Below are 48858 nucleotides of genomic sequence, written 5' to 3'. Positions count from 1 at the left end.
GTGATTCTTTCAGGGCGGGACGTTTCGGAGCTGGGGGAGCTGGAGCGTTCGCGGCTGCGGGCGCGCGAGGTGGGGTTCGTCTTTCAGCTGCATCATCTCCTGCCGCAGCTGTCGGTGCTGGAGAACGTGCTCGTGCCGGCGCTCGTGGCGGACGGGGCGGGAGCGGCCGGGGAACGGGCGCGGCGGCTTCTGGATCGGGTGGGGCTTTCGCACCGGCTGAATCACCGTCCGGGACAGCTTTCCGGGGGGGAGGCGCAGCGCGTGGCGGTGGCGCGGGCGCTGGTGAACCGTCCGAAGCTTCTTTTGGCGGACGAACCGACGGGGTCGCTCGACGGGAAGGCGGCGGAAGGGGTGGCGGATCTTCTCTTCGAGCTCAACCGGGAGGAAGGGGTGGCGCTGGTGGTGGTGACGCACGCGGCGGCCCTGGCGGGGCGGGCGGGCCGGGTGCTGGAGCTGCGGGAGGGCCGGTTGCGGGAGCGGAGCTGACGGACGACCGGGCGTGGCCCGCGACCTGGGGGATTTCGAAAGAGAGTGCTGGACTTTCTTCATGGCCGTGCTCGGCATTCTTCTCCTGAGCGTCGGAGCGGCGATCCTCTACGGGATCGTTCAGGACCAGGTGACCGTGCGGGTGTGCGTGGAATACTTCACGGTGGGGCATCCGCCGGTGTTCGACACGACGTCCCCGGCGCTTCTGGCGCTGGGCTGGGGCGTGATCGCCACGTGGTGGATGGGCCTGATTCTCGGCGTACCGCTGGCCGTGGCCGCCCGCGCGGGATCGCGTCCGAAACTCTCGGCGCGCCACCTGGTCGGACCCGTGGCGGTCGTGCTCGGGGGAATGGCGGTCACGTCGCTGGCGGCGGGGCTCGCCGGATGGTTCTTCGCGAAGATGGGGTGGGTTCGCCTGGTTCCGGATCTCGCCGGGCTCGTTCCGGAAGAACGGCACCACCGGTTCATCGCGAACCTCTGGGCGCACGTGGCGGCGTACGCCTCGGGGACGGTCGGCGCGCTTACCTTGTGCGTTCGAACCTGGAGGCGGAGGGGACGGCCGGCGCGCGCGGGTTGATCACTTCCCCCGCTCGGCCGGGGCGGCGGCGGGAGCGACCGGGGGGTGCTTGCCGGGCGCCGGCGGCATCGGGCGGTAGAGCGTGACGAGGCAACCGCCCACGGCGGCCAGCACGATGCCCAGGAAGAAAGGCCACCGGATCGAGGCGAGTCCCCCCTCCGGCCGGTGAAGCGCCATGGCGACGACCGCGTTGACGACGGGCGCTCCGGCGAAGACGATCGACATCACGACCGGCGGCGTTCCCTTGGCCGCGAACGCCAGGAGGACTCCGAACGCCCCCGCGGCCCCCACGATCCCCGCCACGAGCGACCAGAAGACGCCCTTGCCCGGCATGCTCCAGGACGCTCCTTTGACCAGAAGAATCGCCAGCGGCGCCAGCACCGCCGTCAGGAAATAGGCCACGCCGACGAAGAGAAACGCCTTCCAGCGGCCGTGGGCCGGATCGCCCATCGCCACCTGGCCGGCATGAAGGCACACGCCGTACACTCCCCACGCCGCCACCGTCAGAAGAGCGAACCCGAGCCACGCCATCCCCGGCTGGGCCTGCTGCGACGTCATCGGGCCACCTCGATCATGCGCGAAACCTCCTGGGGAATCGGCACCGCCGTCATCCGGCCGTTTTCGTCCCGCGCCACGCAGACGGTCGTGATCGCCCCCCGCGCCACCTCGACCGCCGGCTCGGGCCGGACCCGCCGGAACGTGAAATCGTACGTGATCGCCTTCTCGCGCTTCTCCCGCACCCGAAGATGGACCTCCACCTCGTCTTCGAACCGCAGCGGCGCCCCGTAGTCGCATTCCACGTGGACGCGCGGCCAGCCCACTTTGAAGCGCGGTCCCATGTCGATCGAAAACCCCAGGCTCCGGATGAAGGCGTGTTCCGTCACCTCCATGTACCGGAAATAGCTCGAAAAATGGGCCATCCCCGCCATGTCGGTGTCGGCGAACTCCACCCGATGGGTCATGCGGAACTCGGAAGGCATCGCGCAGCCCTCGCCGAATTATCCGAGAAGGTCCTTCACGGCGACGGAGATTCCCCCAAGCGCGCGCGGCTTCAAAACGCCCTCAGGCCCTTCCCGGCGGATGTCGCGGTACCTTCCTTCGGCGGGGCGGGAGTACGCTTCCACGAGGCCGCGGCCCAGGTCCACCAGCCACACCTCGCGAACCCGATGATCCGCATAGAGCGGAATCTTCACCCGCCGCTCGATCTCCGCTTGCTCCGCGACCTCGACCAAAAGACGGACATCCCGGGGGTCCGGATGAGCCTTGGCGTAGAAATCCCGTGCAGGCCGGACAAGGGCAATATCCGGCTGAACTTCCGACCGGCTTCCCAGACGCAGTGGATTCTGAATCCGCACAATGGCCCTCGCGCCGACCTGGACGACGAGGTTGCGGGTCAGGCGATCCACGCAGGCCGCGTGCCGACTTCCGATCGGACTTATCCGCAGAATTTCCCCCCGGATCAGCTCCACGCGGTCGGTCTCGCGGAGGATGCCCGCCCGGCTCAGAGCGTGGAACTCCCCGACGCTGAAGAGCCGCCGGCGGGGAGACGAGGGAGGAGTCCGGCCGCGCCGCGCTTCCATGGCGCCGCGCATTCTAACCCCCGCGGGCGAAGAGCGTCAACGGCGGACCGCCCTCACGCCCCGGCGGCCACGAACGGGCTTCCGCACCCCGAAGGTTCCGGCAGGCGCGCGAACTCGCCGACCGCCCGGAACAGATCCGTGAAGTCCCGGAAGAGGTTGCCGATCAGGCAGTCCGTCACGTCCCCCCGCAGGTGCGGATACTGACGCACGAATTCCCGCATGTGGAACTCGTGGTCGTAGAAAGCGTAGACCAGCTTCCGCATGGCCTCCATGCCCCGGGACATCGTGGCGCCGTATTCCCGGAAGCGTTCCGCGGAAACGTCCCCCGCCGCCAGCGCCGCGTGGACCGCGTCGGCGGCGAGCTCCCCGCTCTTGAGGGCGAGGAAAACGCCCGACGAGAAGACCGGATCGAGGAACCCGAACGCGTCCCCCGCCAGGACCAGCCCGTCCGCCGCGCCGTAGCGCGACCGGTAGGACCATTCGCTCGTGGTGTAAAACGGTCCTTCCGAAAGTCCCGGCGCGTTCACCCGCCGTCCCGGCGCCACGTGGTCTTTCACCCAGGGATTCCGCTCGACCTCGCGGTCGAAGACCGCGGCCCGGTCCTTGGTTTCCCCGAAAAGATAATCCGGATCGGCCACGATTCCGACGCTGACGATGTCGTCCGGGAGGGGGATGTACCAGAACCAGCCCTTGTAGGGAAGAAAGGCGACGGTCGTGGCGCCCTCGTCGAGCCCCGGGTCGCGCTTGGCTCCCCGGTAGTACGTCCAGAGCGCCGTCTTCCGGAGCACCGGATCGTTGACCCGCCAGTGCTGCCGGTGCACGCTCAGGCCGTCGCGGCCGCTGGCGTCGATCGTCACGGGGGCGCGGACCTCGTAGGGCCGGCCCGATTTCGGCGCCGCCCGGACGCCCACCACGCGGTTTCCTTCGCGCAGGAGCTCCAGGACCTTCGTTTCCTCGCGCACCTCGACGCCCTTGGCGCGGGCGTTCTCGAGGAGCATCCGGTCGAATTCGCTCCGCAGCACCTGCCACGTCTGGGCCGCCGGATGATCGAAGTGCTGGAAGAAGTAAAACGGCTGCGACGCCCGCCCGTCCATGCTGACGAACTGGACGCTGTATTTCTTCGGGAAGGAGGAGGCCTTCATGGCCTCCACCATGCCCACGCGCTCCAGCGGGAAGTAGCAGTACGGCATGAGCGACTCGCCGATGTGGTAGCGCGGGAACTTCTCCTTTTCGAGGAGGAGCACCCGGCGGCCGTGGAGCGCCAGGACCGCCCCCGCGGTCGAACCCGCGGGGCCCCCGCCCACGACGATCGCGTCCCAGTCCCGTCCGTCAGGTGTAGCGCGCATCGCGATGCTCCGGAAGGAAGAAAAGATGCACCAGACGGTCCACCCGGAGAAGCCCCTCGCGGCGGAGCCGGAGCTCCGTGCCGTTCTCCTCGAGGTAGCCGCGCCGCCGCAGTTCCGCCAGGGGCCCGGCGAACCGCTCCCGCACGTCCGTTCCGAACTTCGCGCGGAAGTAGTCCGGCCGGATCCGCCCGAGCTTCATCTGGAGGATGAACTCCCGGATGAACCGCTCCTCGGGCGTGGTCCGCAGCGCCCGGAAGACGGGCAGCTCGCCGGCGCGGAGCTTCTCGAGATACGGTTCCCAGTGGTGGACGTTCTGGTAGTGCGTGCCCCCGATGTGGCCGAAGGAAGCCACTCCGAGCCCGAGAAGGTCCGCCCCGGTCCAGAGCCGGTCCCGGTAGACGAACCGCGTGCGGCCCGGGTCGAGCACCGCGGTGTAGGCGCTCGTGACGGCGTAGCCGGCCGCCTCCAGGCGCTCGAACGCCCGCGCCGTCCAGCGGCGCTTCGTCCTCCAGTCCGCCAGCGGCGCGACGTCGAGCCCCTTGGCGATCATGTCCTGGTAGAGGCTCGTGTTGTACGGGATCTCCATCTGGTAGATCGTCACGCTGTCGGGCCGCAGCTCCAGCGTCCGATCCACCGCGCGGTCCCAGCGCTCGTCCGTGTCTCCCATCATGCCGGCGATGAGGTCGATGTTGATCTGGGGGAAGCCCGCCTGTCGCGCCAGGCCGTACGCGCGGTCGATGTCCGCCGCCCCGTGCGCCCGGCCGTTGAGGCGCAGGATGTCCTCGTCGAAGTGCTCCACCCCGAGGCTCAGGCGCGTCACGCCCATCTCCCGGAGGTAACGGAGCTTCTCCTCGGTCAGCGTTCCCGGTTCGCACTCGAAGGTCACTTCCTCCGCGCGGTCCCAGGGGAGAAGTTCCTTCATCCGGTCGGCCAGGATCGAAAGCTGCCGGACCGAAAGGTACGACGGCGTTCCGCCGCCGAAGTAGACGAAGTCCGGCCGCCGGCCGGCCACCGCGGGGCGGTCGCGCAGGAGCGAGAGCTCGCGGACGAGGCCGTCGAGATACCGCTGGATCTCCTCGGCGTTCTTGTCCGTGTAGACGCGGAAGTAGCAGAAGTGGCAGCGTTTGCGGCAGAAGGGGATGTGGACGTAGACCCCGAGGGAGGCGCCCGGGGCGGAGGGCGCCTCGAACGCCTCCAGGGCTTCCCGGGCGCGCTCGGGCTTCCAGAAGGAATAGGGCGGGTAGTTCGAGACGAAGTAATTGCCCACGTCGGACTCGCCGTCGTCCGGGGCCGGCGGCGGAGGCGTCGCCGCGGCGGGCGTACCGAGCGCCCGGCGGTAGAGGGCTTCCAGGTCCGCGGCGGCGACGGGCCGGGGGTTGAAGCGCGCGGTCCACTGGTGGGCGGCCTCCGCGGCGAGCTCCGGGACCGCCGAGGCGGGAACTCCGAACGCGTCCAGGCGCCGGGGCATTCCCGCGGCGTCCAGGAGCTCCTCGAGGAGCGCGGCGAGCCTCTCCCCGGCGTCGGCCGGATCCGCGTCCGCGGGCGCAAGTCCCGCGGCGGCAAGAAGGTCGCCGTAGATGTCCCGGGCGGCCGGGTCGGCGGCGTTGAAGCGAACGACGTGGGGCAGCATCATCCCCACCGCCTGGCCGTGGACGACGTCGAAGCGCGCCGTGAGAGGGTTGGCCAGCGCGTGGGCCGCTCCGAGCATGCTGAGCTCGATGGCCATGCCGGCGTAGGCGGCGCCGAGCTGCATCTGCGCCCGCGCCTCGAGGTCCTCGGGATGCTCCAGAACCCGCCGGAACGCGCCGACGAGCCGCCGGAAGGCCTCGCGCGCGCAGAGCGCGGACCGTTCGTGGCGTTTGTTCGTGACGGCGGTCTCGACGGCGTGGGCCACGGCGTCCATGCCCGTGTTGGCCGTCACGCGGCGCGGCTGGGAGAGCGTCAGCTCCGGATCGAGCAGGGCCGCCGCCGCGGCGATCTTCGGGTCGCCGCAGGCCATCTTCTGATGGGTCTCGTCGTGGCTGATGAGGGCGTAGGACTGGAACTCGCTTCCCGTGCCGGCGGTGGTGGGAACGGCGATGAGGGGGAGCAGGGGCTTTCGGACCTTCCCGTAGCCCCAGTAGTCGCGCATCCGCCGGCCGTTGGCGAGAAGCACGTTGGCGGCCTTGGCGGTGTCCATGCTGCTTCCGCCCCCGAGGCCCACGATGAGGTCGGGACGGGCCTGGCGGGCGAAAGCGGCGCAGGCTTCGGCGTCCGACTCCGTGGGGTTCTCCCGCGCGCCCTCGTAGACGGCGACTTCGAGTCCGGCCGCCTCGAGCGCCCGTCGGGCGCGCGCGAGATGTCCGGCCGCGACGATGCCCGGGTCGGTCACGACCAGCGCCCGGCGGGCCCCGAGTTCCCGGGCCAGCTCCCCCAGGCGGTCCACCGCTCCGGCGCCGAAGACGAGGCGGGTGCGGGTCGGCACCTCGAAGGGCGCGGGACGGACGGCGGGATCGGCCTTCACCGGGGCTTCTCCGTGGGCCCTCCGGGGGATCCGTTCTCGATCGGAGCCGTCTGGAGGGCGCGGTTGCGGAAGAGGAAATCGACGATGTTGCCTTCGTGCGGCTGGAGCCAGTTGAGCTGGGTCGTGGGGATCGGCCCGAGGTTCAGGCGGTCGATATGGCGCGCGTCGAGAAGCTCCCGGCGGAACTTCTCGTCGCGCGTGATGGCGGTGGCGACGAGCGTGGGCCCGATCTTGGCGAGCATCTGCTCCTGGGGGCAGCGCACCACCGTGGCGAAGGGGAACATGTACTCCTTGTGGGCCGCCGCCGCGTCGGGCGACTCGCTGTGGAGGATCGTGGGGCGCAGGTACGCGCAGCGCTCCTGGGGGACGTAGCGGGCCCCGTCGCGGTACTTGGCGGTGACGTCCTCGACGCCGGGTTCGCGGAGGGCGCCTTCGATGTCCTTCTCGATGGCCTCCGCCTGAGCCTTGACCGTGAAGGCGGCCAGGGAGGCGTTGGGATCTTCGGGCGGCAGAGGCCGGACGGGCCCCAGGCGCCGGGCGAGGGCGTCGGCGATCTCGCGCGTGTGGCGCGGCGCCCAGATGCCGGAGCAGTTGATGCACCCGCGGCCGCTGTTGATGAAGATGCTCGTGACCATGAGGTCGAGGTACTTTTCCCAGCGGTCCACTTCGTCTTCGCCCAGCAGAATCTTGCTGAAGCCGGGGCCGTGGACGTGGACGTTGGGGTTGCCGCGGTAGCGCTCCACCGTGGCGGTGCTTCCGAAGATGAGGCTCCGGGGGCAGTGCGAGAGCACCGCCGCGCCCGCCTCCGCCTGTCCGGGGTAGATGGCGATGGCCTGACGGGGGATGCCGGCCTGGAAGAAGGCCTGGGCCATCCGCCAGGGGGTCCAGGGTTCCTGGGGTCCGGGCTTGAGGACGAGTCCGATCTGCAGGGGAAGGATCGGAAGCCAGAGGCCGTGGACGCCGGGGGAGTTCGAGGGCAGGACGACGCCGAGGGCCGGGGTCGTCGCCTGGTAACTCCGCAGGACGCCGTCTTCGGTGCCGTAGCCGCGCGTGAGGATCTCGAAATCGAGTCCCCGAAGGAGCGACCGGAGGATGGATTCGAGGTTCGTGAGCACGTAGTGCAGCTTCTGCATGTTCATGCGGCACATGTGCTCGGGGAGCCCCGTCGTGGCGGACTGGAAGCGGACGAAGTCCCGGGGGGTCTGGGCGGCGTCCCCGACGGGAAGCGTGCCGTTCATGAACAGGTCGGCGGCCTTCCGGCAGCGCTCGAGAAGTTCCTTGCAGGGGATCTCCCGCAGGACCTCGCGGGCGCGGCGGACCTGGCGGAGATCCCGCTCGATGAGGCCCGCGTTGGCCTGGCTGAGTTCGGCCAGGGGTTCCCCCGTGGCGAAGTGAACGACCTTCTCGACGTCGAGACTCTTGTACGGCTCGCCCCAGCGAAGAACGGGAAAGTGAATCACGGTTTGCCCTCGACGATGATCCGAACGCGGACCCGGCGGGCCGGCCCGTCTAATTATTTATACGCGATCAGTAGACGCCGACCGTGGTCGTCGCCGCGAATCCCCGGTAGGGCCGCACGCCGCTGACGCCGTCCCAGGGGAACTCCTCCGTGGGCGGTTCGCGCTCCGCCTCGTCGCGCTCCAGGAAGCGGGGGATGAAGAACTCCTTGGTCAGGGTCGTGAGCATCACGCGGCCCGTCCCGCCGTAGGGGACGATTTTCTCGGGATTGTCGAAATCGACGACCTCGAGCACCGCCCGAGGCTGGGGGGCGTAGTAGGTGATCTTGTAGTTTTCTTCGCGCGTGATGGTTTTGGCGCGGGCCAGGCCCATGAGGGTGTTGCCGTAGCAGGCGGCCAGATAGACCTCGGGCCCGAGAAGTTCCTCGATGGCGAACCGGGCCCATTGGGCGGTCATTTCGGTGCCGCCGCAGAAGATGCCGGTGATGCCCGCCTTGCGGATGCTGGAGCCTTCGGCTTCCAGGCGGGCCGCCAGCGCGTCGAGCAGCTTCGGCGTCACGAACATGCAGCGGATGTCGTGATTGGCCGAAAGGATCGTCATGGCCTGGTCGATGCAGTGGTCCATGTAGCGCTTGGCCTCCTCGACGGCCCCGCGCTTGAGGACCTTGATGACCCAGCGGGGATCGAGGTCCACGCAGAAGCAGATCCCTCCGCGATACTGGCAGAGGTGCTCGACCGCCAGCCGGAGGCGGCGCGGTCCGGAGGGCCCCAGCATCAGCCAGTTGGCCCCCTTGGGGAAGTACTTCTCCGGAAGGGTGTCCGAGAACATCTCATAATCGATCCGGAAGTCCTCCACGCTGATCCGGGTCTTCGGGATGCCCGTGGTGCCTCCGGTCTCGAAGACGTAGATCGGCCGGTTCGCGTAGGCCTTCGGAACCCAGCGGCGCACGGGGCCGCCCCGGAGCCATTCGTCCTCGAAGTGGCCGAAGCGGACGAGATCGGCGAAGCCCCGGATCTCCCGGCGGGGATCCCAGCCCGCCTTCCGGGCCCATTCCAGCCAGAACGGGGTCCCCGTTTCGGGCGAGAAGTGCCACTGGACGATTTCCCGGACGTGAGCGTCCAGCGTGTCCTGGGCCTTCCGGACGGCCGCGGCGAGCGGACCTGCGACGGAAGCGGTCATCGATTCATCTCCTTGATCGCGTAAAGGTGCCTCATGGTGGCCACGTAGAGCACCCCCTGAGCCACCACGGGGGTGCAGCTGATCGAGGCCGCGAAGCGCGCCTCGCGGACGTACCGCGGGACGTCGTCGCCCGCGACCTCCTTGAGGGTCTTGCCCTCGCGGTCGAAGAGGAGCTTGCCGCGCTTCACCTGGATCTCGAGGCCCGGGCCCAGTTCGGCGACGGTCTTCTTCAGGAGGTCCGCCGCGAAGACCGTCAGAACGCCGTCGTAGTTGCCGAGATAGATCTTGCCGTCGGCGACGAGGGTGGAACACCAGATCTCGCTGCCCGTGTCGTACTTCCACTGGAGGGCGCCGGTGGCGGCGTCCACGCAGTACAGGAACCCGCTCCAGTCGGCCACATACACGAGGCCGTCCACCACGGAGCAGGTGCTCATCGTCCGGTCGATGCGCCGATCCCACACCTTGCGGCCGGTGGCCGCGTCGATGCAGGACAGATTCCCCGGTCCGCCGCGGTGTTCCGGATCCTGGCCGATGGCGACGTAGACGCGTCCCTCGTGGAACACGGGCGTGGCGATGATTTCGCTCGGGCCGTCCCGGAGCGAGGCATACTTGATCGGCTTGGAAGGGTCGCCGTTCCGGTACCGGAGGTCCGGCGGGTTGCAGTCGTACCGCCAGAGCTCCGGGAAGACGCCGAAGCCGTCGGCGTCCTTGACGGGAACCGGATCGAAGGCGTAGCAGAATCCGTCCGGGCCGCCGTAGATGAGAATTCCTTTGCCGTTGACTTCTCCCCAGCAGGGACTGGTCCAGTTTCCGTGAAGGATGCGGCGCGAAAGGCCCGATCCCTCCTCGCCCACGAGAATCTCGCGGGGCGTGGCGCCAGGCCGCTCGGCGATGCGGCGGTTGAGGGCGATGAGGGCGGGCGCCTTGGGCGAGGGGATGTCCGTGTGGTCGTAAGTCACGCCGTTGGAGGTCGAGCAGTAAAGGATATCCCCCACCACGAGGATCGAGCTCGAGGTGATGTTGTGAGGGAAGACCCCGAGTTCCTCGATCATGTCGTAGCGCCAGAGGATGTCGGCGTCGGTCGGCTTGAGTTCGACGGGTTTTCCGGGGGTCGTGCCCACGTAGGCCATGTACTGCGCCTCGTCCTGGAAGCCCTGGTTGCCGTCGGCCAGGCCGTTGAAATCCAGGCACATCACTTCGCAGCGGTTGGTGACGAGGTAGACGCGGTCGTCCACCACGGTCGGCGACGAGCAGATGCCCAGGAACTCCCAGTCCCCGACTTTGCCGGTGCCGAGCTTGGGGACGGTGAGCGACCAGACGATCCGGCCGGTGGCGGCGTCCAGGCAATGAAGGACGCTGTAGTCGCCCTTGAAGCGCGGGTCGCCGCGGCCTTCGTTGTTGGTTCCGACGAAGACGCGGCCGCGGGCGACGGTGGGGTTCCCGTACGTCTGGGAGCCCATCTTGGCGGCCCAGAGGACGTTCCGGGTGGTCGAGAGATCCACCGTCCCGTCGGGCTTCACCTGGCCCGGCTCGATTTCGAAGGGAAGCCCGCGGGCCGGCGAGCTCATGTTCTTGGAGGCCGTGCGTCCCCACTGGGGCCAGTCGCCTCCGCCCGGGTCCTCGGCGGCCTTCGGCGCGATCCGAGGCGCCGTTGACGCGGAGGGCGGCCCGTTCCGGTCGGGGGCCGGCGCGGGTCCGCACGAGAGGAGGGGCGCGGCGGCCAGAAGCGCGATCGTCAGACGCATGTGTCGCTCCGTCACGTGGAATTACTCGTTGGGATCGATGCGGATGTTGTCCACGTACACGCGGAAAGCCGGCTGGGACGAGAAGCCGTAGAGACCCGGGACGCCGTTTCGATGGGCGTTCTCGTGCCGGACTTCGATCGTCCAGGCCGCCGGCTCGGGATCGTCCCGCTTCCAGGCCTTCGCGCGGATCATGCCGACGCCGTCGGGCCCCACGTCCACGCGGGTTTTGAGCCGGTACCAGACCTTGGGCAGGAGCGCGAAGGGCGCCGAAGCGCGCAGGCGCTCGACGTTGGAGTTGACCTCGATCTTGTCCTCGTTGCCTTTCAGGCGGATGAGGTAGCGCTGGTGGATGAGTCCCATTTCGCCCATGCCCCGCCGGTTGCCGTCGCTCATGAAATCGGCGGTAAGGGTGTAGTTGGACTCCTCGGGATGGCCGATGAAGGTGAGCGCGCGCGAGAGGAAGGGGTTGTCGGTGGTCTTGGCCAGGACTTTCGATCCGTCCTTCTCGCGGACTTCCCAGCGGAAGCGCCCGCCGATCCAGGGAAGCGGCGGGTAGGCGAACTTGACGCCCTCGCGGGGATGATCCTCGGTCAGCGAGAAGGATTCGAAATCCTCCCGATACGGGGGCCGGACGACCACGCGGCCGCGCATGGTGCCCGTGAGATTCCCGGCGGTCGCCTTCCAGGAGCCGGCCGAAGCCTTCGCGTCCGGAGCGACCACGAGCTCCCCTTGATCGTTGAAGGACGCGTCCATTTCGGCCTTCACGAGCGCGGTGGGCGGAACGAACTTCGACCACGACACCGGTCCCTTCGCGGGCCCGATCCTCCGGCCCTTGGCGTCCAGCTCGAAGACCCGGAACGTCTCCTTCTGACCGGGACGCAGGAGCACCTCGTTGGGGACGATCTGCAGGCGCACGGCGGGTCCGGGGGGAGGAAGTTGCGGCTCGGGCGGGGGCGCGGGGAGATTTTCCGGCGCGTTGTCCTCGCGGCGGCCGAAGCAGTAGAGCTTCTTCGTCGTATGGACGTAGACCTTGCCGTTCCAGGCGGCCGGGGCGCCCAGGCACGCGCCGGCCAGCTGCACCCGGGAGAGCACCTCCGCGTCCGTGTCGCCGGGGCGAAGAATCCAGAACGAACCGTTTTCCATGGGCACGTAGAGGCGTCCTTCGGCCCAGAGGGGCGAAGCGTGAAGCTGGCTGGGACCGAGTTTCTTGTGCCACAGGATCGCGCCTTTGGCGGCGTCGATGCAGTACAGCTCGCCCGTCTCGACCACCTGGTAGAGCCGGTCGCCCGCCAGCGTCGGCGAGCTCGTGAACATGCACAGCGGCAGACGCCACGCTTCGTCCTTGGCGTCGAGCTCGAGGGGTTTGCCCGGCTCGATCCGGGAAGCGTCCGGGATCCGGACGGCCACCATGCGGCCGGTTTCGGTCGAGTCCAAGCACTGCCCGCTGTGGATGGCGATGACTTTACCCTGGTGAACCACAACCGACGCGTTGATGCCGCCGACGATCTGCTGGGAGCGCCAGAGCGTCTCGCCGGTCCAGGCGTTCACGCACACGATCGCTCCGGAGCCGATGCCCGCGTAGAAGACGCGGCGGCCTTCCCAGGTGTCGAAGACCGGGGTGGAGAAGGAACTGTCCTTGAGGTAGGGGGGCCCCAGGCACGGCGTGGCGTCCCACACGGGTTCGCCGGTCCGCTTGTCGAAGGCGTAAAAGCGGTCGCGGGGCGGCCCTTGGGAGCCCCAGTTGGCCGTCACCCCGCGGACGATGACGAGATCGCCCTCGATGCAGGGCGAGCCGGTGCGGCCGTTGGGGTACGTGTTGCGGCCGAACGTCTCCATGAGCGAGTGGCGCCAGAGGAGCTTGCCGTCGCGCGTGAAGCAGACGAAGAGTCCCGGCGAGGTGACGAGATAAACGTTTCCGGTTTCCGCGTCCACCGTGGGGGCGCCGATCGAGTAGCGGTCGTAGACGACGTCGCTCAGGAAGTCGCGGAAGGAATGTTCCCAGAGGACCTTTCCGGTGGCCGGGTCCAGGCACACGAGGACCTCCCGGAGGTCCGGGCCTTCCCCGCGGTAGCCCCAGCTGTAGAGGCGGCCGTCGGCGAGGACGGGCGTGCCGCGTCCGGGCAGGTCGATCGACCAGAGGTCGTTGACCCCTCCGAGTTCCCAGCGGTCCGGAAGGCCTTTCTCGAGGGACGTGCCGTTCTGCTGGGGGCCGCGCCAGTGCAGCCAGCCGCGCACGCGTTCCGGGCCGGAATCGCCCGAGCCTTGGGCCGGGACCGCCAGGAGGGACAACCCGAGAATCAAGCTCAATCTCATGTTCATCGCCTCACGCCAGGATCGGATCCCCAACATAACGCGGCGGACGTTTCATTACCAGTACGCCGCGACGAAATTCCGAGTGTTCGGAAACGGATTCGCCCGTACTAGAATTAAGCCGTTTCCGATTCCCGAACCTTCAAGGAGCGTCCGATGACCGACGGCCCCCGTCCGAGGCTCACAAGCACCCAGTGGCTGATCTGCGTGATCGCCGTCATCGGGTTCGCCTTCGACATCTACGAGCTTCTGATGCTTCCGTTGATTCTCCGGCCGGCGCTTCAGGAGCTGGCCGGGCTTCAGCCGGGAACGGCGGAATACGCGCACTGGGCCCGGACGCTTTTCTACGTGCCCGCCATCGCCGGCGGGATCTTCGGCCTCCTGGGCGGGTATCTCACCGATCGCCTGGGCCGCCGCCGGATGCTCACTTTCTCCATCCTTCTTTACGCGTTCTCGGCCTTCTTCGCGGGATTTTCCACCTCGCCCGGCATGCTTCTTTTCTTCCGGTGCCTCGTCTTCGTGGGGGTGTGCCTGGAGTTCGTGGCGGCGGTGGCGTGGCTGGCGGAGCTGTTCGACGATCCCAAACAGCGCGAGAAGGTTCTGGGATACACGCAGGCCTTCAGTTCCGTGGGAGGGCTTCTGGTCGCGCTCGCCTACGAGCGCTCCGTGGCCTGGGCGGCGGATCTGCCGGCCATCGGGAACCTGTTCGGCCCCGTGAAGGATCCGCATGCGCCGTGGCGGTACACGCTCATGAGCGGGCTGATCCCGGCCTTGCCGCTCATCTTCATCCGGCCGTTCCTTCCGGAGTCGCCCAAGTGGCAGGCCAAGAAGGCCGCCGGCACCCTCAAGCGTCCCAGCCTGGCGGCCCTGTTCGCGCCCGAGCTTCGGCGCACGACGCTCGTGACCACCGCCATGTTCGCCTGTTCCTTCGGGGCGGCCTTCGGCGCCATTCAGCAGATTCCGCAGATCGTGCCCGATCTTCCGGAGGTCAAGGCCCGCGCGGCGGAAGAGGTCCGGCGCCATCTGGAATCGCCGCCGGTTCTGGAGAAGACGCAGGGAAAGTCCGACGAGGAGCGGCGCAAGCTCCTGGAGGAGGAGCGCGCCAAGGCCGGCCCGCGCATCGCCCGCGCCGTGGGCCAGCAGACGGCGGCCCGCGTTCAGACGGTTCAGGAGATCGGCGGCCTCACGGGACGGGTGCTTTTGGCCTTCCTGGCCACGGTCATCGTCAGCCGCATCCGGCTCATCCGCGTGTTTCTCGTGCCGGGCCTCGTCGTCATGCCCTTCGTCTTCGGGTATGCGGCGGTGCGGGACCTGGACCTGCTGTACGTGGGCATTTTCCTGGCGGGGGTCCTGACGGTCGGCCAGTTCAGCTTCTGGGGCAATTATCTGCCGCGCGTCTATCCGGTGCACCTGCGGGGGACGGGGGAGGGATTCGCGGCCAACATCGGCGGGCGCCTGATCGGCACCGGTTTCGCCTGGGTGGCGCAGACCGTGGCCGGGATCGAGGCGCTCTTCCCCCAGGGGACGTCCGGGGCGGCGCGCCTGGCCTACACGGGGGCCGCCATTGCGCTCTTCGTGTACCTGGCGAACTTCGTGCTTTCGTTCTTCATGACGGAGCCCGAGCGCGAGGAGCTGCCGGAGTAGGGCGAGCGGCTAGACGGGATTCGGCGCGTCCGGCGGCGAGGGGAAATAACGCGCGATCGTCGCGGCGGAAGGCGGACGCGTGAGGAGCGATACCCCGACCATGAGCGCCGCGGAGCCCAGCACCATCGGGACGACCGGGAGATATCCCCCCATCGTCACGTTTCCCGGCGTGCGGGCGAATACGTCCGGCAGGACGGGGAAGGGCCGCCCCGGCGTCGAGATCGCATAAAGGTACGCCGTCGCCAGAACGCCGGCCGCCGTCCAGAGCGTGGCCGCCCAGGCTCCCGCCTTCGTGCTGCGCTTCCAGAAGAGCGCCGCGACGAGGACGGGCGAAAGCGCCGCGAAGCCGGAGAAGGCGAACCGCACCGCCAGCTCGAAGATGCCTTCCCGGTCCTGGAGCGCCACCGCGATCGCGTAGGCCGCCGCCGTGATGCCCACGATGAAGGCCCGTCCGGCCCAGACCTGGGCGCGGTCGCCGAAGCGGTTCCTTCCGCCGTAGTAGACGAGAACGTCTTCGGTGAACATCGTCGAGAGCGCCATGATCTGGGTGTCCGACGCCATGACGCACGCGAGGATTCCGGCGCTGAGGACCCCCGAAAGGAGAGGTCCGGCGTGTTCCCTCAGCAGGCGGACGATGATTTCATCGGATTCTCCGGGTCCGAGTCCGGGGAATCGCGCGGCGCCGAGGACCCCCAGGAAGACCGCGGGGGCCCAGAGCGCCAGAATGCAGAAGGGATAGGCCGCCGCCGTCCGGCGGAAGTGGCCGGGGTCCCGGGCGGTCAGGCACATGATGGAGATGTGCGGGAACATGATGGTGGAAAGCGGGATGAACATGTAGCTCAGGAACTCGCGGGGCGGGATGCGTTCCCGGGAGAGCAGCGGCGCCGTCTTCGGGTCCGCGGCGATCCGGGCCAGGGTTTCCCCCAGCCCTCCGAGGCTCCGGACGATGACGAGAAAGGCGATCGTTCCGAAGGCCAGAAAGAGGGCGGACTGGAAGGCGTTCACCCAGGCGGTTCCCCTCATGCCTCCGAAGAAGACGTAGCCCATGACGACCAGCGCCACGATCGCCCCGCCGAGCGCATAGGGGATCCGGCCGGAGCTGATCGCCTCGAGGGTGTGGCCTCCGGCCATCACCGCGATCACGATGTAGGGGACGAACATCGCCGTCGTCACGGCGAAGTAGACCGTCCCCAAGGCGCCGCATTCCCACCGGTCCCGCAGGAACTGAGTCTGCGTCATGTGGCCGAAGCGCCGCCCCACGGACCAGAGGCGGGGACCGATGAGAAGGAACGTGAGCGGAATGACGAGCGCCGACGAGGAGGCCATCAGGCCGTAGACGCCGATGCCGAGGCGGTAGGCCAGCCCGGAGCTCCCGAGGAGGGAGAAGGCCGTCATGTTGGAGCCGAAGAGGGAAAGCAGGAACACCGCTCCGCCCAGGCCGCGCCCCGCCAGGAAGAAGTCCTCTCCCGACTCCTTTCCCTTTCGGAACGCGAAGATCCCCAGGTAGAGGACAAGCCCGAGATACGCGAAGACGACGAGAGTCGGGATCATGGCGGCGGCCGCTCCGCATTCCGCGGCGGCTCCCGAAGGAGGCGCGCGAGGAGCCAGACCGTCGCCGACGCGAGCGCCGTGTAGGCCAGGTGGTACGCGAGCCCCACGGGAAGCACGCCTCCCAGGAGCGTCCGGTCGTTCCAAAACCAGACGTCGTGATGAAGCGCGGCGACGGCGGCGACCAGGAGCGCCCCCAGGAGCTTCCTCATCGACAGGGGACTGTACCTCACGGGGCGTGAAGAGGTCCACGATTCGAAGTTCCTGACGTTGACGCCGTCTTGCGGAGCGCCGTAGCATAGCCGACGGCATGAACCGCGCCACGTACGTCCTGCGGAGTCTGCGCTTTCACCGGCGGACGCATGTCGGAACCCTTCTGGGCTGCGCGCTTTCCGGCGCGGTTCTGGTCGGGGCGCTGGCGGTCGGCGATTCGGTGCGGTGGACGCTGGGGCGTCTGGCCCGGCTCCGGCTCGGACGGACGGAGTCCGCGCTCGATACGGGGAACCGTTTTTTTCGCGACCGTCTGGCGGAACGCCTGCGGAGGGAGCTGGGCGCGGACGTCTCCGCGGCTCTCCAGGTGCGGGGCATGGCGCTTCGGGAAGGGCCGGAGCGCCGCCAGGTCAACCGTGTCGAGGTCTACGGCGTCGACGGCGCGTTCTTCCGTCTGGCGGAGGAGCCCGTCGAGCTCGCTCTGGAGCCGGGGGAGGCGGCGCTGAACGGAAAGCTCGCCGCGGCCCTCGGGGTGCGCGAAGGGGACGAGATCGCCCTGCGGGTTCACAAGCCGGGCGTTCTCTCGCGGGACGCGCCGCTGGCTTCGCGCAAGGATCGGGAAACGCGACGCCGCACGTTCCGGGTGCGCGCGGTGCTGCCGGACGCCCGTTTCGGACGGTTCAGCCTCAAGTCCGACCAGGCCGCTCCGGCGCTCGCGTTCGTTTCGCTCGGGACGCTTCAGAGGCTTCTCGAATTCGAGGGCCGGGCGAACGTCCTTCTGGCCGCCGCGGCGCCGGAGGAGGTGCGGGCGGCGCTGGCCCGGGCGTGGGAGATCGAGGACGCGGGGCTCGTCCTGCGGATCCATGAGCGGCACGGGGTCGCGCAGCTTCAGACGCCGCGGATTTACCTCGATCCGGCCGTCGCGGAGGCGGCGCTCGGGGCCCGGCCGGGGGCGGTCGGGGCGTCGGCCTACCTCGTGAACTCCATTTCCGCGCCGGACGGAAGGTCCACGCCTTATTCCTTCATGGTCGCGGTCGCCCCGTCGGAAGACCGCCGGCTCAGCCCCGTGCCGCCGGATCTCCGCGACGACGAGATCCTGGTCAACCGGTGGCTGGCGGACCGGCTCGCGCTGAATCCGGGAAGCCGCGTCAAGGTCGCCTACTCGGAGCTCACGGACCGGGACACGTTCGTCGAGCGGGAACGGGAGTTTACGGTGCGGGCGGCGCTCGAGATGGAGGCGCTGGGCGCGGAGCGCGATCTCGTGCCGGAGTTTCCGGGACTGACGGACGTGGACCGGTGCGAAGAATGGGAGATCGGCCTGCCTCTGGAGGAGAAGAAGCTCAAGGATCCCGACAACGAGGCGTATTGGAAGGCGTACCGCCAGACGCCCAAGGCGATCGTGACGCTTTCGGCGGGTCGCGCGATGTGGGCGAATCGCTTCGGGGATCTGATGGCCGTGCGCTACCCGGCCGCGGAAGCGGCGGCGGTCGCGGAGGCGCTGAGGGGTCGGATCGATCCCGAGGCGGCGGGGCTGCGGGTTCGGGCGGCGCGCCGGGAGTCGGCGCGGGCGGTGGAGGAATCCACGGACCTGGGGCAGCTCTTTCTCGGGATGAGCGTTTTTCTCGCGGCCGCGTCGCTGGCCCTGACGGCGATGCTTTTCGGGTTCTCCGCCGACCAGCGCGCGCGGGAGACGGGAACCCTGCGGGCGTTGGGGTTCGCCCCGGGCGAAGCGACGAGGCTTCTTCTGGCCGAAGGGGCGGCGCTCGCGGTCGCGGGGGCGCTGGCGGGAATTCCGCTCGGGCTGGGATTCGCTCGCCTTCTCGTATGGGGGCTGGGGACGGCCTGGAGCGGGGCGGTGGCGCATGCGGCGGTCGAATTCCAGGCGCGGCTTGGGAGCGCTCTCGGCGGCGCCGCCGCGGCCGCGATCCTCTCCGTGAGCGTGATGACGTTCGCGCTGCGCCGCCAGGGACGCCGGCCGGTGCGGGAGCTTCTGGCCGGGGGCTTTTCGGAGGAGGGCGGCCGAATCGGGGCGGGCCGGGCGAAGAGGATCGGCGTTGCATCGGCCGTGGCGGCGGCGGCCGTGGCGGCGGGGGCTGTCGGGTCGGGGATGGACCAGCCCGCGCCGGCCTTTTTCGCCGCGGGGGCGCTGGCGCTGGTTGCGGGAATCGCGTCGGTGCGCTGGGCGCTCGGGCGCCCGTCCGGAGGGGAGCTGACGCTGGGCCGCCTGGGGGCGCGCAATGCGGCTCGCCGTCCGGGTCGCTCCACGGCCGCGGCCGGAATGCTCGCCTGCGGCTCGTTCCTGGTGCTCTCCGTGGGGGCGATGAAGGAAGATCCGGTGCGCGGCGCCGGGAACCGGCGGTCCGGCACGGGGGGGTTCGTCCTCTACGGCGAATCGAGCGTGGCCGTCCATGACGACCTCAACGGCGAGCGCGGGCGGCGGACGTACCGGCTGACCGACCGGGACATGATGGACGGGGTCGCCTTCGTTCAGCTTCGGATGCGCGAGGGAGACGACGCGAGCTGCCTCAACCTCAATCAGGCGCTGGCGCCGCCGCTTCTGGGCGTCGATCCCGAAGCGTTCGCGCGGCGCGGGGCGTTTGCGGAGGCGGACCTCTGGCGGCTTCTCGAGCGGCCGTTGCCGGACGGCGCGATCCCGGCGCTCGCGGGGGATTCGGCGACCGTGGCATGGAAGCTCCGGCGGAACGATCTGGATTTCGCGGACGAGCGGGGGCGGCCGTTCCGGGTGAGGATCGTGGGGTCGCTTCCCTCGCGGCTGACGCTTTTTCAGGGAAGGCTTCTGATCTCCCACCGGGACTTCACGCGGCTCTATCCCTCCGAGAGCGGCACGCGCGTGTTCCTGGTGGAGGCGCCCGCCGGGCGGGAGGAGCGCCTCCGGGCGTACCTGACGGAGCGGCTCGAAACGCTGGGGGTGGACTGGACGGCGTCAGCGGAGCGGCTCCGGGAATTCTACGCGGTCGAGGCGACGTATTTGACGCTGTTTATGGTTCTGGGCGGTTTGGGGATGCTCCTGGGCACGGCGGGGCTGGGGGTGCTGGTGCTGCGGAGCGTGATGGAGCGCCGGGGCGAGCTGGCGCTCCTGCGGGCGGTGGGGTATTCGCCGGAAGAAGCGCTCCGCGTGGTGGCGGCGGAGCATCGTTTCCTCGTGGCGGCGGGTTTGGCGGCGGGCACGGCGGCCGCGGCGCTGGCCGTGGGGCCGGCGCTGGCCCGGCCGGGAACCGAGGTGCCGGCGGCGTTTCTGGTGGGGCTCCTTCTGGCGATCGGGGCGCTCTCGTGGGCGTGGATTCAGGGGGCGGCACGCTTGGCGTTGCGCGGGCCGCTCCTGGAAGCGTTGCGGAACGAGTAGGTGGGATTCGCTCTTCCGGAGCCTTATCGGGGGCCGTTTCCGTTTCGCCGGCCCAGGGTGGCGATTTTCTGCTCGATGCGCTCGAGGGTTCGACCCTGCTCCTTAATGGCTTCCGTCTGCTTTTGGATCGCTTCCGTCTGCTTTCGGATCATCTCCACGAAATCCGCGCCGCGTTTTCCGATGACGACCAGCGCCTTGCGAATGCCTTGAACGATCTCGTTCGTGTCTTGAAGGAGTTCGTTCATCCGGCGGCGGTCCTCGTCTGCGCGGCGGGCGTACTCCCGCAGGTCCTCGCGCAGGAGTTCGTTGTCCCGGATAAGGTACTGAATCCCCTGCAGGATTTTCTCGAACCGCCGGTCGCCGTTGGCCGTCACGTCGTTACTATAAGCCGGCCGGGAACGTAGAGTCAAGGAGCGCCGGCGGTCACTTCGTCCGGAGGTCCAGGCAGACGAGTGTCGCCCGTCCGGCGGAGTGGTCGAAGTTCTGGACGTAGAGGAGCCCGCGGGAAAGTACGGGTGCGCCCCAGCAATGGGGCTTGAGGACGCGGATGGAAGAGATCTCCCGCGGTCCCTCCGGGGAAAGGTCGGCCAGGACGAGCCGGCCGTCCTCCGCCAGGAGGATGAAGCGTCCGTCCGCCCGGATCATGGATCCCCGCTCGTAGCCGCCGCGGGACCACATCAGGCGTCCGTCCTCGAGCCGCACGCAGCGGAGTTCCGCCTCGTATTCGTGGCGGCCGTCGAAGCCGTAGGCGTAGCCGTCCACGGCGATCGGCGTCGCCCAGTGGGCGCCCAGGGCGCGGTTCCTCCAGAGCTCCCGGGCTCCTCCGGCCTCGAGCTTGAGGAGCGCCGAGCCCACCCCGTAGGAGGCGCTCAGAAACACCCGCTCTCCGAGGATGACCGGAGAGGCGGCGTTGGCGCTGAAGCGCTCGCGCGCGCGGAACGGATAGCGCCAGAGGACCGTGCCGTCGGCCGCGTCGCATCCCAGGCCGCCTTCGCGCGTGAGGAAGACGGCCTGACGTTTGCCGGCCACGTCGGCGAAGGAAGCGCTCGCATAGCTGGCTCCGTCGCCATCGGTTCTCCAGAGCGTCCGGCCCGTCTTCGCGTCGATCGCGGTGACGCATCCGGCGTTCTCGTCGCCGAGGTTGAGAAAGAGCGCGCCGCCCGCCAGACGAGGGGCCACCCCCGCGCCGAAAAAGTTCTGCCGGGGTTCTCGGAAGTACTCCTCATGGAGGGAACGCTTCCAGACGACCTTTCCCGTCTCGAGGTCGAGACAGTGCAGGCGGGCCTCCGCTCCCAGGACGTAGACGCGGCCGCCGTCGATCGTGGGGGCGGCGCGGGGGCCGCCGTTATACCCGAAACGATCCACGTAGGCCGTGGGGTAGGTGAACCGCCAGGAGCGGGCGCCGCCGGCCGGATCGAGGCGCTCCACGACCTCCTCGTTGCCTTCCCGGTGGAAGACCACGAGCGCCCCGCGCACCACGGAGGGGACGGCGTAGGTCTCGCCCAGTTCACGCTTCCAGAGAACGGGCGGCCCCTCGGAGGGCCACGCCTTGAGAAGCCCCGTCTCGCGGGAAATTCCGGTGCGGTCGGGGCCGAGGAAGCAGGGCCAGTCGCCGGGCTCGGACGCCTCCTGAGGCGCGGCCGCCAGGAGGAATCCCGCCAACGCCAGGATCATTTTTTCTCGCGCACGTCGTAGCAGAGGAGCACGTCCTGATCGCGGATGTAGAGCTTGCCGCCGAAGACGACCGGATGGGGCCACGCCTGGCGGCGGCTCCGGTCCGGCTGGTCGAAGCGGCCCTTCTCGCGGTAGGCCTCGGGCGTCGCCTCGACCAGCGCGATCGGGCCGTTTTCGCTGCGGCAATAGAGATGGCCGTCCGCGTACGCCACCGCTCCCTTGCCCACGCTGCGGTCGGCCCACACCTCGCGTCCGGTCTTCAGCTCGATGCACTTCAGGATCCCCTCGTCGAATCCGTAGACGTGGTCTCCCACGAGCACGACGCCTCCGTGGTGGTTGCGCATCTGCTTTCCGGAATAAAGCTCGCGCACCGTGAAGCGCCCGCCGGCGAAGCCGACCTGGAACGCGTTGCAGCCCACGTTGTACCCGGAGGTCACGAAAACGATGCCCTCCTTGGCGACGGGAGTCGGGATGACCGCGGTCTGCCCCGGGCGATCGGCTCGCCAGAGAACCTGGCCGTTTCGGGCGGCCACTCCGGCGACGCTCCTGTCCGTAAAGACGATGTACTGCCGGATGTTGCCCCACTCGACCGGAACGAGCGACGCGTAGGCGGCCGCGTCCTTGAGCTGGGCGCTCTGCCACACCGGAGCGCCGTTCGCCTTGTTGAGCGCCAGCACCGTGCCCTTGGAGCCTCCCGGAGTGACCACGACGAGGTTTCCGTCCAGAAGCGGCGACTCGGACCAGCGCCACCCGGACATCATTCGGCCCCCGAACTGGCTCTCGAGATTCACCTTCCAGACGAGCCGTCCCGTGGCGGCCTGAACGCACGCGAGGTCTCCGTTTTGAGTCAGCGCGAAGACCAGGGTTCCGTCCGTGGCCGGGGTTGACCGGGGTCCGGGGTAATCGTTGTGTCCGCCGGCGGGACCCAGGGGCGTGGACCAGAGGATTTTCCCGTCGGCCGCGTTCAGGGCGATGAGCCGGCAGGAGTTATCCACGTCCCCCAGGGTGTAGAGGCGGTTTCCGGCCACGATCAGGCTGGAGTATCCGTCTCCGATCCCGGTGGTTTTCCACGCCAGCGGCGGGCCGCCGGAGGGCCACTGCTTGAGAAGCTCCTTGTCGGGAGACAAGCCGTCCCGCTTGGGGCCGCGATACTGGGGCCACTCGCTTTCGATGGAGGCGGCCTTGCCGGATTGCAGCGCAAGGACGCCTCCGGGTCCCCCCAGGAGAACGACAGCGATCGCGCAGAAGGTCTTCATGATCCCGGTCTCCAACGGAACGGCGGATCGCGAAACACCCGTCTCAGTCCGCCCCTCGTGATCTTTTACGCCCGGACGGGGGCCCTCATTTCGCGCGAAGATCGTAGCAGAGGATATGGTCGTCCTCCCGCAAAAAGAGGCGCCCTCCGGCGATCACGGGATGGGCCCAGCTCGGGCGGCGCCCGCTGTGGGGGACGTCGAACGCGCTCACTTCCCGGTAGCCGTCGGGCGTCGCCGGAACGAGGGCCAGCCGGCCGCTCGAATACCGGATATAGAGGCGTCCGTCCGCGTACGTCACCGCAGCCGACCCGCGGCCGGAACCGCGCTGTTTCCACCGGATCCGGCCGGTCCCGAGCTCCGCGCACCACGGGGTTCCCTTGTCGTCCGAATCCCCGTAGAGGAAATCGCCCACGAGCACCACGCCGCCGTGCTTGTTGGTCAGGTCCGGATTGAGCCCGTAGACCTCCTCGACCTTGACGCCGTCGCCGGAGACCGACTGTTTGAGAAGAGCGCCTCCGCGGCCGTATCCCGCGGTGAAGAAAACGAGATCGCCGCGGACGATCGGAGTGGGAATCACCGCCGTGGTGCGGTCGATCGGGTAGGTCCAGAGCACCTTGCCGTCCGAAGCGCGCACCCCGAGGGCTCCGCCGGCGGTCGTGGTGACGTACACGCGCGTCCCGCCGATTTCGGCGATGACGATCGAAGCGTGACCGGCCCCGCGGTCCTCGGGCACGGAGGCGGTCCAAACCGTGCGCCCCGTCTTTTTGTCCAGGCACACCAGGGTGTTGCGGGGGCCGCCGGGGGTGCAGATCAGCCGGTCGCCGTCCACAAGCGGCGACTCGCTGTATCCCCAGCCGTCTCCCTTCTTGCCGCCGAAATCCCTCGGGAGGCTTTTCCGCCACAGCTCCTTGCCCGTGGCCGCCTCCAGGCACGCCAGCACCCCGTGAGGGGAGAGGGCGAAAAGGAGGTCGCCGTCCGCCGTCGGGGTCGCCCGCGAGCCCTGCCAATCGTCTTTGCCCGAGTTCCACGCGGGACCGAGCTTGGCTTTCCAAAGGAACTTCCCGTCGGCCTCGTTGAAGCAGAGGACATATTCGTCCTTGTCGTCGGCCACCGAGGGCCCGTCGCCCATCGTGAAAATCCTTCCTCCGGAGATCGCGACGCTCGCGTACCCGCGGCCTGCGCCTTTGGCGTCCCAGAGGAGGGGCGGGCCGCCGGAGGGCCACTGTTTGAGAAGCCCCGTGTCGGGGGAAAGCCCGTCCCTCCGGGGTCCCCGGAATTGGGGCCACTCCGCCGCGGCGGGAGAGCCGGCCTGGGGGCGGGAGAAGGCGGCCGGCAGCGCCGCCGCCAAGGCCGCCGCTGCGATCAGTTTCGAAACCGTCACGGAAGCATCTCCTGACTCTGCTAATTCTTATAAACGGCGCTCGACCCTCCCGCGATGCCGTCGAACCGACAAGATCCAGCGGCGGCGAGCGTTAGAGTTTCTGGGGATCCGACGGAGATTTCGGGGCGGAGGTAACGCATGAGCGCGAACGCGGGCCGGATCGCCGCCGGGCTCCTGCTCCTGGCCGGAACCGTCCGGGGGGACGACTGGCCTTCGTGGCGGGGACCGGCGGGAAACGGCCTTTCCGCCGAGAAATCGGCGCCCTTGGAGTGGGACGCGGGCAGGAACGTGAAGTGGAAGGCCCCGCTCCCCCAGCCCGGCAACGGAAGCCCCATCGTCTCCAACGGCCGCGTCTTCGTCACCTGTCCCGAGGATCTCAACGGCCGCCGCCGGTCGCTTTACTGCTTCGACCGCGCCACGGGCCGGACGCTCTGGGTCCGCACGGTCGAGAATCGCAGGAGAACCGACGAGGGGACCGGCCGGCCGCGGTATCGGCACGAGACGAACTACCCTTCCAGTTCCACGCCGGCCGCGGACGGCGCGCGCGTCGTGGTCTGGCACGACTCGGCGGGTCTTTTCTGCTACGACTTTGCGGGCAAGGAACTCTGGTCCCGGGACCTGGGCGAGTTCTACCACCTCTGGGGCCACGGCGGGTCGCCGATCCTGCACGACGGAAAAGTCGTCCTCAATTGCAGTCCGGGGAAGGACGTCTTTCTCGTGGCCCTGGACGCGGCCACCGGAAAGACACTGTGGAAGACCGGCGAGCCCCTGGAACTGGACCCGAAGCGGGCGGCGGAAGGGTTCGGGGACAAGAATCCCGCGGGCAAGTGGGTGGGCTCGTGGTGCACTCCGACGGTCGTTCGGGTGGGGGATCGCGAGCAGATCCTCTGCGCGCAGCCGACGAGGCTGGTGGCTTACGATCCGAAGGACGGGGCGATCCTGTGGTGGTGTGGCGGCCTGCGGGGCCGCGGCGACCTGGCGTACTCCTCGCCCGTGGTGGCCGGCGACGTCGTGGTCTACATCGGCGGCTTCAGCGGGCCGGGCTTCGGGGTCCGCCTGGGCGGCACGGGCGACGTGACGGAGACCCACCGCCTCTGGTACAAGGAGGAAAACCCGCAAAGCATCGGCTCCGGCGTGTTTCTGGACGGGCACGTCTACCTGCCCTTCGAGAACCGGCTGGAGTGTCTGGACCCCAAAACCGGGCGCTCGCTCTGGCAGGACCGCGGGGTCGGGGGCGGATACTGGGGATCGATCGTTTACGCCGCGGGGCGCTGTTACGTGACGGCCCGCAACGGAACGACAGCGGTCTTCAAGCCGTCGTCCGAGCGGTTCGAGCTTCTGGCGGCCAACCGGCTGGGGGAGCCGAGCAACTCGACGCCGGCCGTGTCGAACGGCGAAATTTTCATCCGTACGTTCCAGCACGTATACTGCATCGGCGAATAGGAGGCTTATGCGGCAGGCGGCGGCGATCCTGGGCGCGCTCGTGGTTCTGGCGGCCGAGGCGGCGGCGCAGGAATGGACCCGGTTCCGGGGGCCCAACGGGACGGGCGTGAGCTCCGCCAAAGGCGCGCCCGTTCAGTGGGGACCTTCCGATTACGTCTGGCGCGTGCCGGTTCCGGGCCGGGGCGACGCCCAGCCCGTCGTGTGGGGCGACCGGATCTTCGTCCCCACGGCGTCGGAGGACGGCCGCGAATGGACGCTTCTTTGCCTGCGCAAGTCCGACGGCAGGACGCTCTGGGCGCGCAAGGTCGCCCTGCCGTCCTACGACAAGGGACGCAACCCCACGTACGCTTCGAGCACGCCCGCGGTGGACAAGGACCGGGTGTACGCCCTGTGTGCTTCCGCCGCTCAGTTTCTGGTCAAGGCCTTCGACCACGAGGGCAAGGAGCTGTGGAGCGTGAATCTCGGGCCCGTCAAGGCGCAGCACGGACAGGGAGGATCGCCCATCCTCCACGACGGAAAACTCATCGTGCCCAACGATCAGGACGGGGAGAGCTTCGTGGTCGCGCTCGACGTGCGCACGGGCCGGGCCGTGTGGCGCTCCCCGCGTCGCCCCAAGGAGCAGGGAGCCGCCTACAGCACTCCGTGCGTCCTGGAGCGGAAGGGATTCCCGCCCGAACTGCTTCTGACCAGCGAGGCTCATGGCATCTCGAGCCTCGACCCGCGCACGGGGGCGCCCCTCTGGGAGGCGCGGGTCTTCGACAAGCGGGCCGTTTCCTCGCCGGTGGTGGCGGGGGATCTCGTCTTCGGCACCTGCGGCTCGGGCGGCGGGGGCATGTACCTTGCGGCGGTCCGGCTCGGCGGCCGCGGGGACGTGACCTCGACGCACCAGGCCTACACGGTCCGGACCGGAGCGCCTTACGTCCCCACGCCGCTGGCCCTCGGGGAGCGGCTTTTTACCGTGAGCGACAACGGAGTGGCCACCTGTCTTGAGGCGGCCACGGGACGCGTCGTCTGGAGCGAACGGCTCGGCGGGGCCTTTTTCGCCTCCCCCATCGCGGTGGACGGGAAGATCTACGCTCCGTCCAAGCAGGGCGAATGCGCCGTCTGGGAGGCGGCCGACGCCTTCAAGGTCGTGGCCCGCAATCCGCTGGGCGAAGGGACCCATACGCCTCCGGTCGTGGACGGCGCGCGTCTTTACTTCCGCACCTTTACTCACCTCGTCTGCGTGGGGGCCCCGTGAGGCGAACGGCGCTGACCTTTGTCCTGGCGGCCGCGGGGGCTCTGACGGTCCGGGCCGGCGACTGGCCCATGTTCGGCGGCCGCGCCGACCGGAACATGACCTCCGCGGAGCGGGGACTCCCCGTCTCCTGGAGCGCCCAGCCGAAGAAGAACATCAAATGGACCGCCGACCTGGGAACGCAGACCTATTCCAACCCCGTCGTCGCCGGCGGACGCGTCTTCGTGGGCACGAACAACGAGCGGCCGCGCAATCCGGCCATCCAGGGGGACCGCGGCGTCCTCATGGCGTTCGCCGCCGCCGACGGCGCCTTCCTCTGGCAGGCGTCGCACGAGAAACTCCCCGGCGGAGAAAAGGAGGACTGGCCCAAGATCGGCATCTGCTCGACCCCCTGCGTCGCGGGCGACCGCGTCTACTACGTCAGCAACCGCGCCGAGCTCGTCTGCGCCGACGTCGAGGGGTTCGCGGACGGGGAAAACGACGGGCCCTACGCCTCCGAGCGCGCGACGGGGCCGCACGACGCCGATTTCGTGTGGATCCTCGACATGAAGCGCGATCTCGGCGTGGCTCCCAACCAGGCGTCGGCCTCCTCCCCGGTCGTCGTGGACGGCCTCGTCTTCGTCGTCACGGGGCATTCCGCCGACCATGAGACGCGGACGGTCAAGAATCCCAAGGCGCCGAGCTTTATCGCCGTGGAGGCGGCCACGGGAAAGCTGGTCTGGCAGGACGCATCTCCCGGCGACCGGATCATGGAGGCTCAGTGGGGCTCGCCCGCGTACGGGGTGGTGGACGGCCGCCCCCAGGTGGCGTTCCCGGGAGGGGACGGATGGCTGTACGCCTTCGAGCCGCGCTCGGGGAAGCTCCTCTGGAAGTTCGACTGCAAGGCCCATGAGAAGCGCGGACCCGATGGAAAGCCGGAGACGGACAATACGCTCATCGCCACGCCGGTCTACGCCGGCGACCGGGTTCTGATCGCGGTGGGCCGGGATACCGACACGTCGGGCCCGCCGGGATGTCTCCGGGCGATCGATGCCCGCCGGAGCGGCGACGTTACCGGGACGGCCGAGCTCTGGCGCCTGGCGGGGGAGGACTTCGGCCGCAGCCTTTCGATGGCGGCCGTCCACGACGGCCTCGTCTACGCGGTCGAGCAGGACGGATTCCTCAACTGTCTGGAGCTCGAGACGGGCCGGCGGGTCTGGAAACACGATCTTCTTTCCACCGTATGGGGTTCGCCGCTCGTGGCCGACGGGAAGGTCTACCTCCGCAACGGAGACGGGGACGTCCTTGTCCTGGCGGCGGGCCGCGAGAAGAAGGTCCTGGCCAGGAACACGCTGCCCAAGTGCGGCCACGGCTCGGTGACGGCGGCCGGGGGGACGCTCTACGTGGCCGGCGACTCCGTGCTCTACGCGATCGCGGCGGAGCGCTGACCTCCGTCAGCGCGCCCGGACGTCGTAACAGCTCAAGGTGTCGTGATAGCGCAGGTAGAGCCGGCCGTCGAGGAGCACCGGGTGAGCCCACGCGTCGTTCACCCGGCGGGGCGTCAGGGAGAACGAGCCGGCGATCGAAAAGCCCTCCGCCGCGGGCGTGACGAGGGCCGCCCGGCCGTCCTCGCCCAGGGCATACAGGCGGCCGTCCGCCCAGACGGCCGATCCGCTGCGCAGCGCGTCGAGCTCCGCGCGCTTACGGCCCGTCTTCCAGTCCACCGCGATCCAGTGCTTGAATTCCCGGTATCCGCCTCCGTAGAGGACGCCGTCGCGAAGGATCCAGCTTCCGGTGCACGTGTCGAAGGGCGTGTCCCAGACGCGCTCCACGCGGGCGCCGTCGTCGAGAAGCCGATAGCAGCCGATCGTCGCGTACGGCGTTCCGAAGTGGACCTGTCCGTCGCCGTAGACGGGCGTCGAGGCGTTGACGTCGTAAGGGGTTTTCATCGGCACCGTCCAGAGGAGCCGGCCCGTATCCGCGTCCACGCCGAAGCCGTGCCTGGAGGAGCAGCTGATGAGGAGCCTTCGTCCGGCGTGGCGCACAAGAATCGGCGACGCGTAGGTGGCGGTGTCGCCGGCGAGCGCCTCCATGGTCCAGAGCGTGCGGCCGTCGGTCTTGTCGAGCGCCGCCAAAAGCGCCGCGCGGCCGCCGGGGGTGACGATGAGGCGCGGGCCGTCGACGAGCAGACATTCGCTCAGGCCCCAGGTGATGTTGGATCCTTCGAAGCGCTCCAGGACGTTGACGGCCCAGAGCTCTCGTCCGGAAGCGGCGTCGAGGCACGCGACCCGTCCGTGGGCGTTCATGTGGTAGAGGCGCCCCTCGGAGAACGCCATCGCCGCGCGGGCGCCGGGATACGGGCCTTTCCAGGCGGGTCCGTTGGTCGCGCGCCAGAGAGGCTTGCCTTCCAGGTCGAAGGCGTAGAGCGCGACCTCGTTTCCCGCGTCGCCGGTGATGTACAGGCGCCCGCCGCCGAAGACCGGCGAGGACCAGCCGCGTCCGAGGGCGTCGATTTTCCAGAGAAGGCGCGGGCCGGCCTCCGGCCAGCGGGGAAGAAGCCCGGTTTCGGCCGAGATTCCGTCGCGCCCGGGGCCGCGCCACTGGGGCCAGCCGGGTTCCGGCGATGGGATCGGGCCGTCCTGGACGGCCAGCAGGGCCGCCAGAGCGAGCGCGCGCGTCATGGGATCGTCCAGCGGGCCAGGGACGTTCCGTCCTTGACGAAGATCGTCCGTCCCGAGACGACCGGATGGGCCCAGGCGGGTCCGTCGGCCACGGTCCAGCGCGCCCGTTCGGTGTAGTCCTTGTCCGAGGCGTCGAAGACGACGAGCTGCGCGGGGTCCTTGCGGTTGGGCGCCTCGGTGATCAGGGCGAGGATGGCGGTTCCCGCGTCGAGGAGGGCGGCGTTTTCGCCCTGGCGCCCGTCGCCCGTCCAGAGCGTCTCCCCCGTGCGGGCGTTCAGGCAGAAGAACTGGCCGCGGCGCTTTTCGCTGAAGCCGAAAAGCCGGTCGCCCTTGAGGAGGGGGGTGCTCATGTACATCGACACCTCGTCCGTGTGCCAGGCCTGGGCGGGACTTTCGCCTTCCAGGCGCCAGGCCGTAACCCCGCGGCGGTAGCCCGACAGGATGACGAGGTTGTCCAGGACCACGGGCGTCACGGAATTCTGTTCGTACTCGGTCTTGTATTCGATTTTCCAGAGAAGCCTTCCGTCCTCGGCCGAAAGTCCGACGGCGTGGTTCTGGGTCTGGGTGAGGATTTGGCGTTTGCCGCCGATCTCGGCCGCCACGGGGGAGGCGTAGCCCGGGCCGTCGCCGTCCCAGCTCCAGCGGACCTTGCCCGTGCCGGCCTCAAGCGCGAGCACCGCCCCTTTGTTTTTTCCGCCCGCCTGGACGATCAAGAGGCCGCGGTCCACCAGGGGCGAGGCGGCCGCGCCCCACTCGGGCCAGGGCTTGGGGAAGCGATCCCGGAAGTCCTGGCGCCAGAGGACCTTTCCCGTGGCGGCGTCCAGGCACGACAGGATGCCGGTGATGCCGAACGTGAAGACGCGTCCGTCGGCGACGGCCGGCGAGGCGAAGGGGCCGGTTCCGTGAGACTCGGCCGAAGGCTCGGGCTTGTAGGGGGCGGGGACGCGGTCCTTCCAGATTTCCTTGCCGGTTTCCGCGTCGAGGCAGAGGACGACTTCGTCTTCTCCCTGTCGGGCGTGCACGTAGAGGCGACCGGCGACCAGCGCGGGGGTGGCATGGCCGCCGCCGACCTGGACCTGCCAGGCGCGTTCGAGCTTTTCGGGCCATCGGGCGGGCGGCTGGAAGCCCGCCAGGCGCCCGTCGCGGGCGGGTCCGCGCCAGCCAGGCCAGTCCTGCGCGGCGGCGCGTCCGGCCAGGATCAGCGCCGCGGCCAGGGCGGCGGCGCGCGAGTAAAGGTTCGCGTTCATGGGTCCCCCTGCGTTTCCTGTTCTCCCCTTTATACGCCGGCGGCGGGCGGCGCAGAGGCGAGCTTATCGCGGCGCGCGTCCGGGGGCAAGATCCCGGCGGCGGGACGACCGAAGCATCCGTTAGGGAGCTTCTACAGCGCGCCCCCGCGCGCCTCGAGGTCCCCCAGGAGACCGGCGTCCCGGCAGGCCCGCCGGAGGTCCGCCTCGAACGCCTGGAGCGCGGCGCGCGAGTATTCCATCGACCGGAGAATGTAGGCGGGATGAAACGTCGGCAGGACCCGCACGCCATGAACTTCGACGTGCCGGCCGCGGAGCCGGGCGAGGCTTTCCTTCGTGTCCAGAAGCGCCTGAGCGGCGACCGTGCCCAGCGCGCAGATGACCTTCGGGCGCACCAGGGCGATCTCGCGCCGAAGGTGCGTCATGCAAGCCCGGATCTCGGCCGCACGGGGGAGGCGGTTTTCCGGCGGGCGGTACTTGACCACGTTGGTGATGTAGACCTGCGAGCGGGCGACGCCCAGCTTCTCGAGCGCGCGATTGAGGAGTTGGCCGGCCCTTCCCACGAAGGGCTCGCCCACGCGGTCTTCCTCCCGTCCGGGCGCTTCCCCCACGAACATGAGCGGCGCGCCGACGGTGCCCGTTCCCAGGACGGCCTGCGCGGCTGTTTCCGACAGCCCGCACCGGCCGCACGCCAGCACTTCCCGCCGGAGCTCGGCAGAGTCGGAAGGAGGAAGGTCCTGGGGCGCCTTCGGCCCTCCACGCGGCGGGGTCGGCTGCTCTTCCACAGACACCTCAGCGGAGGGGACGCCTCCTTTCTGGGAGATTCGCCCTCCGGGAGGACCGTTATGCTCCGCGGAAGCCGCTCTCGATTTGCGTCACGGGAGGCCCCTTGCGGGACGTAGGAAAACAGGATACCCTTGAATTCGATCCTGTTCCGGAGTTCGGAGCGGGTTCCAAGGCCGGATATCCGATGGGGGCGAGCATGCGATACGTGGCGGGGGTCTTTCTCTTTCTCGGGTCGGTCGCGGGCGCTCAGGACGGGAATGGTCTGAGCCAGCGGAATATCGACGAAGCCATCCGTCGCGGCGTCGCCTGGCTGCGTACCGCTCCTTCCACCGGCGGACACCTCAACACGAACTGCGACGAGCTGATTCTCCTGACCTTCATCCACGCCGGCGTGTCCGAGCGGGACGAGCACTTCCAGAAACTCTTCAAGAATGTCATGGAGGCGCCCCTCGAACACACCTACAAAGTGGCCCTGCTGGCCATGTGCCTGGAGGAGCTGGACCGCGTGACTTTCCAGTGGCGGATCGCCCAGTGCGCCCAGTTCCTCGTGGACAACCAGTGCCAGAACGGCCAGTGGTCCTACGGCAAACCCACGGAGGCGGTCAAGAACATCGCCTCCGGAGACAAGGAGCTCAAGCCTCCCGCGCCCACCAAGGGCGTGCGCGAATTCGGCGCCGAGCGGGAGAAGCCCAAAGTCCGGCAACGGTTGAAAGTATCCAAGGGGAAGCCTGTGGGACCGGCTTCAGGGGACAATTCGAATTCCCAGTACGCGGCCTTGGGCTTGCGCGCCTGCTACGACGCCGGCGTCGATGTTCCGGAAGAAACGGTGTACCTGGCCTACAAGTGGTGGGTCGAAAGCCAGCACCCCGACGAAGGCGGGGCGGGCAAAAACGACGTCGCTTCCGGCGACGGCGGAAAGACGCAGGGATGGAACTACCGTTCGCCCGCCGTGGACGACCGGAAACCCTACCATGCCATGACGGCCGGCGCTCTCGGCGCGGTCTGCATCTACAACTACATGATGGGCCGGGACTGGAAAAAGGATCCCGTCGTCAAGGCGGGGTACAACTGGCTGGCCAAGCACTTCACCGTGAACTCGAACTATTACTACATGTACGGCCTGGAGCGCGCGGGCATGCTCTACGGGACCGACAAGTTCGGAGATCACGACTGGTATCTCAAGGGCGCGCAACTCCTCCTTAAACAGCAGAAGGCCGACGGCTCCTGGAACCGGGGCGACAAGCCGGAGGAGGGCACCTGGGATACCTGCTTCGCCATTCTCTTTCTCAAGAAGGCCACGCGGGCGATCGCCAGCGAAGGCGGACGCCGCCGGTAACGGGCCGGCGCGGCCGGTCCGGGAATCAGAGGCAGGGGAGCATCGATTCCCGCCCCCGCTCCGCCGGTTTCCCCCCGGCGTCCGGAGGAGGAAAGGGGCGCAGAACGTCGCGCAGCTCCACGGGACAGGCGGGTTCCAGCGCCTCGACCGCGCGGGCGGCCAGCTGTCCGCTGTGGGTCTTCTGAATCGGGCTCCGAAGGCTCGGGATGCACGCCGCCGCGCCGAGGATCAGGATGATCGTCAGGGCGGTTCCCTGAGCGGCGCCCAGAATCGCGCCCAGGTAGCGATCCCAGGGCAGAAAGCCCCAGCGCTCCAGGCTCCGCCGGTAAAGCAGAGCCCCCAGGTGAACCGCCAGGCCCACGAGGACGAAAAGCACGCTTCCCGCGATCAGCCGGCGGAGGGGCGAAGGCGCGCCGAAGAACGCGGCCCAGGTTTCCGAAAGGGGGATCGCCACCGCCGCGCCGCCGGCCAGCGAGAGGAGCGCCGCCGCCTGCCAGGCGAAGCCCACGCGCGCGCCCCGCGCCGCCGCCAGCAGAACCACGCCCCCCGCGATGAGGTCCAGCATCGCTTTATTCAATTATAAGACCTTCCCGGAAACGCGGAGGGCGCCGTGGAGGACGCGTCACGCCCCCCGGGGCGCCGCCCAGTGGCCTTCCCGGTAGGTCCGGCGCAGCAGGCGCGAGGCTTCCTCGTCTCCGATGATCTCTTCCCGCTCGGGATCGAACCGCAGCGTCCGTCCCACCCGCGTGGCGATGTTGCCCAGATGGCACAGCGTGCTGGAGAGATGATTGATCCCGATGTCCGCGCGGGGCGTGCCGCCGGAGCGGATGCACTCGAGGAAATCCGCGTGATGGGGCGCCAGGGCGACTCCCCCCTTGCCGCCGGGGCCCGGTTCGTTTCGGTGCCCGTAGACCTGCCATCCGGACCGCCCGAGAAGCATCATGCCCCGCGTCCCGTAAAAGGCGTTTCCGTTCCCCTCTCCCTCCTGCGCGTACGGGGACCAGAGGCGCTGTTCGTAGACGATCTGCTTTTTCTTCCCCCCGTGGGTGAACTCGAAGACGGCGTACTGCGTGTCCGGGAATTCCTGATCGTCGTCGAAGAAGTACTTTCCGCCCAGGGCGGCCACCGACGTGGGATGCGTCTCCACGCCCAGGCCCCAGCGGGCCACATCCAGCTGGTGGACGCCGTCGTTTCCGATGTCCCCCGTGCCGAAGTTGTAGAACCAGTGCCAATGGTACGGGTGGAGATTCTTCTGGTACGGGCGCATCGGGGCGGGCCCCACCCACAGATCGTAGTCGAGGTGCGCGGGCGGATCCGAGGGACGTTCCTTCCCGATGTTGACCCGCTGCTGGCTGTTCCACACCTTCGCCACGAGCACTTCGCCGATCACGCCCTCGTGCAGGGCCTGGATCGCCTGCCGCGCCCACTCGCTCGAGCGCCGCTGCGTGCCGACCTGGACGACCCTCTTGTGCCGCCGGGCCGCCTCCACCATCAGCCTCCCCTCGCGGACGTTGTGCGAGCAGGGCTTTTCCACGTACACGTGCTTGCCCGCGTCGCAGGCCAGGATCGTCGCCGGCGCATGCCAGTGGTCGCAGGTGGCCACCCACACAGCATCCACGGATTTGTCGTCGAGCACCCGCCGGAGATCCTGAACCGCTTGAGGCTTCGTGCCGGCGACCCGCTCCACCGCCTGGGCCGCGGCCGCCGCGCGCGAAACGTCCGGGTCGCAGAGGTAGGCCACGGAAACGTCCTTGCGCTCGGCCAGATGGCGCGCGTGGCTGGTGCCCATGCCGCCGCATCCGATGACCGCCGCGACGATCCGGTCGTTGGCCGCATCCGCGCGGGACGGACCCGCCAGAACCGCCGCCGCGGCCGCCGCCCCCGTGTGAGCCAGAAAATCGCGCCGCGTGGGATGATCCATCGTGACGTCCTCCCCGAACTCCGGATGGAAATCCCGCTCCCACGCCTCCTTCTTTGGATACGCTCCGCGGGGACGGCTCGGTTCCTCGCTCAGCGCCGGGGGCGGCGGTTCAGAGTGTAGTAGGCTTCCCCGTGAAGAAGCGGCGCGCCGTCCTCCGCCCGCACGCCGCGCAGGTGGATTTCGTAGATCTTCCGCTCGACGAGCTCGCCCAGAACGAGCGCCACGCGCCGCCCGTCCTCCGAGACGCGCGCTTCGCGCACCGCGACGGGCGTTACGTCCGCTTGCGGCGACCCGTACGTCGCGTGATACAGGTAGTGATAGCGCTGGATCGAGTACGCTTCGGGCCGGGCGGCCACGGCGCGGTCCGCAGGCCGCGTGAAGCGAAGCTCGAAGCCGTCGGGACGCGCCCGCACGTCCAGGATCTCGAACGGAACCCTCCCCGTCCAGGTCACCCGCTCCAGCCCGAACGGCCGGCCGCCCACCGCTCCGAAGCCCCGGTCCGTCTGACCTACCCAGAGAACGCCGTCCGGCCCCCACGCCAGCCGGTTGTTGCCGGACTGGAATCCCGATCGGAACGGAAAGCACGCCCCTTGAGGTTCGCCTTCCACCGTTTCGAGCGCCACGCGGATCAGAATGCAGCTCGACTGGTCTCCCACGAAGAACTGGCCTTCGAACGGACCGAACTTGCCTCCCGTGGCGTCCACGAGCGGCTGGGAAGGAGAACGTCCCAGAAGACCGTGGGGGAACTGCACGGCCGGAAGCGTCCGGCGCGCGTCGAGCTCCTCGAGCGTCGGGCTCTCCGCCCGCCCGGCCATCTCCGGATCGGAGGACAGGCTGTGCGGATGCCCGTAGAAGGCGCCGCGGCGGATCGCATAGAGCGCCGAAGTCCCCACGTATTCTCCCTGGTTGTCGGTCACGAAGAGCCGTCCTTCCCGGTCGAATCCCAGCCCGTTCGGCGTTCGCAGCCCGGAGGCCCAGGGGATGAACTCGCCCTCCGGCGTAACCTTGAAACACCAGCCCAGATACCTCCCCTCCCGAGCCCCCTGAGCCGCCGTGGCGCCCCAGAAATTTCCTTCCGCGTCCCGGATCGGACCGAACGCGTACGCCGTGGGACGGGCCACCGGGTTCCATCCCCGGCTGAGGGCCTCGTAGAGATCGGCGACGCCGTCGCCGTCCGTGTCCCTCAAGCGGGTGAGCTCCGTCCGCTGCACGACCGCCACGTCCGCCGGATCCTCGGCCCAGAGGCCCAGAGGCTCGTGCAGACCCGAGGCGAAAAGGGACCATGTCCCGTCTTTCATCTTCCAGACCTCGCCGCGGCGCGTGCAGACCAGGAGCGTGCCGTCCCGGGCGAACATCATCCCCCCCACCTCGAGGACAAGCCCCGGCGGCAGGCGCACCGTCTCCAGGCGGTAGTAGTACGGCTCGCTGGCGGGCGTGGGGAAATCGGCGTCCAGGAGCCGCTCCAGCTCGATCCGCAGCTCCGGGCTCAGCCGGGAGAGCGAAAAATAGACCTCCGACGGGCCGCGGACTTCGATCAGCAGGTGATTGACCCCCTTCCGCAGCGGCAGGCGGAAATCCAGCCGCTTCGAGGGCAGAAGGTGCGTGCTCTTGTGGGTGGCCAGGCTCACCGGCTCGCCGTTCACCCAGCAGTCCCAGTCCCGCTCCGTTCCGATCGTGACGGTGGCGTCCAGGGCGCCCTCCGCCACCACAACGCGATACCACGTGGTCGCCGTCGCCGGCCGGTGCGCCGTTCCGTCGGCGTATGCCGAGCCGTCCGTCCAGCGCCCCGTCCGGCCTCCTTCCAGAGGAACTTCGGCGGCCAGGTCGATCGCGCCGCTCCGCGCGGACAACGCCCGGATTCCCCCCCGGACGTTTCCCTCCAGAACCTTCCAGGGTTCCAGGCGGACCTCCGGGATCTCCGCGAGAGTCGCCCGGAGCGACGCCTCACGGGTTTCCTCGCGCGTGGCCCGCCGCTCGTAAACGAGATCGGCTCCCTGAAGCGAGAGAGCGATCGCGAGAAACGCGCTCACGGCTTCTCCTTCTCGATTTTCAGGCGGAACGTCGCTGTCGTCCCGAGGCGCAGCCATTCGCCTTCCAGGGTTCCCTCCGAGGGCGTGAGGCGGACTCCGGCCGGCCGACCGACCCGGAATTCCACAGGTTCCCGGACTCCGGAAAGCGTGAAGTGCAGCTCCAGGCCGGACGGCAGGGAAGAAACGCTCTGCCGGATTTCAACGCCGTCCGCTTCGTACCGGAATTCCGGGTGTCCCGCGACGAGGACGTACCCGCGGAATCGCGGTCGGGCGACCGGCCGTCCCCCGAAGTGGAACGGGAAGCCGTCGGGTGCGGTATAGAAACGTTTCCCCCCGGGAATGGCCGGCAGGCCCCCGCGGCCGCTCCAGGCGGGCGTCATGTCGAGGAAGTCTCCCATCCAGGCGTATCGAAGGGAGCAGGATTCGGCGTCGAAGCCGTAGGACACTCCGCCCGGCAGTCCCACCGCGATTGCCGCGGGAGAAGCGTCCGGAAGGTAGGTGCGCAGGACCACGGGCGTTTCGCGCACGACAACGAGATGCGAATGGGCCGCCTCGATGCCCTCCGGAAGCGGCATCTCTCTTCCGGCGGCCAGGCACGCCCAGAGGAGGTCGATCGCGCGCTCCGCCTCGGCCTCCGGGACCGAGGCGAAGAAGTTCGGCATCGACGTGCCCGGCTGGAGGCGGATCGGATCCCGCATCCAGCGGCGGAACCAGTCCTCGCGGAGACGCGCGTACATTTCGACCATGTCCGGCCCGCGCGTGCCGAGGGAGGCGTGGCCCTTGAAGTCGTGGCACGTGATGCACGAGAGACCGCCCCGGCCGCGGCCGATGAGGCGGATGCCCTCGCGCACTTCCTCACGGGTCGGCGTCCGGGGCGGGTCCTCCGGGCCGGCTCCGGCGGCGGCCGGCAGCGCGCCGGCGAGGCGGCGGAGACCCTCGCCGAAGTGGGGCATTCTGGCCTCCATCCAGGGCCGGATGCGCTTGCGGTGAAGCAGCACCGCTTCGATCCAGGCGGGACGGAGCTTGAGCCCGGCGTCCGTGAGCGCCGGCGGATAGGCGTCCAGGCCGCGGGGGGTCGAATCATGGAGCGCATGGCAGGCCGTGCACCGGTAGGCGCGCACGGCCTGGGAGAAGGCGTGAACGGGCGCCTCGGAGCGGTCCGGGCCGGCCTTGAGGGAGGACAGGAAGGCGCCCAGAGCGCGACGGCGTTCCTCGTCCAGGCCGTAGCGGGGCAGGCCGGGGCCCGGCTCCGGCGCCAGACATCCGCGGCCGTCCGCCAGAAGGGTCAGATCCGGCGCCCGGGAACGGTTTTCGGTCCCCTCGAGCGGGTGACAGGACAGGCACCCGCGCGTTTCGACGAGCCGGCGGCCCCGGGCGGCGTCGCCGGCGGGAGGCGCGCTCGCCTCGACGGCCGGGTGGCGCGACGCGGTCAGGTGTTCCGCCAGGAGCGAGGCCTCGTCTTCGCTCAGGAGAAGGGACGGCATCCGGCCCGAGGGATTGACTTGGAGGGGATCCCGAAGGTAGTCCCGAAGCGTGCCGGGTTCGTATTTGGATCCCAGGCCGTCCAGCCCGCCCGGATGGCATTGCGCGCAGCCGATCTTTCCGAAAAGCTCGCGTCCCCGGGCGGCGCGCGCCGGGTCCGGCGGCGGCATCGGAGGGGCGGGCCGCGCCTCGCGCCGCTGCGCCAGGAACGCCGCCACGTCGGCCGCCTCGCGGCGTTCGAGCATCGCCGGCATCGCGGCGTCCGGTCGCAGCGCCCGCGGATCTTCGATCCACAGGGCCAGCCACCGGGCGTTCGTGCGCGAACCCACGTGCGTCAGGTCGGGGCCCCGCCGGGGAACGAACCCGGCCGACTCGGTCCGATGGCAGTTGATGCATCCCAGCTCGCCGGCCAGGTCCCGTCCGCGTTCGGCGAGCGTTTCCTCCACGGGCGGATCCTCCCGGCGCACGAAGGCGGAGGAAGGGATGGGTTCCCGCCGGAAGTGATCGGATTCCCACTCGACCCGCAGCCGCGCCGGGCGGCCGGGCTCCCGCTCGAAGTCGATCCGCAGTTCGTGAAGGCCCGCGGCCAGCTCGATCGGGCCCTCCGACGCATCCCGGCCCGCGACGCGGATGCGGGCTTCGCCGGAGAAGACGTAACGGCCGGCGCGCACGATCTTGAGGCAGCCCCGCCACGTCGCGCGGAAGGCCGGAGAGAGGCGGGGATGGAGGGACTCGTTCTCCCGGAGCGTGAAGTTCGGAACCGGCACGGCGAGAAGGACGCGGCGCTCGGCATCCCGCGCCTCAAGGAGAAGGCCGGGCTTTTCCGCCTGCGCGGCCAGAAGGAGCCCGAGGAGCACCGGCATGGGCGCTATCTTACGACACCGCCTCCCGGAAAGCGCTTTTTCCGGAAGCGTTCGTGCGGTCCGGCGCAACGGGGACAGAGGACGGCGTGTTGATACAGGGGTGAGGTTTCTCGCTCTTGTGGCCCTTCTGGCCGCCGGGGAAGCGCTCCCCGCCGAGGACAAGCTCAACTTCGTGGTCCTTCTGGCCGACGATCTCGGCTGGGCGGATCTGGGATGCACAGGGAGCCGCTTCTACGAGACGCCGCATCTCGACCGTCTGGCGGCCGGCGGGGTGCGGTTCGCGCAGGCCTATTCCGCCTGCACCGTCTGCTCGCCCACGCGCGCGGCCCTCCTGACGGGCCAGTATCCCGCCCGGCTGCGCGTGACGGACTGGATTCCGGGACACGCGCGGCCCAAGGCCAGGCTGCGGGTGCCGGACTGGACGAAGCACCTTCCGCTGGAGCAGGTGACGCTCGCCGAGGCGCTCGGCGCGGCGGGCTACGTCTCCGCCTCGATCGGCAAATGGCACCTGGGCGGAGAGGCGTACTTTCCGGAGAAGCACGGATTCGGCGCGAACCTGGGCGGCAGCCATCGCGGCCAGCCGCCGAGCTATTTTTCGCCGTACGGGATTCCGACGCTTCCGGACGGGCCCCGGGGGGAGTATCTGACCGACCGGGAGGGGGAAGAAGCGGCCCGCTTCATCGAGCGGAACAAGGATCGGCGGTTTTTTCTCTATGTCCCTTTCCATGCCGTGCACACGCCGTTGCAGGCGAAGAAGGAGCTGATCGAGAAGTATCAGCGCAAGGCGGCCGCCGAGGGGAGCGGACCCTTCAAGCCCGTCTACGCGGCCATGATCGAAAGCCTCGACGCCGCGGTGGGACGCATCCTGGAGGCGCTGGAGAAGTCGGGAATCGCCGGCCGCACGGTCGTCGTCTTCACCTCGGACAACGGGGGACTCGTCTCGAGCACCTCGAACCGGCCGCTCCGGGCCGGCAAGGGTTCCTGGTACGAGGGCGGCGTCAGGGTGCCCCTGATCGTTCGCGGGCCCGGGATCGGACCCCCGGGGAGCGTCCTGGAAACGCCCGTCATCACGATGGACCTTTATCCCACGCTTCTGGAGCTTGCCGGTCTCCAGGTTCCGGCCGGGCGGATCGTGGACGGGGTCAGCCTCGCGCCGCTTCTTCGCGGATCGGGCGGACTTTCCCGCACCGCCCTCTTCTGGCATTATCCGCATTATCATCCGGGGGGCGCGACCCCCTATGGGGCCGTGCGCCGCGGGGATCTCAAGCTGATCGAATCGTACGAGGACGGAAGTCTCGAGCTTTACGACCTGGCGCGGGATGCGGGCGAGAGCGAGAATCTGGCCGGACGGCGGCCGGACGCGGCGCGCGAGCTTCGGGACCTTCTGGCGGAATGGCGCCGGTCCGTCGGCGCGCAGATGCCGTCGCCCAATCCGGACTACGACCCTGGGGGACCGAAATGAACCGGTTCGTTCTGATCGTGCTCGGGGCTGTCGCTTCCTGCTCGGCTCCCCCGCCGGACCGGGCGGACGCCGGCGCCCGGCCCAACATCATTCTCATCCTGGCCGACGATCTGGGCGTCCACGATCTGGGCTGCTACGGGCGCACCGAGCATCGGACGCCGAATCTCGACCGCCTGGCGGCGGAAGGACTGCGGTTTACGTCCGCCTACTGCGCCCAGCCGATCTGCTCGCCGTCGCGGGCGGCGATCCTGACGGGGAAGGCGCCGGCGCGCCTTCACCTGACCACGTTTCTTCCGGGCCGTCCGGACGCGCGGTCCCAGAAGCTGCTGCATCCGAAGATCCGAATGGAATTGCCGCTGGAGGAGCGGACGCTCGCGGAGATTCTGCGGGAGGCGGGCTGGGCCACGGCGGCCCTCGGCAAATGGCATCTGGGCGGTCGGGGGTTCGGCCCGGAAGCGCAGGGGTTCGAGGTCGTCTTCGCGGGTCGCGGGAACACGACGCCGTCGGCCGCGGAGGGAGGCAAGGGGGAATACGAGTTGACCGCCCGGGCCGAGACGTTCATCCGCGAAAACCGGTCGCGCCCGTTTTTTCTCTATCTCGCGCACCATACGCCGCACATTCCGCTGGCGGCCCGGCCGGAGCGCGTCGCGGCCTTTCGGGAAACCTTTCATCCCGTGTATGCCGCCATGATGGAGACGATGGACGACGCGGTCGGACGGGTCCTGCGCACGGTGGAGGAGCTGGGCCTTCGCGAGCGGACGATCGTCCTTTTCACGTCGGACAACGGCGGCCTGCACGTGCCCGAGGGTCGCGACGACGCTCCCACCCACAACTCGCCGTACCGGGCCGGAAAGGGCTTTCTCTACGAGGGGGGGCTCCGCGTGCCGTTCCTGGTCCGCTGGCCGGGACGGATCCCCGCCGGCCGGGTGCTGGACGAACCTTTCGTCAACACGGATCTCATGCCGACGCTTCTGGAGCTGGCGGGCGTGAAGGCGCCGGACGGTCTGGACGGTGTGAGTCTGGCGGGGCTCTGGACGGGCCGCGGGCGGCCGGCGCCGCGCGTCCTGGCGTGGCATTTTCCGCACTACACGAACCAGGGAAGCCGTCCCGCGGGGGCGATCCGGGAAGGGAACTGGAAGCTCGTGGAGCATTACGAAGACGGCCGGGTGGAGCTTTTCGACCTGGCACGGGATCTCGGGGAAGCCGACGACAGATCCGCCCGGGAAGCCGCGCGGGCGGAGGACTTGCGGCGGAAGCTGGCGGATTGGCGCCGTTCGGTGGGGGCGCAGGAGAATGCGCCCAATCCGGACTTCGATCCCGCCCTTCACCGCGTTCTCTACGAGGAAACGGACGTCTCGCGGCTGCGGCCGGGGGCGACCGCGGCCGAGATGACTCCCCGGCTGGCCGCCTGGCGGCGGGCGATGGACGCGGCCGCGCGGCGTCCCGACACCGCCCGATGACGGGCGCTCGAAGACGAACCCGGAGGCATTCATGAAGCGATTCTTCGGAGGGGTTCTGGCCGCGGCGGCGCTTTCTCTGGCGCCCTCGCCGCAGGATCCGCCGCCCCCCAACATCGTCCTCGTTTACGCCGACGATCTCGGGTACGGCGATCTGGGCTGCTTCGGAGCCGTGCGCGTCCGCACGCCGAACGTCGATCGGCTGGCCGCCGAGGGATTGCGCTTCACGGACGCCTATGCGCCGTCGGCCACCTGTACGCCCTCCCGGTACGCGCTTCTGACGGGCGAGTACGCGTGGAGGAGGAAGGGGACGGGCATTCTTCCGGGGGACGCGGCCCTTATCATCGAGCCCGGGAGGCCCACACTGGCTTCGATCCTCAAGGAGGCGGGGTACGCGACGGGCGTGGTGGGAAAATGGCACCTGGGGCTCGGCTCAGGCAACCTCGATTGGAACGGAGAGATCCGTCCGGGTCCGCTCGAGATCGGATTCGACTACGCCTTTCTCATGCCCGCGACGGGGGACCGGGTGCCCTGCGTCTATGTGGAGAACCGGCGCGTCGTGGGATTGGATCCGTCCGACCCGATCCGGGTGAGCTACGCGCGGAAGGTGGGCGACGAGCCGACGGGGAAGGAGAATCCCGAGCTTCTCCGGATGAAGCTTTCGAAGGGGCACGACGGAACGATCGTCCGCGGCATCAGCCGGATCGGCTTCATGGCGGGCGGGAAGGCGGCCCGATGGGTGGACGAGGACATGTCGGACGTCTTTTCCCGCAAGGCGGTGGAGTTCATGGAGCGCCACAAAGACCGTCCCTTCTTTCTTTTCCTTGCCGCCCACGACATCCACGTGCCCCGCGTTCCGCACCCGCGCTTCGCCGGGACCAGCGGCTGCGGGGTGCGGGGGGACGTGATCCATCAGTTCGACGCGCTCGTGGGGGAGGTGACGGCGGCGCTCGACCGGCTGGGGCTGGCGCGCAACACGCTCGTCCTGGTGACGAGCGACAACGGGCCGGTGCTCGACGACGGGTATGCGGACCGGGCCGTGGAGGATCTCAACGGCCACCGGCCGGCGGGCCCGCTGCGGGGCGGAAAGTACAGTCTCCATGAGGGCGGCACCCGGGTGCCGCTGATTGCGCGGTGGCCGGCCCGGATTCGGCCCGGGGTGTCCCGCGCCGTCGTGAGTCAGGTGGACTTGATGGCGAGTTTCGCGGCCCTGACGGGCCGGCCGCTGCCGGCTTCCGCGGGGCCAGACAGTCTGAACGTTCTGGCGGCGCTGGTCGGGGAGTCGAAGGAGGGGAGGGACCATCTGGTCGTGCACGCGGGAGGCCTGGCCCTCCGCAAGGGAGCCTGGAAATACATCCCTCCGCAAGGCCCCAGGCCGGGCGAGCTCTATAATCTTGAGGAGGACCCGGGAGAGACGAAGAATCTGGCTTCCGAGCGGCCCGAGATCGCCTCCGACCTCGGGGCCTTGCTCGAGAAGATCCGGGCGGCCGGACGGTCGCGCCCGTAGAAACGCGGAGGAGTCATGAATCGATGGCTTGTCGCGCTGGTGGCGGGGTGGGCGCTTCAGGACGGCCGACCCCCGGAAGGGGCCGTCGTGCTGGATGCCTCGCAGCTCGTTCATGAGGACGGAAGGCCCTGTGCGTGGCCCGTCGCGGACGGGGTCCTGGAGGTGGGCAAAGGCAGCGTGATGACCCGCGAGACGTATCAGGATTTCGTGCTGCACGTCGAGTTCTGCATTCCCCCTTCGCCGGAAGGAGCCAAGGATCAGGCCCGCGGCAACAGCGGGGTCTACCTTCAGCGGCGCTACGAAGTGCAGATCCTGGATTCCTGGGGCGAGGAGCCGCGTCCGAACGGCTGCGGATCCCTCTACAAGCAGCGGGCGCCGGACCGGAACATGTCCCGCAAGCCGGGCGAATGGCAGAGTTACGACATTACCTTCAGGGCCGCCCGGTTCGACGCCTCCGGAAAGAAGATCGAAAACGCCCGGATTACGGTCGTCTGGAACGGAGAGAAGGTCCACGACGACGTCGAGCTCAAGGATAAAACGGGGGCCGGGAAACCCGAGGGTCCCCAGCCGGGGCCGATCCTTTTCCAGGATCACGGCGCGAAGGTGCGCTTCCGGAATCTCTGGATCAAGCGGCTGTAAGACCTGCGGGCCGCGCGCCTCTGGCGCAAACGTCCCGGGCGCGCTACCATGGCGCCTCCGAAAGGAGGAGGTGCCCATGAACCTGAGAGGCCTGATTCCCGCCGTTCTGACCGCCGGACTCGGATGCGCCGCCTCGGGCTCCGGTTCCCCCGCGGACGGCCCGATCGAGACCCGCACGATCGAATATCGCCACGGAGACGTTCTCCTCGAGGGGTATTTGGCCCTTCCGCGGGGGGCGTCCGGCCGGCTTCCCGGCGTCCTTGTCTTTCACGAGTGGAAAGGGCACAACGAGTACGTCCGGCGCCGCGCCGAGCAGCTGGCGCGCGCGGGTTACGCGGCCTTCGCCGCCGACATCTACGGAAAAGGCGTGACCGCCAAGGACCACCAGGAGGCCGCCCGCCTGGCCGGAATGTACAAGAGCGACCGCGCCCTCATGCGGGGCCGCGCCCGCGCCGCCCTGGAGGTGCTCGCGCGCCATTGCGATCCCGCGCGCGTCGTCGCCATGGGATACTGCTTCGGCGGCACCTGCGCCCTGGAGCTGGCCCGCAGCGGCGCGCCCATCGCCGGCGCCGCCGCCTTCCACGCGGACCTCGCGACGCCCCATCCCGCCGACGCGCGGCAGATCAAGGGCAGGATCATCGCCTTCCACGGCGCCGACGATCCCTTCATCAAGGACGAGGCGGTTCTGGCCTTCCAGAAGGAAATGAGGGACGCGGGAGTGGACTGGCAGTTCGTTTCCTTCGGCGGCACCGTTCACAGCTTCACCGTCCCGGAGGCCGGGAACGACCCGTCCCGAGGCGCGGCCTACAGCGAGAAGGCGGATCGGCGGTCTTGGAAGATGTTCCTCGATTTCGTCGCCGAGTGCGTCCGTTGACCGAAGGGAGCCCACGCGGGCGGCTCCTTCCGCTTTAGACTCTCGGAAGCGTTTTGGGGAAGGAGCCGCCCATGGTCGCCCTCGCCTTCGTTCTGGCCTCCCTGGCCGCGCAGGAGTCGCCGGGCCCCCGCCAAGGCGCCGTCCGCGTGGCGGCGGTCTCCCCCGCGGCGCGGTTCGTCGATCCGCGCCTCGAGGCCCGGGAGGAAATCCTGGCGGCCGTCGACCGGAATCTCGCGGCGCTCGAGAGTCTGGTGGACCGGGCGGCCGCCGAAGGGGCCGCGGCCGTCGCGTTGCCGGAAGACACGCCGGGATTGGGCCGGTGGGAGGACGCACGGCCGGAGCGGTTGCCCGAGATTCTGCCCGAGGCGGTCCGCCGGATGCTGGAGCGGCTCGGCCGCGCCGCCGCGCGCCATCGCCTGTATCTCGTCTGCTGCAGCGACACCTTCGAGGAAGGGGCCGTTTCCAACACCGCCTTCCTCCTCGGACGCGACGGCCGCGAGATCGGGCGCTACCGCAAGGTGAATCTGCCGCTCCAGGAACAAGACAAGAGACGCGGCACGGAGTTTCCGGTGTTTCCCACGCCGGACCTGGGCGCCGTGGGGATGCTGATCTGCTATGACATGGTCTTTCCGGAAGCTCCCCGGTGCCTCGCCCTGGCCGGCGCCGACATCATCTTTCATCCGACGCTCGGCGGAGCGGCGATCGGGGACGCCGACATCAGCCGGGCCGCCTTCCGCACCCGAGCCGTGGAGAATTTCGTCTACCTCGTGGTCGCCCACCGGGGAGGAGGATCGCTGGTGATCTCCCCGCAGGGACGGATCCTCGCGGAAGCTCCGGGTCCGGACACTCTGGCCGTGGCCGACATCGATCCCTTCGGTGGACGGGAAGGGGGCGACGCGTTCAACCGCCAGCGCGACATGCGCGCCCGCCTCTTCCGGGAACGCTCCCCGCAGGCCTTCGGCATCCTGACCGACCCGGATCCGCCCGTGCTGGCCAAGGCGCCCCTGCCGGTCCCCGTCGAACGCGTGATCCGGATCGCCCGCGCCGCCCATGCCACGGGGGACGAACGGTATCGCCGGGCGGCGGAGCTCCAGCGGGAGGGAAAGCGCGAAGAGGCGATCCGCGCGTTCGAGGCGCTTCGGGAGGAATTTCCGGGGACGTGGATCGAACGCGCCGCCCGCGATCGGCTGAAGGAACTGCGGCCCTGAACGGACGCTACTCGCGGACCTCGAAGTCGTCCAGAAGCAGGCGCGCCTCCGGCGGGCCGTCGAAGGCGAGCCTGAAGTTGTTGAGGACTTCGCCCTCCAGGGTCGCCTCGTTTCCGGGCGCTCCGGCCCGGAGATCGCTCACGCGGATTTCCACGGTTCTCCACTCGCCCTTCCGGAGGCCCGTGATGGAGAAGCGGGCGTTGTCCCGGAGGCGTTCGGACCAGATCAGCGCCGTCGCCGCGCCGACATCCGCCGTCGGCCGCAGGCGGAAGCGAAGCGACGTCGTCTCGCCGGCGCGGACGGAGTAGGCGCCCCACACTTCCGTTCCGCCGGGGGCCAGTTCCAACGATCCCTCGGAGACGCGGCCGCCGCGGAACCGGCCCGGGCCCTCGTCGAAGCGCTCGGCGAAGATCACCCGTCCGGGGGACGGAGGCACGATGTGCCCGGTGTGGAGCGCGCTTCGCGAGGGAACGGCGGCCTTGCGGCCGTTCCGGGGACGGCCGCGCACCGGTCCGATGTACTCGGTGGCCAGCACGATGTCGTCGAACCAGACCTCGTAGGCGCGCGCGCCCGGATCCGGGTCGTTGTTGTGCCGCGGGGTCCGCTCATCCACGTCGTACTGGAGCCAGAAGGCGTTCAGCTTCAACCGGTCCGTGGACCTCCAGCGGATTCCCCGGAATTCGCCGGCGAGCCGGCCGTCGATCCAGAACGCCTGCTCGCCGTCGGCCGCGTCGGGAGCGGAGTTGGCCTTGACCCGCGCTTCGACGCAGATCCAGCGGCCGCGCTCCACGGGAGTCGGCTCCGGCGGCATGAACGAATTCCCCCAGTAATCTCCGCGGCCGTCGGGCTTCATCTCCTGCCAGTAGCTGTAGAAATTCCAGACTCCCGGCGGAGCGTCCTTCCCCCAGCGGCTCCAGGGCTCGAGGTTGCTGAGGAAGTGCGAATCGCCCGGGGGCCGGCGTCCCGCCCAGCCCTTGGGCCACGGGGTCGGCGAGCGGTCGGCGATGAGCGAGACGAAATGGTGCACGTATCCGTGGCGCTCATGGAACTTTACGTAGAATCGGGCGTGGAGGACATCGCCCGGCCGCACGTGGGTGAAGAGATGCCCGCCCCGGCAGCCCGGGCCTTTGAGCCCCTCGGGCCCGGCGACGATCCGGAGCGAGCGCGATCCCGGCGAAGTCTCCGCCACGTCCCCGGAAAGGCTCATGTGCTCCAGGAAACGCGCGTTGCTCCACCGTTCCGCGATTTCGCGGAGTTCGCCCGTCTCGAAATCCTCCACGAAGAGGACGCGCGGGTCCTTTTCGATCCCTTCGTCGCCCGGGTACTCCGCCGCGATCCCCGCTCCCTGGAGAATGGCCGCCAGGATCGCTTTCGTCATTGGACCTCCACGATCTCCACGTCGTCGAAATAGAACCTTCCCTCTCCGGAGACGGCGATGTTGAACCACGTGAGGGGATCGCCCGCAAGAAGCGCGGAGGACCGGTCCGCCAGGCGGTAGAACTCCTCCAGCGGCGCCTCGACGGCCTCCCAGGCGCCCGCCGCCACATGAGGCACGTCGTAGCGGAAGTTGTCCCCGGCGCGGGCGTTGAAGAGCTGGACCCAGATCGCCCCGCCCTTTTCGGCGAAGTAGCGGAACCGAACCCGAAGGCCGGGCCGGGCGGCCGTTCCCGCGTCCGCGCGGCGAAGGTCGAAGTGGAGGCCGGGCGTCCCCTCCAGGCAGAACCGGTTGAGCCCGCGCGGCGGGCCGGGCACCACCCGGCCGCCGTCGAACGGGGCGGGCCGGCGCCCGTCCTCGAAGGAGAAGCGAAGCCGGACCGTCTCGGGCGGCCGGGCGAGCATCTTCCAGGCCAGGGCCCGGTCGACGTCCACCGCCCGGGGCTTCCCCGGGGCCGCCGAGCGCCGCACCGCAAGCCCCATTCCGGCCGCAACGCGCGCCTCTCCTCGATCGTTCGAGACGACGACCTCGCCGGCCGCGACCAGGACTTCGGTGACATCCCCCTCCTTCACCGCGAACTGAGTCCCGGTCACCCGGACGAGCGCGTCGCGGGTGCGGAGGGCGAAGCGGCGTCCCGGCGCGGGGGGGACGTCGCAGAAGACTTCGCCCTCGTCGAGGAAGAGTTCGGGCGGGGAGGCGCCGGCGGCGCGAATCCGCGCGCGGGAACGAAGCGTGAGGGCGGCTCCGCCGGCCAGCACGATCCGCGCCGGGCGCTCGCCGGCGCGGAGCGACACGCCCAAGTCCCATTCCGGAAGGGCCGGAGCTTTCTTCCAGGATTTGCCGTCGCCGATCTCGACGGTTCCCTCCAGGCGGGCGACCGCGAGGAACGCCCGCGCGGGCTGCGTCGGACCGGGGGCGGGAGGAGGCGGGGGCGGCGCGGGCGTCCGGGGCGGAGGCTCGGGTGCCGCTTCCTCGCGCCGCTCCGGGGCGGGGGGCGAGGGTGGGGCGGGCGG

General features: G+C 69.3%; 38 protein-coding genes. 14 read left to right on the top strand and 24 right to left on the bottom strand.

What is annotated here, in order from left to right:
- Together VNO22_08470 and VNO22_08465 are read left to right on the top strand one after the other, a co-directional pair.
- Nucleotides 1-486: ATP-binding cassette domain-containing protein (locus VNO22_08470; protein HXG61394.1), on the top strand; the 486-nt coding region annotated here is incomplete at its 5' end.
- A gap of 13 nt (nt 487-499) precedes the next feature.
- A complete protein-coding gene (locus VNO22_08465; protein ID HXG61393.1) occupies nt 500-1063 on the top strand; it encodes a hypothetical protein in 564 nt (187 codons plus the stop codon).
- Here the strand turns inward: VNO22_08465 and VNO22_08460 are convergent, their stop codons facing one another.
- The 9 genes from VNO22_08460 to VNO22_08420 form a co-directional block, all read right to left on the bottom strand.
- Complete coding sequence (locus VNO22_08460) at nt 1064-1621, bottom strand: hypothetical protein (protein ID HXG61392.1); 558 nt, start codon at nt 1619-1621, stop codon at nt 1064-1066.
- Nucleotides 1618-2043, bottom strand: a complete 426-nt coding sequence (locus tag VNO22_08455) for a thioesterase family protein (protein ID HXG61391.1) — start codon at nt 2041-2043, stop codon at nt 1618-1620. The genes VNO22_08460 and VNO22_08455 overlap by 4 nt, the downstream gene beginning before the upstream one ends.
- 18 nt (nt 2044-2061) lie before the next feature.
- Nucleotides 2062-2643: a Uma2 family endonuclease gene (locus VNO22_08450; GenBank protein ID HXG61390.1), complete on the bottom strand. Its 582-nt coding sequence runs from the start codon at nt 2641-2643 to the stop codon at nt 2062-2064.
- A gap of 53 nt (nt 2644-2696) precedes the next feature.
- Nucleotides 2697-3989 (bottom strand): NAD(P)/FAD-dependent oxidoreductase, encoded by a 1293-nt coding sequence (locus tag VNO22_08445; GenBank protein ID HXG61389.1) that lies wholly within the window; start codon nt 3987-3989, stop codon nt 2697-2699.
- On the bottom strand, nt 3973-6492 hold the full coding sequence (locus tag VNO22_08440) for an iron-containing alcohol dehydrogenase (protein HXG61388.1): 2520 nt from the start codon (nt 6490-6492) through the stop codon (nt 3973-3975). Before VNO22_08440 ends, VNO22_08445 begins: the two co-directional genes overlap by 17 nt.
- Nucleotides 6489-7952, bottom strand: a complete 1464-nt coding sequence (locus VNO22_08435) for an aldehyde dehydrogenase family protein (GenBank protein ID HXG61387.1) — start codon at nt 7950-7952, stop codon at nt 6489-6491. Before VNO22_08435 ends, VNO22_08440 begins: the two co-directional genes overlap by 4 nt.
- A gap of 67 nt (nt 7953-8019) precedes the next feature.
- Nucleotides 8020-9129, bottom strand: coding sequence for a hypothetical protein (locus VNO22_08430; protein HXG61386.1), 1110 nt, complete (start codon nt 9127-9129; stop codon nt 8020-8022).
- Nucleotides 9126-10874, bottom strand: coding sequence for a PQQ-binding-like beta-propeller repeat protein (locus tag VNO22_08425; protein HXG61385.1), 1749 nt, complete (start codon nt 10872-10874; stop codon nt 9126-9128). Before VNO22_08425 ends, VNO22_08430 begins: the two co-directional genes overlap by 4 nt.
- A gap of 21 nt (nt 10875-10895) precedes the next feature.
- Nucleotides 10896-13187 carry a PQQ-binding-like beta-propeller repeat protein gene (locus tag VNO22_08420; protein HXG61384.1) on the bottom strand — a complete coding sequence of 764 codons (2292 nt, stop codon included), beginning with the start codon at nt 13185-13187 and terminating at the stop codon, nt 10896-10898.
- A gap of 153 nt (nt 13188-13340) precedes the next feature.
- On the opposite strand from VNO22_08420, the gene VNO22_08415 reads away from it, so the two are divergent.
- Nucleotides 13341-14828: an MFS transporter gene (locus tag VNO22_08415; protein ID HXG61383.1), complete on the top strand. Its 1488-nt coding sequence runs from the start codon at nt 13341-13343 to the stop codon at nt 14826-14828.
- Nucleotides 14829-14837: 9 nt separating this feature from the next.
- On the opposite strand, the gene VNO22_08410 is transcribed toward VNO22_08415, so the two are convergent.
- Both VNO22_08410 and VNO22_08405 read right to left on the bottom strand, forming a co-directional pair.
- Entirely contained in the window at nt 14838-16379 is a 1542-nt protein-coding gene (locus VNO22_08410) for a sodium:solute symporter family protein (GenBank protein HXG61382.1), read from the bottom strand.
- Nucleotides 16376-16588 (bottom strand): DUF3311 domain-containing protein, encoded by a 213-nt coding sequence (locus VNO22_08405; GenBank protein ID HXG61381.1) that lies wholly within the window; start codon nt 16586-16588, stop codon nt 16376-16378. Before VNO22_08405 ends, VNO22_08410 begins: the two co-directional genes overlap by 4 nt.
- Before the next feature lie 98 nt (nt 16589-16686).
- On the opposite strand from VNO22_08405, the gene VNO22_08400 reads away from it, so the two are divergent.
- Complete coding sequence (locus tag VNO22_08400; GenBank protein ID HXG61380.1) at nt 16687-19950, top strand: ABC transporter permease; 3264 nt, start codon at nt 16687-16689, stop codon at nt 19948-19950.
- A gap of 23 nt (nt 19951-19973) precedes the next feature.
- Here the strand turns inward: VNO22_08400 and VNO22_08395 are convergent, their stop codons facing one another.
- The 4 genes from VNO22_08395 to VNO22_08380 all read right to left on the bottom strand — a co-directional run bounded on the left by VNO22_08395 (nt 19974) and on the right by VNO22_08380 (nt 24261).
- On the bottom strand, nt 19974-20324 hold the full coding sequence (locus tag VNO22_08395) for a hypothetical protein (GenBank protein ID HXG61379.1): 351 nt from the start codon (nt 20322-20324) through the stop codon (nt 19974-19976).
- Between the two features lie 49 nt (nt 20325-20373).
- The gene (locus VNO22_08390; protein HXG61378.1) at nt 20374-21624 is read right to left on the bottom strand and encodes a PQQ-binding-like beta-propeller repeat protein; all 1251 of its coding nucleotides are present in this window, start codon (nt 21622-21624) and stop codon (nt 20374-20376) included.
- On the bottom strand, nt 21621-22880 hold the full coding sequence (locus VNO22_08385; GenBank protein HXG61377.1) for a PQQ-binding-like beta-propeller repeat protein: 1260 nt from the start codon (nt 22878-22880) through the stop codon (nt 21621-21623). The genes VNO22_08390 and VNO22_08385 overlap by 4 nt, the downstream gene beginning before the upstream one ends.
- 85 nt (nt 22881-22965) lie before the next feature.
- On the bottom strand, nt 22966-24261 hold the full coding sequence (locus VNO22_08380; protein HXG61376.1) for a PQQ-binding-like beta-propeller repeat protein: 1296 nt from the start codon (nt 24259-24261) through the stop codon (nt 22966-22968).
- A 138-nt stretch (nt 24262-24399) separates the two neighbouring features.
- Between VNO22_08380 and VNO22_08375 the strand changes: the two genes are divergently transcribed.
- Genes VNO22_08375 through VNO22_08365 form a run of 3 tightly spaced genes read left to right on the top strand, consistent with a single transcriptional unit; the run spans nt 24400 to nt 28368 of the window.
- Entirely contained in the window at nt 24400-25704 is a 1305-nt protein-coding gene (locus VNO22_08375) for a PQQ-binding-like beta-propeller repeat protein (protein ID HXG61375.1), read from the top strand.
- 7 nt (nt 25705-25711) lie between these two features.
- The gene (locus tag VNO22_08370; GenBank protein ID HXG61374.1) at nt 25712-26944 is read left to right on the top strand and encodes a PQQ-binding-like beta-propeller repeat protein; all 1233 of its coding nucleotides are present in this window, start codon (nt 25712-25714) and stop codon (nt 26942-26944) included.
- The gene (locus tag VNO22_08365) at nt 26941-28368 is read left to right on the top strand and encodes a PQQ-binding-like beta-propeller repeat protein (protein ID HXG61373.1); all 1428 of its coding nucleotides are present in this window, start codon (nt 26941-26943) and stop codon (nt 28366-28368) included. Before VNO22_08370 ends, VNO22_08365 begins: the two co-directional genes overlap by 4 nt.
- A gap of 6 nt (nt 28369-28374) precedes the next feature.
- Here VNO22_08365 and VNO22_08360 read toward each other — a convergent pair whose 3' ends face one another.
- The 3 genes from VNO22_08360 to VNO22_08350 form a co-directional block, all read right to left on the bottom strand.
- Nucleotides 28375-29601: a PQQ-binding-like beta-propeller repeat protein gene (locus VNO22_08360; GenBank protein ID HXG61372.1), complete on the bottom strand. Its 1227-nt coding sequence runs from the start codon at nt 29599-29601 to the stop codon at nt 28375-28377.
- Nucleotides 29598-30848, bottom strand: a complete 1251-nt coding sequence (locus VNO22_08355; protein ID HXG61371.1) for a PQQ-binding-like beta-propeller repeat protein — start codon at nt 30846-30848, stop codon at nt 29598-29600. Before VNO22_08355 ends, VNO22_08360 begins: the two co-directional genes overlap by 4 nt.
- Nucleotides 30849-30979: 131 nt before the next feature.
- Complete coding sequence (locus tag VNO22_08350) at nt 30980-31630, bottom strand: uracil-DNA glycosylase (protein ID HXG61370.1); 651 nt, start codon at nt 31628-31630, stop codon at nt 30980-30982.
- Between the two features lie 197 nt (nt 31631-31827).
- Here VNO22_08350 and VNO22_08345 point away from each other — a divergent pair, with 197 nt between their 5' ends.
- Nucleotides 31828-32967 (top strand): hypothetical protein, encoded by a 1140-nt coding sequence (locus VNO22_08345; protein HXG61369.1) that lies wholly within the window; start codon nt 31828-31830, stop codon nt 32965-32967.
- Between the two features lie 25 nt (nt 32968-32992).
- Here the strand turns inward: VNO22_08345 and VNO22_08340 are convergent, their stop codons facing one another.
- From VNO22_08340 to VNO22_08325, 4 genes are all read right to left on the bottom strand, one after another.
- On the bottom strand, nt 32993-33532 hold the full coding sequence (locus VNO22_08340) for a CvpA family protein (GenBank protein ID HXG61368.1): 540 nt from the start codon (nt 33530-33532) through the stop codon (nt 32993-32995).
- A gap of 57 nt (nt 33533-33589) precedes the next feature.
- Nucleotides 33590-34888, bottom strand: a complete 1299-nt coding sequence (locus tag VNO22_08335) for a Gfo/Idh/MocA family oxidoreductase (protein HXG61367.1) — start codon at nt 34886-34888, stop codon at nt 33590-33592.
- 89 nt (nt 34889-34977) lie between these two features.
- Nucleotides 34978-36918 (bottom strand): hypothetical protein, encoded by a 1941-nt coding sequence (locus VNO22_08330; protein HXG61366.1) that lies wholly within the window; start codon nt 36916-36918, stop codon nt 34978-34980.
- Nucleotides 36915-39263 carry a c-type cytochrome gene (locus VNO22_08325; protein HXG61365.1) on the bottom strand — a complete coding sequence of 783 codons (2349 nt, stop codon included), beginning with the start codon at nt 39261-39263 and terminating at the stop codon, nt 36915-36917. The genes VNO22_08330 and VNO22_08325 overlap by 4 nt, the downstream gene beginning before the upstream one ends.
- Nucleotides 39264-39363: 100 nt before the next feature.
- Between VNO22_08325 and VNO22_08320 the strand changes: the two genes are divergently transcribed.
- The 6 genes from VNO22_08320 to VNO22_08295 all read left to right on the top strand — a co-directional run bounded on the left by VNO22_08320 (nt 39364) and on the right by VNO22_08295 (nt 46410).
- A complete protein-coding gene (locus VNO22_08320; GenBank protein ID HXG61364.1) occupies nt 39364-40725 on the top strand; it encodes a sulfatase in 1362 nt (453 codons plus the stop codon).
- Nucleotides 40722-42185 (top strand): sulfatase, encoded by a 1464-nt coding sequence (locus tag VNO22_08315; protein HXG61363.1) that lies wholly within the window; start codon nt 40722-40724, stop codon nt 42183-42185. The genes VNO22_08320 and VNO22_08315 overlap by 4 nt, the downstream gene beginning before the upstream one ends.
- Nucleotides 42186-42216: 31 nt before the next feature.
- On the top strand, nt 42217-43689 hold the full coding sequence (locus VNO22_08310; GenBank protein ID HXG61362.1) for an arylsulfatase: 1473 nt from the start codon (nt 42217-42219) through the stop codon (nt 43687-43689).
- Between the two features lie 15 nt (nt 43690-43704).
- Nucleotides 43705-44328, top strand: coding sequence for a DUF1080 domain-containing protein (locus VNO22_08305; GenBank protein ID HXG61361.1), 624 nt, complete (start codon nt 43705-43707; stop codon nt 44326-44328).
- A 76-nt stretch (nt 44329-44404) separates the two neighbouring features.
- Nucleotides 44405-45202 carry a dienelactone hydrolase family protein gene (locus VNO22_08300; protein ID HXG61360.1) on the top strand — a complete coding sequence of 266 codons (798 nt, stop codon included), beginning with the start codon at nt 44405-44407 and terminating at the stop codon, nt 45200-45202.
- Nucleotides 45203-45273: 71 nt separating this feature from the next.
- Nucleotides 45274-46410 carry a carbon-nitrogen hydrolase family protein gene (locus VNO22_08295; protein HXG61359.1) on the top strand — a complete coding sequence of 379 codons (1137 nt, stop codon included), beginning with the start codon at nt 45274-45276 and terminating at the stop codon, nt 46408-46410.
- Between the two features lie 7 nt (nt 46411-46417).
- Here VNO22_08295 and VNO22_08290 read toward each other — a convergent pair whose 3' ends face one another.
- A complete protein-coding gene (locus tag VNO22_08290) occupies nt 46418-47788 on the bottom strand; it encodes a hypothetical protein (protein HXG61358.1) in 1371 nt (456 codons plus the stop codon).
- Nucleotides 47785-48858, bottom strand: a 1074-nt coding sequence (locus VNO22_08285) for a FecR family protein (protein ID HXG61357.1), incomplete at its 5' end; no start/stop codon positions are given. The genes VNO22_08290 and VNO22_08285, both read right to left, overlap by 4 nt.

The sequence above is a fragment of the Planctomycetota bacterium genome (genome assembly GCA_035574235.1).
Classification (GTDB): Bacteria; Planctomycetota; MHYJ01; order MHYJ01; family JACPRB01; genus DATLZA01.
The sequence above is the reverse complement of the archived record's forward strand: the minus strand, read 5'-3'. Positions and strand labels throughout refer to the sequence as shown.

Bases quoted from the DNA above. Each gene is read 5' to 3' on its own strand.
- VNO22_08460 (HXG61392.1), bottom strand. From the start codon at position 1,621: ATGACGTCGCAGCAGGCCCAGCCGGGGATGGCGTGGCTCGGGTTCGCT.
- VNO22_08400 (HXG61380.1), top strand. From the start codon at position 16,687: ATGAACCGCGCCACGTACGTCCTGCGGAGTCTGCGCTTTCACCGGCGG.
- VNO22_08315 (HXG61363.1), top strand. From the start codon at position 40,722: ATGAACCGGTTCGTTCTGATCGTGCTCGGGGCTGTCGCTTCCTGCTCG.
- VNO22_08450 (HXG61390.1), bottom strand. From the start codon at position 2,643: ATGGAAGCGCGGCGCGGCCGGACTCCTCCCTCGTCTCCCCGCCGGCGG.
- VNO22_08420 (HXG61384.1), bottom strand. From the start codon at position 13,187: ATGAGATTGAGCTTGATTCTCGGGTTGTCCCTCCTGGCGGTCCCGGCC.
- VNO22_08415 (HXG61383.1), top strand. From the start codon at position 13,341: ATGACCGACGGCCCCCGTCCGAGGCTCACAAGCACCCAGTGGCTGATC.
- VNO22_08295 (HXG61359.1), top strand. From the start codon at position 45,274: ATGGTCGCCCTCGCCTTCGTTCTGGCCTCCCTGGCCGCGCAGGAGTCG.
- VNO22_08375 (HXG61375.1), top strand. From the start codon at position 24,400: ATGAGCGCGAACGCGGGCCGGATCGCCGCCGGGCTCCTGCTCCTGGCC.
- VNO22_08430 (HXG61386.1), bottom strand. From the start codon at position 9,129: ATGACCGCTTCCGTCGCAGGTCCGCTCGCCGCGGCCGTCCGGAAGGCC.
- VNO22_08405 (HXG61381.1), bottom strand. From the start codon at position 16,588: ATGAGGAAGCTCCTGGGGGCGCTCCTGGTCGCCGCCGTCGCCGCGCTT.
- VNO22_08325 (HXG61365.1), bottom strand. From the start codon at position 39,263: ATGCCGGTGCTCCTCGGGCTCCTTCTGGCCGCGCAGGCGGAAAAGCCC.
- VNO22_08345 (HXG61369.1), top strand. From the start codon at position 31,828: ATGCGATACGTGGCGGGGGTCTTTCTCTTTCTCGGGTCGGTCGCGGGC.
- VNO22_08370 (HXG61374.1), top strand. From the start codon at position 25,712: ATGCGGCAGGCGGCGGCGATCCTGGGCGCGCTCGTGGTTCTGGCGGCC.
- VNO22_08445 (HXG61389.1), bottom strand. From the start codon at position 3,989: ATGCGCGCTACACCTGACGGACGGGACTGGGACGCGATCGTCGTGGGC.
- VNO22_08360 (HXG61372.1), bottom strand. From the start codon at position 29,601: ATGACGCGCGCGCTCGCTCTGGCGGCCCTGCTGGCCGTCCAGGACGGC.
- VNO22_08355 (HXG61371.1), bottom strand. From the start codon at position 30,848: ATGAACGCGAACCTTTACTCGCGCGCCGCCGCCCTGGCCGCGGCGCTG.
- VNO22_08455 (HXG61391.1), bottom strand. From the start codon at position 2,043: ATGCCTTCCGAGTTCCGCATGACCCATCGGGTGGAGTTCGCCGACACC.
- VNO22_08310 (HXG61362.1), top strand. From the start codon at position 42,217: ATGAAGCGATTCTTCGGAGGGGTTCTGGCCGCGGCGGCGCTTTCTCTG.
- VNO22_08425 (HXG61385.1), bottom strand. From the start codon at position 10,874: ATGCGTCTGACGATCGCGCTTCTGGCCGCCGCGCCCCTCCTCTCGTGC.
- VNO22_08290 (HXG61358.1), bottom strand. From the start codon at position 47,788: ATGACGAAAGCGATCCTGGCGGCCATTCTCCAGGGAGCGGGGATCGCG.
- VNO22_08300 (HXG61360.1), top strand. From the start codon at position 44,405: ATGAACCTGAGAGGCCTGATTCCCGCCGTTCTGACCGCCGGACTCGGA.
- VNO22_08410 (HXG61382.1), bottom strand. From the start codon at position 16,379: ATGATCCCGACTCTCGTCGTCTTCGCGTATCTCGGGCTTGTCCTCTAC.
- VNO22_08340 (HXG61368.1), bottom strand. From the start codon at position 33,532: ATGCTGGACCTCATCGCGGGGGGCGTGGTTCTGCTGGCGGCGGCGCGG.
- VNO22_08385 (HXG61377.1), bottom strand. From the start codon at position 22,880: ATGAAGACCTTCTGCGCGATCGCTGTCGTTCTCCTGGGGGGACCCGGA.
- VNO22_08305 (HXG61361.1), top strand. From the start codon at position 43,705: ATGAATCGATGGCTTGTCGCGCTGGTGGCGGGGTGGGCGCTTCAGGAC.
- VNO22_08335 (HXG61367.1), bottom strand. From the start codon at position 34,888: ATGGATCATCCCACGCGGCGCGATTTTCTGGCTCACACGGGGGCGGCG.
- VNO22_08390 (HXG61378.1), bottom strand. From the start codon at position 21,624: ATGATCCTGGCGTTGGCGGGATTCCTCCTGGCGGCCGCGCCTCAGGAG.